The 56,469-nt window shown below is 46.9% G+C and carries 64 protein-coding genes and 1 pseudogene (1 of these 65 cut by a window edge); 39 read left to right on the top strand and 26 right to left on the bottom strand.

The annotated features are described in order from the left end of the window. Positions 1–537, top strand: partial view of a pseudomurein-binding repeat-containing protein gene (locus tag QFX30_RS03915; protein ID WP_300488545.1) — the final stretch only. Its footprint begins 1,134 nt before the window's first position; the window shows 537 of its 1,671 coding nt (coding positions 1,135–1,671); the start codon falls outside the window, past its left edge; its stop codon occupies positions 535–537. 242 nt (positions 538–779) lie between these two features. On the opposite strand, the gene QFX30_RS03910 is transcribed toward QFX30_RS03915, so the two are convergent. The 4 genes from QFX30_RS03910 to QFX30_RS03895 form a co-directional block, all read right to left on the bottom strand. Then, positions 780–1,571: a succinylglutamate desuccinylase/aspartoacylase family protein gene (locus tag QFX30_RS03910; RefSeq protein ID WP_300488542.1), complete on the bottom strand. Its 792-nt coding sequence runs from the start codon at positions 1,569–1,571 to the stop codon at positions 780–782. Between the two features lie 128 nt (positions 1,572–1,699). Next, positions 1,700–2,878, bottom strand: a complete 1,179-nt coding sequence (locus tag QFX30_RS03905) for a GMC family oxidoreductase (RefSeq protein WP_300488540.1) — start codon at positions 2,876–2,878, stop codon at positions 1,700–1,702. A 41-nt stretch (positions 2,879–2,919) separates the two neighbouring features. After that, entirely contained in the window at positions 2,920–3,306 is a 387-nt protein-coding gene (locus tag QFX30_RS03900; protein WP_300488537.1) for a 4Fe-4S binding protein, read from the bottom strand. Beyond that, positions 3,303–4,850, bottom strand: a complete 1,548-nt coding sequence (locus QFX30_RS03895) for a homocysteine biosynthesis protein (RefSeq protein WP_300488533.1) — start codon at positions 4,848–4,850, stop codon at positions 3,303–3,305. Before QFX30_RS03895 ends, QFX30_RS03900 begins: the two co-directional genes overlap by 4 nt. Before the next feature lie 220 nt (positions 4,851–5,070). Between QFX30_RS03895 and QFX30_RS03890 the strand changes: the two genes are divergently transcribed. Genes QFX30_RS03890 through QFX30_RS03875 form a run of 4 tightly spaced genes read left to right on the top strand, consistent with a single transcriptional unit; the run spans position 5,071 to position 8,511 of the window. Continuing rightward, positions 5,071–6,435, top strand: coding sequence for a TldD/PmbA family protein (locus QFX30_RS03890; protein ID WP_300488530.1), 1,365 nt, complete (start codon positions 5,071–5,073; stop codon positions 6,433–6,435). Next, positions 6,432–7,010, top strand: a complete 579-nt coding sequence (locus tag QFX30_RS03885) for a TIGR00296 family protein (RefSeq protein ID WP_300488527.1) — start codon at positions 6,432–6,434, stop codon at positions 7,008–7,010. The genes QFX30_RS03890 and QFX30_RS03885 overlap by 4 nt, the downstream gene beginning before the upstream one ends. A gap of 60 nt (positions 7,011–7,070) precedes the next feature. After that, positions 7,071–8,081, top strand: a complete 1,011-nt coding sequence (locus tag QFX30_RS03880; protein WP_300488524.1) for an NOG1 family protein — start codon at positions 7,071–7,073, stop codon at positions 8,079–8,081. After that, entirely contained in the window at positions 8,044–8,511 is a 468-nt protein-coding gene (locus tag QFX30_RS03875; protein ID WP_300488521.1) for an Hsp20/alpha crystallin family protein, read from the top strand. The genes QFX30_RS03880 and QFX30_RS03875 overlap by 38 nt, the downstream gene beginning before the upstream one ends. A gap of 79 nt (positions 8,512–8,590) precedes the next feature. On the opposite strand, the gene QFX30_RS03870 is transcribed toward QFX30_RS03875, so the two are convergent. Both QFX30_RS03870 and QFX30_RS03865 read right to left on the bottom strand, forming a co-directional pair. Continuing rightward, positions 8,591–9,595, bottom strand: a complete 1,005-nt coding sequence (locus QFX30_RS03870) for an SIS domain-containing protein (protein ID WP_300488518.1) — start codon at positions 9,593–9,595, stop codon at positions 8,591–8,593. Between the two features lies 1 nt (position 9,596). Further along, the gene (locus QFX30_RS03865; protein WP_300488515.1) at positions 9,597–10,154 is read right to left on the bottom strand and encodes a thiamine-phosphate synthase family protein; all 558 of its coding nucleotides are present in this window, start codon (positions 10,152–10,154) and stop codon (positions 9,597–9,599) included. An 82-nt stretch (positions 10,155–10,236) separates the two neighbouring features. Between QFX30_RS03865 and QFX30_RS03860 the strand changes: the two genes are divergently transcribed. Beyond that, positions 10,237–10,698, top strand: coding sequence for a DUF2124 family protein (locus QFX30_RS03860; protein ID WP_300488512.1), 462 nt, complete (start codon positions 10,237–10,239; stop codon positions 10,696–10,698). A gap of 89 nt (positions 10,699–10,787) precedes the next feature. Further along, positions 10,788–11,384, top strand: coding sequence for a DUF447 domain-containing protein (locus QFX30_RS03855; RefSeq protein WP_300488509.1), 597 nt, complete (start codon positions 10,788–10,790; stop codon positions 11,382–11,384). A gap of 65 nt (positions 11,385–11,449) precedes the next feature. Here QFX30_RS03855 and ade read toward each other — a convergent pair whose 3' ends face one another. From ade to eif5A, 4 genes are all read right to left on the bottom strand, one after another. Beyond that, complete coding sequence (gene ade, locus QFX30_RS03850; protein ID WP_300488506.1) at positions 11,450–13,063, bottom strand: adenine deaminase; 1,614 nt, start codon at positions 13,061–13,063, stop codon at positions 11,450–11,452. Positions 13,064–13,110: 47 nt separating this feature from the next. Further along, the gene (locus QFX30_RS03845) at positions 13,111–14,343 is read right to left on the bottom strand and encodes a TIGR00300 family protein (protein WP_300488503.1); all 1,233 of its coding nucleotides are present in this window, start codon (positions 14,341–14,343) and stop codon (positions 13,111–13,113) included. A gap of 99 nt (positions 14,344–14,442) precedes the next feature. Further along, positions 14,443–15,306, bottom strand: coding sequence for an agmatinase (speB, locus tag QFX30_RS03840; RefSeq protein WP_300488500.1), 864 nt, complete (start codon positions 15,304–15,306; stop codon positions 14,443–14,445). A gap of 48 nt (positions 15,307–15,354) precedes the next feature. Then, entirely contained in the window at positions 15,355–15,747 is a 393-nt protein-coding gene (gene eif5A, locus QFX30_RS03835) for a translation initiation factor IF-5A (protein WP_300488497.1), read from the bottom strand. A 137-nt stretch (positions 15,748–15,884) separates the two neighbouring features. Here eif5A and QFX30_RS03830 point away from each other — a divergent pair, with 137 nt between their 5' ends. The 7 genes from QFX30_RS03830 to QFX30_RS03800 all read left to right on the top strand — a co-directional run bounded on the left by QFX30_RS03830 (position 15,885) and on the right by QFX30_RS03800 (position 22,044). Further along, entirely contained in the window at positions 15,885–16,328 is a 444-nt protein-coding gene (locus tag QFX30_RS03830) for a pyruvoyl-dependent arginine decarboxylase (protein ID WP_300488494.1), read from the top strand. Positions 16,329–16,346: 18 nt separating this feature from the next. Next, complete coding sequence (locus tag QFX30_RS03825; protein WP_300488491.1) at positions 16,347–17,192, top strand: bifunctional fructose-bisphosphatase/inositol-phosphate phosphatase; 846 nt, start codon at positions 16,347–16,349, stop codon at positions 17,190–17,192. Beyond that, positions 17,192–18,040, top strand: coding sequence for an NAD(+) kinase (locus tag QFX30_RS03820; protein WP_300488488.1), 849 nt, complete (start codon positions 17,192–17,194; stop codon positions 18,038–18,040). Before QFX30_RS03825 ends, QFX30_RS03820 begins: the two co-directional genes overlap by 1 nt. 116 nt (positions 18,041–18,156) lie before the next feature. Next, positions 18,157–19,479, top strand: a complete 1,323-nt coding sequence (gene cfbE / locus QFX30_RS03815) for a coenzyme F430 synthase (protein ID WP_300488485.1) — start codon at positions 18,157–18,159, stop codon at positions 19,477–19,479. A gap of 123 nt (positions 19,480–19,602) precedes the next feature. Beyond that, positions 19,603–20,472 carry a hydroxymethylbilane synthase gene (gene hemC, locus QFX30_RS03810; RefSeq protein WP_300488483.1) on the top strand — a complete coding sequence of 290 codons (870 nt, stop codon included), beginning with the start codon at positions 19,603–19,605 and terminating at the stop codon, positions 20,470–20,472. Next, positions 20,469–21,425, top strand: coding sequence for a Gfo/Idh/MocA family oxidoreductase (locus tag QFX30_RS03805; RefSeq protein ID WP_300488480.1), 957 nt, complete (start codon positions 20,469–20,471; stop codon positions 21,423–21,425). The genes hemC and QFX30_RS03805 overlap by 4 nt, the downstream gene beginning before the upstream one ends. Positions 21,426–21,435: 10 nt before the next feature. Beyond that, the gene (locus tag QFX30_RS03800; protein WP_300488478.1) at positions 21,436–22,044 is read left to right on the top strand and encodes an orotate phosphoribosyltransferase-like protein; all 609 of its coding nucleotides are present in this window, start codon (positions 21,436–21,438) and stop codon (positions 22,042–22,044) included. A 327-nt stretch (positions 22,045–22,371) separates the two neighbouring features. On the opposite strand, the gene prf1 is transcribed toward QFX30_RS03800, so the two are convergent. Next, entirely contained in the window at positions 22,372–23,595 is a 1,224-nt protein-coding gene (prf1, locus tag QFX30_RS03795; protein ID WP_300488475.1) for a peptide chain release factor aRF-1, read from the bottom strand. 153 nt (positions 23,596–23,748) lie between these two features. Here prf1 and pyrH point away from each other — a divergent pair, with 153 nt between their 5' ends. Beyond that, the gene (gene pyrH / locus QFX30_RS03790) at positions 23,749–24,423 is read left to right on the top strand and encodes a UMP kinase (RefSeq protein ID WP_300488472.1); all 675 of its coding nucleotides are present in this window, start codon (positions 23,749–23,751) and stop codon (positions 24,421–24,423) included. Between the two features lie 42 nt (positions 24,424–24,465). Continuing rightward, complete coding sequence (locus QFX30_RS03785; RefSeq protein ID WP_300488470.1) at positions 24,466–24,654, top strand: DUF2116 family Zn-ribbon domain-containing protein; 189 nt, start codon at positions 24,466–24,468, stop codon at positions 24,652–24,654. 18 nt (positions 24,655–24,672) lie between these two features. Here QFX30_RS03785 and QFX30_RS03780 read toward each other — a convergent pair whose 3' ends face one another. Further along, positions 24,673–25,152 (bottom strand): DUF308 domain-containing protein, encoded by a 480-nt coding sequence (locus QFX30_RS03780; protein WP_300488467.1) that lies wholly within the window; start codon positions 25,150–25,152, stop codon positions 24,673–24,675. A 114-nt stretch (positions 25,153–25,266) separates the two neighbouring features. Beyond that, positions 25,267–26,049 (bottom strand): sulfite exporter TauE/SafE family protein, encoded by a 783-nt coding sequence (locus QFX30_RS03775; protein ID WP_300488464.1) that lies wholly within the window; start codon positions 26,047–26,049, stop codon positions 25,267–25,269. A 108-nt stretch (positions 26,050–26,157) separates the two neighbouring features. Here QFX30_RS03775 and QFX30_RS03770 point away from each other — a divergent pair, with 108 nt between their 5' ends. Both QFX30_RS03770 and QFX30_RS03765 read left to right on the top strand, forming a co-directional pair. Further along, entirely contained in the window at positions 26,158–27,141 is a 984-nt protein-coding gene (locus QFX30_RS03770) for a hypothetical protein (RefSeq protein ID WP_300488462.1), read from the top strand. A gap of 12 nt (positions 27,142–27,153) precedes the next feature. Continuing rightward, on the top strand, positions 27,154–28,908 hold the full coding sequence (locus tag QFX30_RS03765) for an MJ1255/VC2487 family glycosyltransferase (protein ID WP_300488460.1): 1,755 nt from the start codon (positions 27,154–27,156) through the stop codon (positions 28,906–28,908). 211 nt (positions 28,909–29,119) lie between these two features. Here the strand turns inward: QFX30_RS03765 and QFX30_RS03760 are convergent, their stop codons facing one another. From QFX30_RS03760 to QFX30_RS03740, 5 genes are all read right to left on the bottom strand, one after another. Beyond that, on the bottom strand, positions 29,120–30,052 hold the full coding sequence (locus QFX30_RS03760; protein ID WP_300489094.1) for a transcription initiation factor IIB: 933 nt from the start codon (positions 30,050–30,052) through the stop codon (positions 29,120–29,122). Continuing rightward, positions 30,049–30,327, bottom strand: a complete 279-nt coding sequence (locus tag QFX30_RS03755; RefSeq protein WP_300488457.1) for a Gar1/Naf1 family protein — start codon at positions 30,325–30,327, stop codon at positions 30,049–30,051. Before QFX30_RS03755 ends, QFX30_RS03760 begins: the two co-directional genes overlap by 4 nt. 112 nt (positions 30,328–30,439) lie before the next feature. Next, positions 30,440–31,495: a UPF0104 family protein gene (locus QFX30_RS03750; protein ID WP_300488455.1), complete on the bottom strand. Its 1,056-nt coding sequence runs from the start codon at positions 31,493–31,495 to the stop codon at positions 30,440–30,442. Positions 31,496–31,504: 9 nt separating this feature from the next. After that, a complete protein-coding gene (locus tag QFX30_RS03745) occupies positions 31,505–32,158 on the bottom strand; it encodes an RraA family protein (protein ID WP_300488452.1) in 654 nt (217 codons plus the stop codon). 10 nt (positions 32,159–32,168) lie between these two features. After that, entirely contained in the window at positions 32,169–32,462 is a 294-nt protein-coding gene (locus QFX30_RS03740) for a DUF211 domain-containing protein (protein ID WP_300488450.1), read from the bottom strand. Between the two features lie 153 nt (positions 32,463–32,615). Between QFX30_RS03740 and QFX30_RS03735 the strand changes: the two genes are divergently transcribed. The 10 genes from QFX30_RS03735 to QFX30_RS03690 all read left to right on the top strand — a co-directional run bounded on the left by QFX30_RS03735 (position 32,616) and on the right by QFX30_RS03690 (position 39,893). Continuing rightward, the gene (locus tag QFX30_RS03735) at positions 32,616–33,032 is read left to right on the top strand and encodes a toprim domain-containing protein (protein WP_300488447.1); all 417 of its coding nucleotides are present in this window, start codon (positions 32,616–32,618) and stop codon (positions 33,030–33,032) included. 60 nt (positions 33,033–33,092) lie between these two features. Beyond that, positions 33,093–34,238 (top strand): DNA primase DnaG, encoded by a 1,146-nt coding sequence (dnaG, locus tag QFX30_RS03730; RefSeq protein WP_300488444.1) that lies wholly within the window; start codon positions 33,093–33,095, stop codon positions 34,236–34,238. 19 nt (positions 34,239–34,257) lie between these two features. Then, positions 34,258–35,763: an ATP-binding protein gene (locus QFX30_RS03725; RefSeq protein WP_300488441.1), complete on the top strand. Its 1,506-nt coding sequence runs from the start codon at positions 34,258–34,260 to the stop codon at positions 35,761–35,763. Positions 35,764–35,810: 47 nt separating this feature from the next. After that, entirely contained in the window at positions 35,811–36,734 is a 924-nt protein-coding gene (gene xerA / locus QFX30_RS03720; RefSeq protein WP_300488438.1) for a site-specific tyrosine recombinase/integron integrase, read from the top strand. A 119-nt stretch (positions 36,735–36,853) separates the two neighbouring features. Then, positions 36,854–37,822, top strand: coding sequence for a permease (locus QFX30_RS03715; protein ID WP_300488436.1), 969 nt, complete (start codon positions 36,854–36,856; stop codon positions 37,820–37,822). Between the two features lie 13 nt (positions 37,823–37,835). Next, positions 37,836–38,066: an MTH895/ArsE family thioredoxin-like protein gene (locus tag QFX30_RS03710; RefSeq protein ID WP_013296100.1), complete on the top strand. Its 231-nt coding sequence runs from the start codon at positions 37,836–37,838 to the stop codon at positions 38,064–38,066. A 22-nt stretch (positions 38,067–38,088) separates the two neighbouring features. Then, positions 38,089–38,283 carry a hypothetical protein gene (locus tag QFX30_RS03705; RefSeq protein ID WP_300488434.1) on the top strand — a complete coding sequence of 65 codons (195 nt, stop codon included), beginning with the start codon at positions 38,089–38,091 and terminating at the stop codon, positions 38,281–38,283. An 8-nt stretch (positions 38,284–38,291) separates the two neighbouring features. After that, positions 38,292–39,047 carry an NAD(P)-binding domain-containing protein gene (locus QFX30_RS03700; protein ID WP_300488431.1) on the top strand — a complete coding sequence of 252 codons (756 nt, stop codon included), beginning with the start codon at positions 38,292–38,294 and terminating at the stop codon, positions 39,045–39,047. A gap of 33 nt (positions 39,048–39,080) precedes the next feature. Continuing rightward, on the top strand, positions 39,081–39,524 hold the full coding sequence (locus QFX30_RS03695) for a universal stress protein (RefSeq protein ID WP_300488428.1): 444 nt from the start codon (positions 39,081–39,083) through the stop codon (positions 39,522–39,524). An 18-nt stretch (positions 39,525–39,542) separates the two neighbouring features. After that, the gene (locus QFX30_RS03690; RefSeq protein WP_367186128.1) at positions 39,543–39,893 is read left to right on the top strand and encodes an ArsR/SmtB family transcription factor; all 351 of its coding nucleotides are present in this window, start codon (positions 39,543–39,545) and stop codon (positions 39,891–39,893) included. Between the two features lie 33 nt (positions 39,894–39,926). On the opposite strand, the gene QFX30_RS03685 is transcribed toward QFX30_RS03690, so the two are convergent. From QFX30_RS03685 to QFX30_RS03670, 4 genes are read right to left on the bottom strand one after another with little or no spacing between them, the layout of a single operon-like run. Continuing rightward, positions 39,927–40,982 (bottom strand): histidine kinase dimerization/phosphoacceptor domain -containing protein, encoded by a 1,056-nt coding sequence (locus QFX30_RS03685; RefSeq protein ID WP_300488423.1) that lies wholly within the window; start codon positions 40,980–40,982, stop codon positions 39,927–39,929. Positions 40,983–41,032: 50 nt separating this feature from the next. Beyond that, entirely contained in the window at positions 41,033–41,383 is a 351-nt protein-coding gene (locus QFX30_RS03680; protein WP_300488421.1) for a sensor histidine kinase, read from the bottom strand. Further along, a complete protein-coding gene (locus tag QFX30_RS03675) occupies positions 41,380–41,718 on the bottom strand; it encodes a histidine kinase dimerization/phosphoacceptor domain -containing protein (RefSeq protein WP_300488418.1) in 339 nt (112 codons plus the stop codon). The genes QFX30_RS03680 and QFX30_RS03675 overlap by 4 nt, the downstream gene beginning before the upstream one ends. A gap of 16 nt (positions 41,719–41,734) precedes the next feature. Continuing rightward, the gene (locus tag QFX30_RS03670; protein WP_300488415.1) at positions 41,735–42,364 is read right to left on the bottom strand and encodes a response regulator; all 630 of its coding nucleotides are present in this window, start codon (positions 42,362–42,364) and stop codon (positions 41,735–41,737) included. Between the two features lie 132 nt (positions 42,365–42,496). On the opposite strand from QFX30_RS03670, the gene QFX30_RS03665 reads away from it, so the two are divergent. The 10 genes from QFX30_RS03665 (at position 42,497) to QFX30_RS03620 (ending at position 51,842) form a co-directional block, all read left to right on the top strand. Next, positions 42,497–43,432 (top strand): DUF523 and DUF1722 domain-containing protein, encoded by a 936-nt coding sequence (locus tag QFX30_RS03665; RefSeq protein WP_300488414.1) that lies wholly within the window; start codon positions 42,497–42,499, stop codon positions 43,430–43,432. 10 nt (positions 43,433–43,442) lie between these two features. Continuing rightward, positions 43,443–44,777, top strand: a complete 1,335-nt coding sequence (locus QFX30_RS03660; protein WP_300488411.1) for a deoxyribodipyrimidine photo-lyase — start codon at positions 43,443–43,445, stop codon at positions 44,775–44,777. A gap of 145 nt (positions 44,778–44,922) precedes the next feature. Further along, a complete protein-coding gene (locus QFX30_RS03655; RefSeq protein WP_300488409.1) occupies positions 44,923–45,585 on the top strand; it encodes a biotin transporter BioY in 663 nt (220 codons plus the stop codon). Then, complete coding sequence (locus QFX30_RS03650; protein ID WP_300488407.1) at positions 45,539–45,967, top strand: DUF1284 domain-containing protein; 429 nt, start codon at positions 45,539–45,541, stop codon at positions 45,965–45,967. Before QFX30_RS03655 ends, QFX30_RS03650 begins: the two co-directional genes overlap by 47 nt. A gap of 10 nt (positions 45,968–45,977) precedes the next feature. Further along, positions 45,978–47,087, top strand: coding sequence for an aldo/keto reductase (locus QFX30_RS03645; protein WP_300488404.1), 1,110 nt, complete (start codon positions 45,978–45,980; stop codon positions 47,085–47,087). Positions 47,088–47,096: 9 nt separating this feature from the next. Beyond that, entirely contained in the window at positions 47,097–47,294 is a 198-nt protein-coding gene (locus QFX30_RS03640) for a hypothetical protein (RefSeq protein ID WP_300488401.1), read from the top strand. Between the two features lie 111 nt (positions 47,295–47,405). After that, positions 47,406–47,936, top strand: a complete 531-nt coding sequence (locus tag QFX30_RS03635) for a THUMP domain-containing protein (protein ID WP_300488398.1) — start codon at positions 47,406–47,408, stop codon at positions 47,934–47,936. A 40-nt stretch (positions 47,937–47,976) separates the two neighbouring features. Continuing rightward, positions 47,977–48,588, top strand: coding sequence for a chitobiase/beta-hexosaminidase C-terminal domain-containing protein (locus tag QFX30_RS03630; RefSeq protein ID WP_300488395.1), 612 nt, complete (start codon positions 47,977–47,979; stop codon positions 48,586–48,588). A gap of 385 nt (positions 48,589–48,973) precedes the next feature. Beyond that, positions 48,974–49,636 carry a chitobiase/beta-hexosaminidase C-terminal domain-containing protein gene (locus QFX30_RS03625; protein ID WP_300488393.1) on the top strand — a complete coding sequence of 221 codons (663 nt, stop codon included), beginning with the start codon at positions 48,974–48,976 and terminating at the stop codon, positions 49,634–49,636. Positions 49,637–49,784: 148 nt separating this feature from the next. Continuing rightward, a complete protein-coding gene (locus QFX30_RS03620; RefSeq protein ID WP_300488391.1) occupies positions 49,785–51,842 on the top strand; it encodes a right-handed parallel beta-helix repeat-containing protein in 2,058 nt (685 codons plus the stop codon). A 68-nt stretch (positions 51,843–51,910) separates the two neighbouring features. On the opposite strand, the gene QFX30_RS03615 is transcribed toward QFX30_RS03620, so the two are convergent. The 3 genes from QFX30_RS03615 to QFX30_RS03605 all read right to left on the bottom strand — a co-directional run bounded on the left by QFX30_RS03615 (position 51,911) and on the right by QFX30_RS03605 (position 55,256). Continuing rightward, entirely contained in the window at positions 51,911–53,395 is a 1,485-nt protein-coding gene (locus QFX30_RS03615; RefSeq protein ID WP_300488388.1) for an MBL fold metallo-hydrolase RNA specificity domain-containing protein, read from the bottom strand. Positions 53,396–53,797: 402 nt separating this feature from the next. Beyond that, complete coding sequence (locus tag QFX30_RS03610; protein ID WP_367186127.1) at positions 53,798–54,667, bottom strand: hypothetical protein; 870 nt, start codon at positions 54,665–54,667, stop codon at positions 53,798–53,800. A gap of 316 nt (positions 54,668–54,983) precedes the next feature. Further along, positions 54,984–55,256 (bottom strand): hypothetical protein, encoded by a 273-nt coding sequence (locus tag QFX30_RS03605; RefSeq protein WP_300488382.1) that lies wholly within the window; start codon positions 55,254–55,256, stop codon positions 54,984–54,986. Positions 55,257–55,378: 122 nt separating this feature from the next. On the opposite strand from QFX30_RS03605, the gene QFX30_RS03600 reads away from it, so the two are divergent. Then, positions 55,379–55,891 carry a DUF1802 family protein gene (locus tag QFX30_RS03600; RefSeq protein ID WP_300488379.1) on the top strand — a complete coding sequence of 171 codons (513 nt, stop codon included), beginning with the start codon at positions 55,379–55,381 and terminating at the stop codon, positions 55,889–55,891. 122 nt (positions 55,892–56,013) lie between these two features. Here the strand turns inward: QFX30_RS03600 and QFX30_RS03595 are convergent. After that, positions 56,014–56,469: pseudogene (locus QFX30_RS03595) on the bottom strand (hypothetical protein); the annotation flags it as partial.

Raw genomic sequence — 56,469 nt, 5'->3', positions numbered from 1 at the left:
CCCCAGAGCCAGCAGGTCCACTTCACAGCAATGAATCTCATCGACTACGCCTACTCTGCAGATGGCGAGCACATGAGGACCGTGAATTCATCAGTTTACATCGCAAGGCATGAGATCGATCCAACCACTCTTTCAGCAGATGCCCGCCGCATAGTCAGTGGTAATACAACCGAAATGGCCCGGGAGGAGTGGGTCTACCTTGCATCCCAGTACATAGCAGGGCTTCCCATCAGAAAGAACACAACTGCAATATCAGACGCCAGTTCATCAAGCAACACCTACACTGGGACACTCACAAGGTCTGAGTACCGTGATGCTGCAAGGAGGGTCTATGAATTCGCAAAGACCAACAGGAGGCTTCCATCCTATGTTTCAGTGGGTGATAAGAAGCTTGGAAGGGACGAGTACACACTGATGTTTGCACAGATAATCCAGAACCACACAGATAAGAGCAAGATGGTGTTCCCATCATCTGTTAAGGTGGGCGAGAGCCTCATTGACACTGTGGTCCAGTTCATAAAGGACCTCATAACATAGATGTGCCAAAAACATCTTTTTTAATTTAAAATACCCTTTTTGGCTCTTTTAATTTAATATGCTTTTTCTGCAAAAAATAACGGATATGGATAATGTTCCAAAAAAGGAAGGAACAGATTATTCCCCCACAGCAGATGCCTCTATACCTATAACTTCGGCTCTGGGGAGTTCCACAATAAAATTACCTCTGTTAAGAGGCCATTGAACACCCAAATTATCTTCCCTAGGTATGGTGACCTCATTCAGATGATGCTGTTGTACTTAAGGAAGGCTATCATCTGGGTGTAGGATTTTGTAACACTCCCTGATGCAACTGAACCATGGGGGGACCTGACCTCCGCTGTAACTGCAGGGATACCTGCAAGGTTGCAGACATCCTCAAGGGCTCCTGGATAATCCTTACCTGCCACCTGTGATGGTATGAGGGCTGATCCACTGTAGCGGCTCATATATGATGCCATCCTGTAGCTCTCATAGGTTGGTATCCTTGTGCAGAGAATCGATGTTTTCCCTGGCACTCCACCGGGCCTTGTTGAGTGGAAGTCCCCCACGGCACTCACACCCCTTGAAGCAGCCAGCTGAACTATCCTGTTGGATGGTGTGCCCCTAACATTTGCAATGCTGTTGGGGTTCTTACCATTCCAGTACCTGGAACTCCGGGCAGTGGACGATGGTATGAGGAACGGTACAACGTAGACCGTCCCGTTTATCCTTTTACCTGCAAGATAATTTATGAGTTTAACAGCGGCAATTGAAGCTGGAAGTTCATTTCCATGGACACCTGCAACTATTATAACCTTCCTGCTACCATTTCCAAATGTGAACATTGGAGTGCCCTTTTTTGCAGCCTGAAAAACCTCTGATGTTACAGGTGTGCGGGGAGAGTAGTTCCTGATGTAATAGTTCTTTGATACATCTCCCCCTGTACCTGTATAGATGATCTCGGTTTTGAGTGCTGAAACCACGGGCACAGATGAAAGGAGGAATGCGACTGTAACAAGAATGGTTAGAAATTTCAACGGTGCTTTTCTCATAAATCCTCACCTTCCCTATCATATATTCAGCATCATATATTGGTTTTTGGTTCCGAAAAAACTTAATAAATTTGTCTTCCTTAACGTCCCAAAAATAAAAATTGTGAACTGGTTAAAAAAGCTAAAAGTTATAAATAAGATGCAAAGTGCCTTGCGAGGCGCCTTGCAAGTGCCATGAGGGTGAGGATCGGCGGTGCCCCTGGTGCCTCAGGCAGAACACTGGCATCGGCCACAAAGAGGCCCTGAATGGATGTTTCAAGATTCTCATCCACAACATCCCCTATGGCCGCTGTACCCCCAGGGTGGGCTCCACGGGGGCGTGTGGATCGTAGGGTATCCGCCCTTACCCCTGCCTCAGATAAAATCGCCCCTGCAAGGGCAGCGCCCTCAGCGAGATACCTCACATCCCTCTGGGTGTGGTGCTTCACAACCCTATCAGCCTCCACACGGCCGCAGGCCTCATCCCTTATCTTGACCATGAGCCCCAGGACGTCAACCCTATCCCTCTCAGGAAAGAGGAGGGTTGAGAAGTGGGGTGAGAGTATGAAGCCGTCCATTTCAATGAGTGCATTCATCTGGACCTCATCACAGAACCCGATCCCATCAAATATGCCCCCCACCGTAACGAAGGTGTCCATGAAGAACTTTCTCCCTGCATCAATACCTGCCCTCATGAGGATCCTGGGGGTTTCAACTGCCCCTGCTGCCAGGACAACGGTTTCATCATGGAAACTGCCTGCTGAGGTTTCAATACCCCTGACCTTCCCCCCCTCCAGAATCAGATCCCTTGCCTCTGTCTCCTCAACCAGTACAGCGCCATGTTCAATTGCCTCATCCATGAATTCCCTTGCAGACCACTTGGCACTCCTGGGGCAGCCAAAGGAGCATTTACCGCATGGTCTGCATTTTTCGGCCCTTATGAACTTTGGCATCCTCCTTATTTCAAGCCCGAGGGACTCTGCCGCATCCATGAGGAGTGCGGTCCCCCTCCCGATGTGTGTATCAGGGAGTTCCACCACATCAAGTTCCCTTTCAATTGCATCAAGATCATCTGTTATATCAACACCATAATCCTTCAGCGTGTCCTCAAGGACCCTTACGGCGTTACCTGCTGCCACCAGCGTCGATCCGCCAACGCAGCTTGTTTTGAGGATGTCAGGGTCATCTGAACTCTCATCGTAGCACAGAAATGCATCCCCATCCTGAACGTAGGGGCCCCTTTCTATTACGGTAACATCAAATCCTCCCACTGCAAGTTCCCTTGCAAGGGTTGCCCCTGAGGCCCCTGAACCGACTATGAGAACCATCAATTCACCTGTTCTTCAGGATCTGAAAACCGGATCTGGTTTCATTCAAATAGCATTATGGCCCTTGTAGGGCATGAGTTCACACAGAAACTGCATCCTATGCACTTCTGGTCGTCAATCCTGATCTCCCAGTCGTCCTCGATGCATATTGCGCTTACAGGACAGAGAGATACGCAGGCCCCGCAGTCCACGCACTTCTCCCTGTCCTTCTTTACCACCCTCATTGCAGGGTGAACCTCAATTCCAGCTTCCTCTATGAACTCTATTCCCTTCCTCTCCTCCGGACCGCTTATCTCAACGAGCATCTTACCCCCACGGGGGGTGATGTTGGCACGGAGTATGTTGAAGTCAATGTCGTACCTCTTTATTGCCTCTGAGATTATGGATTTGTTAACGATATTCGGTGAGAATTTAAGCCAGGCCTTCATATTGACTCTCCCCTATTCTCCAGTTTTCCTATCAGCCTTGAAATATCCTCTGCCGTGATTATGCCCTTCACCCGGTTTTCCTCATCCACTATCGGTAAACCAGATATGTTATATTTATCTATACGTCTTGCAACAACGTCAACTGGTTCATTTTCCCGTGCTACGATTACTCTACGGGTCATCACATCCTTCAGGCTTTTCTTGCCCCTTGCAACTGCATCTGCGATGTCCCATGATGTCACAATACCCCTGAGGATACCCTGGCTGTCAACAACAGGTATATGGTTTATGTTATTGTCAACCATCTTCCTTGCCACCTCCCTGAGGTCGTCATCCTCATGGGTCATTATGACGGGTTTGCTCTCGAGTTCCCTCACCATTATTGAGGGTCTCCTTATTTCCAGTGGCCTTGTGGAATGCCCCCTTGATGGTAGGGGTTTCACCGGCTCTGTGAGGAGGAAATCTCCCATTTCAATCCATGATTTCAGTTCCTCTGCAATCTCCCTCGCCTTTTTAAGTGATGAAAGTGGAGATGTCGGGACCTCAACACCATTTATTTCAATTTTACCTGATCTCAGCTCCTTATAATTTGTTTCCATGATAACTGGTCTTGATCTTCTTGGAACACCGTAGTCTATCACCCTGCAGACTATTTCCTCATCTGATATTCCTGTTGCCGCTGCTATATCCTCATCGAGTACTGGTATGGGTATCCCCGCCCCAACATAGAGTGTGGGGCCGTACCTTGGCATGGTCGCCCCTCTCACGTATTCAGGGTCCATCTCCTTCATATCACCCCTGACCATGAGGGTCCCTGCAGCTGAAACAGGAACACCATTCTTTCTATCCACATCTGTTGAGTGCTGTGTACCCTCCCCGATTATATAGCCCTCTGCACCGCAGAGGAATATCTTTGTGCCCACACCTATCGTCTGGAAATATGGGTCGTTGAGGAGGGGGCTCAGTTCCCCTGCACTTGAATATGTCACATTACCATAATTTGGGAGGAGTGTTCCCATGTATGTGTAGAGGGTCTCCTGGGTTGAATTGACGGCAACCGCATAGTTCTGGTAGCAGTTTCTGGGGTTCACCATTACCGCCTGATTTATCGTATCAAGACTTATTAAGGTCTCCACGCTCTTTAATGGGTAGCAGTCGGTACCGTAGGCCTCTGCAACCAGTTCTATCTCCTTTCCCCTTATGAGGTCCTCTATAACATGTGAACCTCCATAGCTGAGGCCTATCTCAGGGTCCCTGTTTGGCTGTGTTGCCCCTATATAGGCATCCACAGCTGCAAGTCCGGAATATGCCTCCACACCATTCAGGTACGTTTTCGACATCTTTATTGGAGGATCAGAGTGACCGAAATTGATGAAAGCGCCTGATGAACACATAGCACCAAATGTACCGGTTGTAACAACATCAACTTCCCTTGCAGCAGCTTCTGGTCCGTTTTCAGCCACAATTTCTGTCATCTCAGCTGCGGTTACGACGACAGCATCCCCATCCCTGATCTTCTGGTTTATTTCCTCAATTGTTTTCAATATATCACATCCGGTGCTATCTGTAAAATGAACTGATTAGTTGGTATATGGGTGTTTATTTAAATAATTTATCTAAACCACTGAATCAAACCATCTAAACATTTGCCCACCTACAATAGCATTTTAAACCCTGATGATACCATTCAACTAAACATGCAAAAGAATCATAAGGCTCCACTTACAGATAAACCTAAAGAAACTTCTTGAAGGCTGATGGGAAATGGATGTAGATATGGATCATCTAGAGAGGATAATCAGTGGTATAGCTGAAAAGGTAGAATACGCAGATATAAGGGCAGGGACCTCCTCTTCAGGTTCAATTATACTCAAGGACGGCAATGTACAGGAGGTCAAGTCAGGAGAGGCTGCAGGGTTCAGGATAAGGGTGCTTAAAAATGGTTCATGGGGATTCGCCTTCACCGATAAACCAGAAGAGCTGGAGGGGATGGCCATCAATGCTGTAAAGATGGCAGAATCCCTCAGGGGTGATGTCGAGGTTGGTTCACTGCAGCCCCAAAACGATAAGACAACCGTTAAATCATCAAGGGCCCCCTCAGATGTTCCAGCAGATGAGAAACGGGAGCTTGTATTTGAGGCCCACCATGCGGCATCGGTTGATGGGGTCGTGAGCACCACCGTGAGCTACGTTGATATGGAGATTTCAACCGTTTTCCTCAATACTGAGGGATCCTGCATAGAGATGAACGATTCAAAGGTTGCCCTGTTCCTCAATGCTGTTGCATCAGACGGTACCAGCATCCAGTTTGGCCATGGTAGCTGCGGTGGCACAGGAGGATTTGAGATACTTGAAAGGGAGGACATCGAAGAATTCGGGCGCAGGACAGGTGAGAAGGCGGTGAGGCTCCTATCAGCAGATTCACCCCCATCAGGAAGCTTCCATGTAATAACAGACCCTGAACTCACAGGTGTCTTCATACATGAGGCCCTAGGGCATGCCGCAGAGGCTGACCTCATACTTCAGGGTGACTCAATCCTTGAGGGCAGGCTCGGTGATAGGATCGCCTCAGAGGCTGTGACCATAGTCGATGATCCCACCATTGATGGTTTTGGTAGCTACAGCTACGATGCAGAGGGTGTGGAGGCATCAAGAACCGTTCTTGTGGAGGACGGCACTCTCAGATCACTCCTGAATTCCAGGGAAACAGCCTTCAAGCTTGGACTTGAACCATCAGGAAACGCACGTTCGGCCATAGGGGATCAGCCCATTGTCAGGATGAGCAACACATTCCTTGAACCAGGGGACCTATCATTTGATGAACTCCTTGAGGATGTGCGTGATGGAATCTACCTTCGGGGTTCAAGGGGAGGCCAGGTTGATACAGGTAAGGGGATATTCCAGTTCAATGCGGCTGAATCATTCAGGATAAGGGATGGTGAGATATGTGAGCCCCTCAGGGACGTTTCACTCTCAGGGAACGTTCTTGAGACCCTCATGAACGTTGATGGTGTTGGGTCAGACTTCAAACTTGGTATCGGCTTCTGCGGCAAATCCGGACAGAGCGTCCCTGTGGGTGATGGGGGGCCCCATGTGAGGATACTGAATGCAATGGTTGGTGGAACATGAAATCCATATCAAGAGAGGAGGGAAAACTGCTTATTGAAATTGCAAGGAGTGTTATTGAGGAGCACCTGCGGGGCTCCGAAACATTCAGATTACCATCGGATCTTCCTGATAAATTCAGGGAGAACAGAGGAGTATTCGTTACACTGGAGAAGAATGGTGAGCTCAGGGGATGCATAGGTTACCCTGAACCGGTAAGACCCCTCATAGATGCCCTCATCGACGCCGCCATATCCGCAGCCACCCGTGACCCAAGGTTCCCGCCTGTTGAGCCTGAGGAACTTGATGAGATAGAGGTTGAGGTCAGCGTCCTCACACCACCCACCCCCATCAGGGTTGAGAATCCTTCTGAGTATCCCCAGAGGATAAGGGTTGGTGTTGATGGCCTCATCATTGAGAGGGGATGGGCCAGGGGCCTTCTCCTGCCACAGGTTGCAACAGAGTGGGGATGGGATGCTGAGGAGTTCCTCTGCAACACCTGCATGAAGGCAGGACTCCCACCTGACTGCTTCTATGACCCCCAAACAAAGGTTTACAGGTTCCAGGCCCAGATATTCAGTGAAAGGGACTACAGATAAAATCCAGAAACATGCCTTGAGGTTTACCGCACATAAAGTTATAATAGAAGAGTGATTTTCATGATAATACCAACAGTTCCCACAGCAGATGAACTCCTTGATAAGGGATTCAGGAGGGCCAGAAAAGCCGCATCTCTCAAGAGGAGTTCAAAGATCCCAGGACAGAAGAAGGCCAAGATCATTGAATCCACACGCATCCAGACAGCATGCCAGGTTATAAGGGACCGTCTAAAGATGATCATCCAGCGCATACCCGATATAGAGTCGCTGCCAGAATTCTATCAGGACTACATCGATGTAACAGTGGGTGTGGACGACCTCAAAAAGGCTCTTGGCGCCCTTAACTGGGCTGTTAGAATACTCAATCAGCTTGAATCCGATTACATGAAGAAAATAAAACGTTCAAAGCCATCAGATGCATCCAATCTGAGAAGGGAGGCCTTCGGTAGGATATCATCAGTTGTGAGAAGAATTGAAGGGGATCTTGACTTCCTTGACTTTGCAAAGAACAGACTCAGGAACATGCCCACCGTGGACTTCGATGCATTCACGGTTGTTATAGCGGGCTTCCCAAATGTGGGGAAATCCACACTCCTCAGGACACTGACAGGTGCAGAACCAGAGGTTGCTGATTACCCCTTCACCACCAAGGGTATACAGATAGGGCACCTTGAACGTAAATGGAAGAAAATACAGGTGATAGATACTCCAGGTCTCCTTGACCGGCCGGTTGAGGATATGAACAACATTGAACTCCAGGCCATGGTTGCCCTTGAGAACATAGCCGATGTCATACTCTTCATATTCGATGCCTCGGAAAGCTGTGGATACACGCTCGAAAGCCAGTACAATCTTTATCTTGGCATAAAGGCTATCTTTGAAATACCCATTATCACTGTTTTCAATAAGATGGACCTTGCAGAAAATGTTAAGTATCTAGAAGAATATATTAATATGGTTGAGGAACCACTGATGGTGTCTGCATTTCAGGGCAGAGGGGTCTCCGAGATAGTAAAAAAACTGGAGGGTTTATATGAAAAAGAAACTGGAAAAACCCATAACAATGTTTGAGAAGAGAAGGCTGATGGCCGAGAAGATGATGGAAGATATGATAAAGAACATGAGGGAGATGCAGAAGGAGTTCGAGAAGAAGATATCAGAGTACACCGAGAACATACCTGAAAAGCTGAACATGGACGTCATAGAAACAGATGACAAAATAATCATAAAGACGGACCTTCCCGGTGTTAAAAAAGAAGATATAAACATAGAACTCACAGAAAATACCATATCCATATCTGCAGTCTTTGAAGAGGAGATTGAGGTCAAGGAGGCCAATTTCGTCAAAAAAGAAAGGAAGTATGGTGAGGCAAGAAGGGAGATGAGGCTCCCTGAAAAGATAAAGGTCGAAGAGGCCAAGGCCAAATTTGAAAATGGTGTCCTTACAGTTGAGCTTCCAAAGGTGGAGATCAAAAAGAAACAGGTCCTCAAGGTGGAATGAACCACCTACTATTTTTTTGTTGGACTGATTTTGCCGCTAGCTAAAAGCAGATCAGATTACTTTAAAGAAAGAATAATCATTAGTATCTGACCTTACCAATATGCCTGGTGCTTCCAGGATCCTCACCATTGAAGTGGGCAAGGTAGTATACGAACCACTCAAGGGGAACTGCAAGCACAAATGGTGAAAGCAGTGAATTGAGGTCAGAGTAATCAGACATCCTGAATACTATATTCAGTGCTCCAAGACTCTCACAGAACCTCAAAGCCCTCTCTGTAAGTTCATCACCCGGGAAGCCTGACTCAAGGAATATCACAGGCACCCCCTTCTCCACCCTCTCAATGAGTCCATGCCTGAATTCGCCGGAATACAGGGGACAGGCATGTTTCAGGGCCCCCTCCATTAGCATGGTCATGGCAAGCTTGTATGCCAGTCCATAGTTTGGGCCGCTACCCATACAGTAGAATACATCCTCCCCTGCATACTCCTCTGCAAGACCCCTGCAGTCATCCTCGGTGTCCCTCAGGAGCCTCCCAATCTCATCAGGTAGCTCCTCGAGTTCTGAAAGCACCCCCTTAGATACCTCATCGGTGTGAATGCCAAACAGTATCCTGTAGAGTGCCAGGAGCTGTGTCATGTAGGTCTTGGTACCAAGTATGGCCTCCTCTCTGCCACAGCGGGTTATTATGGTTCTCTGGGACTCAGATGCCATGGTACTTTCAGGTTCATTTGTAATCGTCACGGTTTTAAGTCCAATTTCAGTGGCCCTTCTAAGTGCCGCAAGGGTATCCGCTGTCTCCCCAGACTGGGACGTGAATATAACCACAGAGTTCTTTCCCTCAATCTTTCTGTGGTAGTAGAATTCATAGCCGGTCATGACATCAATGTTAAGATCATAGTTCATTAAAACTGCATCCCTTGCACTATAGCATGTGGATAGTGAACTTCCACATCCAACAAGGTATATGCGCCTGCACTCAGCAATCTCACCTGATATCCTGGACATCATGTCCCCCTCAGCCTTAAGGGTCATTTTAAGTGATCCTGGCTGTTCCATGAGTTCTGTATACATCCTGTACTTCATTTCATCTCCCCAAAAGTTTTTTATAATCCTCTGCTATTTTAAGGGCTGTCTCTGCAACTTCAACTGCGTCCTCCCCGGTGAGTACGACCATTGGCTCCTTGCCCCATGCGCCCCTGTGGTATATGACATCAGGGGGTGATTCCGAATTCCTTATGGCCTCCTCAACACCCCAGGGTATGGTGCCACCCTCGACCTCCCTCAACACTCGGGGTTCCCGGCTACGATCATAGGATGAGACCACCATTCCATGGTCCTCACAGATATTAATTATACTTTCATCAAATTTAATATTAAGTGCGCTTCTCTTCCAGGGAAAGTGCCTGTTGAGGGCTATTATGAAACGGGCCATGTGGGATGATGCCCCGAATTCAGGTTCCCTGCATGCGAAGGCCCTCCCACGGAACTCTGTGATTCTGCCAGGTACCGCCACAACATCTTCGATGCCACGGGGGTTTTCCCGTGCCATTACAAGGTTGGACCTCACCTCGGGTATGAGAATCCCGAAGCACTCAGAGGATGATAGCATCTCAAGGGCCATCTTAACGTTCTCTATTTCCATGATATCACTCAAAGGGAATATTCCAGTAAAATAGTTATAGGGAGACCATTAATTTATAACTATAAGTTTTTGAGGTGTCAGTATGGAGAAGGTGAAGGAATTCAGGGGTATAAAGGAACATCTCAGGGTATTCCGGGAGGCTGTTAAGGACGCTGATAGGATAGGCTTTGCAGGCGTACCCGGGGTCTGCACGCCCTTTGCCCAGCTATTTGCATACGCCTCAAGGGACAAGGACAACATATTCATACCCAACACGGACTTTGAAAGGGCAAGAACACTGGAATTAACAGATTACGGCGTTGAGCTTGGTGAAATGAAATCAGAAAAGGTTGATGTCCTTGTACTGCTGGGAGGGCTCTCAATGCCAGGTATAGGTTCAGACATTGAGGATGTTAAAAGGCTCACCGATGAGGCCCTTCTTGAGGGCGGGAGGCTCATGGGAATATGCTACATGGACATGTTTGCAAGGGCCGGATGGTATGACCTCCTAGACTTTGATTGTGTCATAAACGCAGATATAGAGGGTTTCGTCCTCAGAAGGTGATATCTATCGATTTGAATAAAAAAAATGAAGATAATGGTGCATCCGAGGGCAAAGGGTACACACAAGAATCCACTCTGACGGCTTTAGATATGGTCCCCGGCCAGCTCTATGAGACCATAGTTGTAACATGGGATGAATCAATGAGGAGGGGGAACGCTGCCCCCATCGGGGTTCTCTGCACCGGTGAGCGGAGTGTGACCCTCTACCTGTATTCTGGAACCCACACACTTGATAATATACTCAGAAACAGAAAATTCACGGTGAACGTGACCCTGGATCCCCTCATCTTCACCGAGGCCACCCTTGGTGAAGTCGCTGATGAGATGTTCTCATCCCAGAGGGGATACCTTCACCTTCAGGGGGCTGATGCATTCTTCACCGCAGAGGTTGACTCCGTTAAGAAGGTGGTGAGGACCGACCGGTACGGTGAAACAGAAATCCGCATCGTGAATGCCAGAACCCCTGAGATTTTCAGGGGTGAAGATTTCAGGATCGTCCTCAACAGGGGAATATACGCTGTTATAGAGTCACTCATATATTACACCCGCTCCGGCTTCATGGACTCCCACGACCTCATGGTTCGAATTCGTGAAATGAACAGGGTTGCAAGAAAGGTTGGGGGACCCCGTGAAAGGGAGGCCATGAAAAGGATAATAAGGGCCCTTAAATCGAAGGGGTTTAAGTGATCACCCGCTGAATACATCCTGGACAAAAAAGACAATCATCAACACAATAAAAACCCCAACAATCATCACCCAACGATCACATCCACGAACTGGAATTCATCCACACTAAAAAGTCCCCTATCACCTATTTTCAATTCGGGGATAACAAGAAGTGAAAGGAATGACATCGTCATGAATGGCGCGCTCAGAGTGCAACCAAGTTCACACACAAAATCGTTGAGGTCCTCCATCCTGGATGCCACCTCCACTGCATTTCCATCTGACATTAAACCTGCAACTGGTAGTTCAAGGGTCCTTTGATCATCATCTGAAACAGCCACAAGGCCCCCTCCTGTTTTTTTGAGTATATCGACCGCCCTCTTCATGAGACCTGAATCCAGGCCCACTGTTATGACGTTGTGTGAGTCGTGGGCCACAGTTGAGGCAATGGCCCCTTCCTTAAGTCCGAATCCATGAACGAATCCATTGGAGATGTTTCCCTTACCATAACGATCTATAACCGATACTTTAAGTATATCCGAGGATGGGTCGGGGGCTACAAAACCACCATTTACCCCAAGTCTTTTCTGTAACTCCCTTGTCACTATCTGGCCATCAAATACATTGATGACTCTGACAGTGACCTCGTCATCATCTGATTTCACCTCAAGATCCTCTGCAGTGAAATTAACGATTTCAAGGCGGTTCATTCTCCTGCGACTGGTTTTAGGGGCTCCCAGGTATCTTCCATTCTCTGCAACGATCCTTCCATCAATGTAGACCCTCTTAACATTGAAGTCCCTTAGGTTATCAACCACCACCATGTCAGCTGCCCGTCCAGGTGCCAGGGCCCCTGTATTGAGCTTGTAGTGATCTGCAGGGTTCACAGTGACCATCTGCACGGCCTTAACGGGGTCAACACCGTATTCAACAGCCCTTCGGAGTATCCTGTCCATGTGACCCTCCAGGAGGTCTGCTGGGTGGATATCATCTGATACCAGGAAGTCACAGTCGACAGCTGCAAGGTCCCTGAGGTTCCTTGCGCTGGAACCCTCACGTGCCATTATCTTCATTCCAAGTCCCCTCTTCTCAAGGGCCTCGGCGGGACTCACACATTCATGTTCTGTGGATATACCGGCCCCTATGTATGCACACAGTTCATCACCTGATAGAAGGGGTGCGTGGCCATCCACCGGCTTATTGAGTTTCTTTGCAGCAGCTATCTTATCCATTACCTCCACATCACCTGCTATAACACCCGGAAAGTTCATCATTTCGCCCAGTGCCACCACAGATTCCCTTGAAAGGATATCCTCTATCTCCATGGCCGATAGCTCTGCGCCTGATGTCTCAAAGGGCGTTGCAGGTACGCAGGATGGTGCTGTGAAATAAAATTTTAGGGGTGCGCTTGTTGCATCCTCCAGCATGAACTCAACACCCTCAACACCCATAACATTGGCTATCTCGTGTGGATCAGAAACAACAGCAGTGGTGCCATGGGGGATTGCAGCGGCTGCAAAGGATGACGGTGTGAGCATTGAGCTTTCGATATGGACATGGGCATCCACAAAACCCGGAAGGATTATATCGGTGAAGTTCCCCTCCACCCTCCGGACACATTTTATCAAACCACCAGAAACTTCAACCTCTGCAGGGTATATATCCCCCGTGAAGACGTTAAGGATGTTTCCCCTTATCATTTAATCCTCCAGGTATTCATCTTAGCGTTGAGGAAGTTTTCAGTCATCTAATCCAGGTCGTTCATCTTTTTGAGTTCATGGAGGAGTATCGGTATGAATGCACCAACATCTGTAACCACGCTCACAGCCTGTGAACTGCCCCTATCAGAGAGCTTCGTTACTGTCGCCGGGTTTATATCAACGCATATTGTCTTTACACGTGATGGAAGTATGTTACCAGTGGCTATTGAGTGGAGCATGGTGGCTACCATTAGGACCATGTCAAGATCCTGGACGTACTTCCTCATCTCATTCTGTGCCTCCATGACATCCGTTATTACATCAGGAAGCGGTCCATCATCCCTTATTGAACCTGCAAGGACAAATGGCACATCATTTTTTATGCACTCATACATTATCCCTGAAGTGAGAACTCCCTTTTCCACCGCATCCCTTATTGAACCGGCACGGTTTATCTCATTTATGGCGTTAATGTGATGCCTGTGGCCCCTGCTCACGGCCTCGCCCCTCTCAAGGTTAACCCCAAGTGATGTGCCGTACAGGGCTGACTCTATATCATGTGTAGCGAGGGCATTACCTGCAAAGAGCACATCTATAAAACCAAGCCGTATCATCTCTGCAATCATAGGTGCGGAACCTGTATGCACAATTGCAGGCCCTCCAACAAGGCCTATCTTACCCCCCCTCCTTTTAATATAGGTTATCTCAGAGGCTATCTTCTTTATGGTGGTCACAAGGGGCTTTTCACTTGAAACGTCGCTACCCATGAATTCAAATACTCCCTGCTTTCCCCTTGGTCTTTCGGGTGGGATGACCTTTATGCCCTCCCTTCCAACAACAACCAGGTCCCCCTTCTTTATGTCCCTGATGGGTTTGCACCGGGCAGTTTTTGCCTCAGGGTCAACAACTATCATGCAGTCCATCTCTATCCCCTCGACCTCCAGCCATTCACCTCCATGGTAAATGAAGGTCTGATGGTTGGTTGTGGAGTAGAAGTCATCAGGTAGCACCCTGTCCATAGGGGCCCTCTTCAGTTCAACCTCCCTTATCTCTGCTATGGATGCCCCTATCTCACTGAGTTCATCCAGGATCTGGTTGAGGAGTGATGGTGTCTCAGCCTCCACCAGTATCCTTGCATGGCTTGGATCAGATTTTCTCTTTCCTATTTCGATTTCAAGTATCTGGAAATCCCCGCCCATATCCATTATTATATCAAGGGCCCTGGGGAGTATGAGACTGTCAATTATGTGACCCCTGAGTTCCACCTCTCGAGTATTCATGATTAACACCACCGGTTGATAATTAAATGGTTGGCCAACAAAGTATATAAAATCTGCTGGGATCAGAAAGGAATCCGGTCTTTTAGATGCTTTAAAGAATTATAAAAGTGTCAGAAGGTCGTAGATTATCTTGGCCGCATTCACAGATGTCTGATCCCCAAAGCCGGTGGATGCAACCTCCACCACATCAAAACCAATCACATCCTTCCTGGAGAGAAGTTCAGCTATGTCCTCAAGAACCCATGGCGTGAGACCGCAGGGTGTGGGATTACCAACGGCTGGTGCATATGCCGGGTCAAGTACATCAATGTCAACTGAAATATATACAGGGTCCCTGATATCCCTGAGGGCTTCGGATACAACCCCAGGGTTCTTCATTACCTCATGGGCCATTATGCACCTTATACCGTTCTCTCCTACAAATTCAGCCTCATCTGCTGATGCCGACCGGACTCCGATCTGTATGACCTCTGCCCCCAGTTCATGAACGCGCCTCATGACGGTTGCATGGGAGTACCTCTCGCCTGCATAGCGATCCGCCATATCCATATGTGCATCGAGGTGAATAACCACAGGCGCTTTACCATGGCATGTGAGTTCCTCGACCACAGGGAGTGTAACTGTGTGCTCACCGCCCAGGGTGATGGGTTTGAGGCCCAGGTCCAGAACCCCACGTATGGAGTCACCTATGAACTCCGCTGTCCTCTGGAAATTACCAGGCACAACATCCACGTCACCGAAGTCGAAGCATTTAACGCCTGGCTCTCCTGAAAACCTGAGGTTGTATGATTCGAAACTGTAGGATGCCTCCCTCACCGCCAGGGGGCCGAAGCGTGCCCCTGGAACATATGTGGTTGTGGAATCAAAGGGGACACCCAGTATTCCAAATGAAAGTTCAGGTATCCGCTCAGGGTCCGTTGTTGAAAAAGCAAATTTTAGGGGGTCTTCTGTATGTAAAAGCATCAGATCAAAAACCTGATTTTATCATATTGTAAAAAGGAGTTTGTGGGATTATCCCTTGGTCCTCATGAGTTTCCTCTGACCGAGGGCCTCTATGTATTCTACCTCAACACCCTCAACCAGCTGGTCGCTCAGTTCATCAGGTATGGGTGTTTCAAAGGTCTCATAGGTTTCGAGGTCCATCAGCTGGACGTCTCCACCCATTATCGCAAGGACCTGAGCCGTCCTCTTGTCGATTATAGGTATGTCAACCTTTGCGTCAACTGGCTTAACAAAGCTCCTCTTCTGATTGTCAAAGATCCCAACAGCCTCAACACGGGCCTTTGCTGATCCATGCTTGCCCGGAGATGATGTTGAGATATTTGTAATCTTTGATGGCTCACCATCAATGATCACGTACTTTCCAACCTTAAGTGTCTTAACTTCAACCACTTTCTTTGACATTAATTTTACCTCCTGTTAGAATGAGTGATATGAGACAGATGTATATCTATTAATCTGGTGCACATATATAAAAGCTTTATAGGAATCAGTACCTCCGAATTATGTGATTGAATTGAATCTGATAAGAAGTGATTGAAATGAAGGTTGCTATAACATCAGGTAGCTCTGAAGGACCCACCAGGCTCAATGCCTTTGACAATGCACTCCTTGAAGCTGGAATAGGTGACGTGAACCTCATAAAGGTCTCAAGCATACTCCCCCGTGGCACGAAAATAGTTGAACTTCCAACCCTTGAACCCGGGTCCATGATGAACTGTGTGCTCTCCTATAAAATATCAGATACCCCCGGTGACCTCATATCCGCCGCCATAGCAGCTGCAACTTCAGATGAGTTCGGATGTGTCGTTGAGAACTCTGCAGTTAACAGAAAACCTGAGGATGTGAGGGAAGAGGCTATCTCGATGGTCAGATACATGATGTCTGTGAGGGGACTTGAAATAAATGAATTAATAGTAGAAGAAACAAATCATGTTGTTGAAGAGTGTGGGGCTGCTGTATCAGCGCTCATCTACCTTGATTGAACTCGAGAAGGGGGTTGAATGGAAGAATCAGACATCTACTACTGGAAGAGCATCGCAGTTAAAATGGCCGAGCAGGTTGAAAAGGCTGTTGCTCCCCTTGTAGGAACTCCAGATGCCGGGGAGATAATCAAAATGGGGGCTGATGGAACGCCCACAAAACTCATAGACCTCGTGGCGGAGGATGAGGCTATAGGTGTACTTGAGAACACCGATCGGCCAGTAACCATAATAAGTGAGGAGATCGGTATTCTCCACATAAACCAGGAGCCCCCGGATGAACCCAGAATAATCTTCGTTGTGGACCCCCTCGATGGTACAAGCAATGCAATAAGAAACATACCCTTCTACGGTATCTCAGTGGCTGTTGCAGAATATATTCCAGGAGGCGACCTTCCCTCTCTCAATAACGTCGTCATGGGTTTCGTGAAGAACTTTGCAACAGGCGATCTTTACTGGGCAATAAGAGGTCAGGGAGCATTCCTAAATGATAAAAAAATCTGCGCATCAAGCCAGAGCTCCCTGGATAGGACCTCCATCGGTGCATTCATTTACGGCACAAGATTCCGGAGGGTTGACAGCATCTGCAGGGTGATCCGCCGGATGCGCATTTTAGGTTCCGTGGCCCTTGAGCTTGCATATGTTGCAAGCGGCTCATATGACGCCTTCATGGACCTGAGGGAAAATCTGCGAATAGTGGACATAGCCGCATCCAAGCTCATCGTGGAGGAGGCAGGTGGTGTGGTGACAAATGAGAGGGGTGAATCAATAGATGGTCTCCTAAACGTCAAGGCAAGGACCTCACTTATCGCAGCGGGAAACATTGAACTCCACAAAAAAATAATGCATACCCTGGAGGTCATCTGATGCGTATAGGTATAATAGCCCGTTTTGATGTGCCTGAAGCTGTTGAACTTGCAGGTAAGGTGGCCTCATTCCTTCTGAACAGGGGTGTCGAACTGAGCGTTGACCTCAAGATCACAGAGGAGCTACCTGAACTCCGTGAATATGGGAAGGATATCAGGGATATGGAGGTCGACATGATACTGACCATCGGGGGGGATGGGACAATACTGCGGACCCAGAGCCTCATAGAGGGTAAGGAGATACCAATACTCGGAATAAACATGGGCACGGTCGGTTTCCTCACAGAGGTCGACCCTGAGAATGTCTTCTCGGCCCTGGAGGATGTTCTTATTGGCAACTACGCCGTTGAGAGGAGAACCCTCCTCAGCGTATACCATAACGATGAACTTCCATCAGCCCTCAATGAGGTTGTTCTAATGACAAGAAAGCCCGCCAAGATGCTCCACATAGAAATATCAGTTGATGATGAGGTGGTTGAGGAGCTCAGGGCGGACGGCATAATCATAGCAACACCCAGCGGTTCAACAGCCTATTCCATGTCAGCTGGAGGCCCAATAGTGGATCCCCGTGTGGAGGCCTTCCTTATAGTTCCCATATGTCCCTTCAAGCTTAGCGCCAGACCACTGGTTGTCTCCAATAAGAGTGTAATCCGGGTCAAGCTGTTGAAGAAGGGTAAGAAGGCCATTGCAGTGATTGATGGACAGTACGAGGAGGAGGTCAACCACATGGAGGAGGTTGTATTTAAAAAATCGGATCACTGTGCCCACTTTGTAAGGCTCAGTAAGGACTTCTACAGGAAGGTGCGTGAGAAGCTCATAGAGGGTGGTATAGACTCAATAAAGAATTAAAGCTGATTTTAAGCTCTTGTAGCCGCAATGGTTAACCAAGCCGTTTAACTGGACTAATGTTATACAGATGACCAAAGACCTCAAAACCATCTCAAAACCGAAAAAAGGTTATACAGATGACCAAAGACCTCAAAACCATCTCAAAACCCCTTGTTGTTGACCTCACACATGGTGGAGTTACCATTGCCCGTGAACTAAAAAAAATATCGGATCATGTCCTGGCATGGGACATATATGGAACTCTAAAGGGCTCTGACCATGAAATGCTCCTTGAAATGGGCATCGATGAGGTCGATGCTCCCATAGCCGATTCAACCATAATAGCACCTGTCCACTGCCCGGTTAAAGCTGATATAACCCATCATGAGATAACAGGTCTTCTGATGGGCCCCTGGAAGGAAGCACGTGGAATACACGTTGTTGAGGTTACAGGGGTCAAGGGGAAGACCAGCACGGTATGGATACTCAGAAAGATCATGGAAAACCTGAATCCTCTCATCCTGAGCAGCCTCGGGTCCTATGCGGGTTATGAACTCCTGAGGAGGGATATAAGCATAACTCCTGCCAGTATGATTGAGACAGTGAAACTTGCAGGTCCCCGTGATTATGGTTCAGCCATCTTTGAGGTCTCCCTTGGCGGGACGGGCCTTGCAGATGTGGGTGTGCTGACAAATATAGCCGAAGACTACACCATAAGGAGGGGCACATCAAGGGCCAGCTCCGCCAAAAAGCAGATATTCAAAAGCAGAATGGTCTGCTGCGACCTTCAGGCATTCAACAGGTACTACCGGAATTTTGGGGATAAAACAAACACATTCTCAGTTGATGATGGTGCCAGTGTCCATGCCAGCGATATCAGCTATGGCCTTAATTCCACAATGGCAAGTGTCATCGTGGAGGACCTTAAAACCATTGATGGTGACAGGATCAATACAGAGTTTGGAATTGAAACATTTGCACCAGCAGAGCACCACCTATCAAACGTTCTTGCCGCAGTCAGCGCCGCACTCACACTTAACCTTGATGTGAATGACATCCAGCGGGGGGTTAAGGGTTTCCAGGGGATACCCGGCCGCACATCAATCAGAAAACTGGATGGCACCTGCATAATAGAGGAGGTGAACCCAGGTCTGAATGTGAAGGCCGTCGAGTACACACTGAAAATGGCAGAGGACCTCCCTGACCCTGTGGTAATCATAGGTGGAAGATACGGGGTTACCTGTGAGGATATAGATGAGGACAGGCTCTCTAGAGTTCTCAGAGAATACACGGATTTTAACCTCATATTCACCGATGAACTTGGATACAGTATAATGAAAAAGACCCATAAAAATGGCCCCTACTTTAAATCCCCGGATGATGCGCTGAAGGCTGCCCTTGAAAATAAAAACGTGATCCTGATTTACAGGTCAGAGTATGGTGACCTTTCAAGAAGGTGATTAGCAAATTACAGGTGTATGTAGTCAGAAATTGTGTTTTTTTAATAACTATGACTTTTTAAAAACTTATAAATAGGATGCCATAAATTTTTCAACTGATTAATGTTTACTGGAGATGATTCATTGATAGCTGGAACAAGGGGGAGTCGCCTGGCACTGGTACAGACCGACCATGTCATCAATATGCTAAGTGGAATCTGCGATGAAAGAATCGAAAGGAGAATTATAAAAACAAAGGGTGACAGAATAAAAGATTCCCAGCTTTACAGTATGGATTCAAAAGGTCTTTTCACACGTGAACTTGATATTGCAGTCCTTGAGGAAGAAGTTGACCTTGCTGTCCACAGCCTCAAGGACGTCCCCAGCGACCTTGACCCTGAACTTGTGATTGCAGCTGTTCCTCCAAGGGAATCCCCCAATGAGGTCCTTGTATCACGTTTTGACTGGGATAAGCTTCCCCCAGGTGCTAAATTTGGGACAAGCAGCCTTCGGAGGGAAGCATTCTGCAATCATCACCAAAAAAATTTTAAGATGGAGCCCCTAAGAGGAAATATAGATACTAGGATAAGAAAGGTGATGGAAGGAGAGGTCCACGCAACCATAATGGCCGAGGCTGGTTTAAAGCGCCTTGGACTTGAAGATTACATTAAAAAAAGATTCACACTGAAATACTTAACACCAGCCGCTGGACAGGGGGCCCTGGCTGTTATAACAAGAAGGGACAGTGAATTAAGGAAATCAATTGAGAGAATAACCCATTACCCCTCCCAGCAGGAGGTCACAGCTGAAAAGGCTCTCCTTAGGGAACTTGGTGCCGGGTGCCAGTACCCACTTGGGGTTATAGCAAGGACCTCAAATGGAGAGATCAATCTCTATGCTGTTCTTTTAACAAAAGACGGCGAGATACTCAAAAAGGTTAATGTTAAAGGATCTGTTAATAAAGCAGAGGACATTGGTAAAAAAGCTGCCAAAGAAATGGAGGATTATATTTGAGAAAGATAAATGTGGGTGTAATCGGCGTTGGAGCCATGGGTTACAACCATGCCAGGGTTTACTACAGACTTAAAAATGCGAATCTTATGGCTGTATCCGATATAATGAAGGGAACACTCCAGAAGGTTGCCAACAAGTACGATGCCATAGGATATGTGGACTACGAAAACCTCCTGGAGATTCCTGAAATAGAGGTAGTCAGTGTCTGCGTTCCAACCACCCACCATTACCGTGTGGTCATGGACGCCCTCGAACACGATAAACACGTTCTTGTAGAAAAGCCCATTGCATTTACACTCGAAGAGGCCGAGGAGATGGTGAAAACAGCCCGTAAAAAGGGTTTGAAGCTGGGGACAGGACATGTTGAAAGGTTCAACCCGGCTGTCCAGAAGGCAAAAGAGTTAATTGAAAATGATGTGATAGGGGACGTGGTTTCTGCATCTGCAAAGAGGGTAGGCCCATTCCCCCCTAGGATAAAGGATGTGGGTGTTACCATTGACCTTGCGATACATGACCTTGACGTCATGCACTACCTCTTCAGTGAACCCGTGGCAGAGGTGTACGCGGTCATGGGGAGCATACTAGAGAAGTGTGAATATGAGGACCATGCAGAGATAATGACAAAGTTCAGAAGCGGAATCACAGGTATACTTGAGGTTAACTGGCTCACACCATACAAGAGGAGAAAGCTTGCCATCACTGGAACAGATGGTATAATAAACGTTGATTATATCGATCAAAAACTGGACGTGTACGGAAAGTTCGCCCAGGACATCCATATCAAACATGAGGAACCCCTCAAGAATGAAATCAAATCTTTCCTCTCATCGGTTATTAACGATGAGGAGCCTGAGATAACCGGCGAGGATGGCATATACGCCCTTAGAACTGTACTTGCAGCTATGAAATCTGCGAGGGAACACAGGCCTGTTAAACTTAACGGTGATATTTGAGGTGCTTGTAATGGAAAATGAACTTATAAAGAAGGCTAGGGAACTGAGAAAAAGGGGTTTTACAACAGGGGAAATTGCAGATGAACTTAACGTATCAAAGGATACTGCCAGGTGGCTAACACTTCAGACAGCCAGTTCCGTTTCCCCCAAGGAGGCCCCCGTGGATTTTGCCATCAACTGGGAGAGCCTCGGCGGTAGTTCATCCCGTATGAGGTATGTTTCCGCTGCAATGGCAGACATGGCACTCAAGTACGGTGTTGCAGATGTTATTCTTGGTATAGCAATAAGCGGCATACCCTTCGCCACCCTCATGGCAGATGTTATGGGGACTGAGACAGGTCTTGAAACATCCCTCGCCGTCTTCCACCCTGTGAAACACCGGAAGGATGAGGGGGCAGAGGGTGCCATTAGCAGCAACTTTGCAAAGGTAAAGGGCAAAAGGGTTGTGGTTGTTGATGATGTGATAACCAGCGGGAGGACTATAGGTGAAGTCGTGAAGGTCCTCAGGGAACAGGGAGCCAAACCCCTGGCGGTTACGGTCCTCATAGATAAGAAGGGGATCTCTGAGGTTGATGGTGTGCCGGTTGAGTCGCTCATAAGGGTAAGCAGGCTTGGTTGATAAACATCAAAAACACCATACTTTTCCTATCATTCCCCTAGGGACAGCCTCCAATAATATGATGTTAAGGGCTCAATTCACTCTAAAAATAATTTCCTGCAGTGGTGAAAAAATTAGTGATAATATATGTGCTGAGGCTATTTTTGAGTTCAAGCATCTTCACTGGAGCTTATTCTTAACTTATCTCTTCTGCAGGTTCCTGCCATTACTTTACCACTTCAACTGAAGATGGATATAAAAAGAGCCAGAGTCATACAGAGTGGAGGACCCTTCACCAATCTCATTCTGGGATCCTCTAAGATGCGTCCAGTTAAAACCCCTGGATCATCAGGGACGGTACCTCAGTATCGCCCCTATGCCCCCAAAGGCCCTAAGGAGCTGCATACCCTCCTCTGTCTCTGTTGATATGATCTCAACCTCGGTTCCGACCTCCTCGGCCATCTCAACCAGGTCATCGATCATATCTTTACTCTCTGAGAGTCTCATCTGATCGTTACAGGATGGACAGGTTTCAGTGTCCGGTAGATCCTTACCAGTCTTCTCCATGCTATGCCCGCATGAGGCGCACTCATAGGTTCCCCTCTGGTATTTGAGGTCCTCTGAAAGAAGGAGAACCTCAACTGCACCCATCTGGAGGTGCTGGCGGACCTCTCTCTCACCATAGGATGCAAGGCCGTCCTCATTTATGAGTTCCCTGAGGAAGCGCTGGACAAGCTTCTTCTCCCTCATCACATCAATTTCACTCAGGACGTCCATGGACTTGTCGATGACCTCCCTGATACCGAATTCCCCTGTGTATGACGTGTCCACTGTGGTTATAACCTTCTTCTTGAGTTCATGGTGAAGGTAATCCCCGTTCAGAAACTCCTCCTTGGTATGACCAGGACCCCCGAGGATGATACCCTTGAGGTCCTCTATCTGGAGGAATGCCTCATTCATGTGCTCCCCTATCCTCTTGAGGAACTCATGGGCTGCCAAGTCTATGAGGCGGTCGAACCTCCTCTGGGACTGACCACCAGCCTTGTGCTTACCCGGGACCCCACTCGTGAGGGTCTTTAGGATGTCTATCCTCTTACCCCTGAGGGTTGCGATGGTCGCCTCCTTCCTGTCAAGTACAGCAAGACCATAGGTTTCCTTTTCTTCAAGCATTTCCTTGAGGGGTTCAAGGTAGAACTCCGAGTTGCAGTGGTATATGTAGGTCTTTATGGGTTCAGGTGGCTCAAAGACATAGGTTTCCATCTTCTCTGTACCCGGACCTCCCCTTGGCACCATTCCCACAAACATTACGAGCCCCTTCTCTGGTGGTTTGGGAAAGAGCTTCAACCTCTGCATTATAACCTCAATTGCGGACTGTACATTCTTCTTGGTCTGTTTACTCTTGATGTTGGCGCTCTGACTCAACTCTTCCCTCATATGCTTTACAACATCACTGATCTGCCTGTCTGGGGGTATGTATACCGATACAAGCTCTGTTCCTCTCCCCTTCTTATCTGAAAGTTCCTGGAGGGTTCTCTTGAATTCAAAAAGCTCCTTTGATGATGGTTCACTCACTACGAATCACTCCTCATGAAAATGATAAAATAAACTGTAACTGTATATGAGGCAGGGTAATTATAAAGTTTACTGGATGCCGGGAGAAAAGATATAAGTGGATTCAGTCATAACTGGAAAGGAAGAGTCAACTAATTTTCACGGTGGATCGTTATGAGAATTGTTATTACCATTGGAGGATCAATCCTGATAAGTGAATTCACACATGAAATGTTCAGGGCATACGCCGATATTCTGAATTCACTGAGAAATGAACATGAACTGTTTGTGGTTGTGGGTGGTGGCAAACCGGCCCGTGATTACATAGGACTTGCACGAAAACTGGGGGCAGGGGAGGCCCAGTGCGATGATATAGGAATTGATGTCACAAGGTTAAACGCCAGGATCCTGATAACAGCCCTCGGTGAAAGTGCGTACCCATCTGTACCTGAAAACTTCAGGGAGGCCGTTAGGTTTGCAGCGTCGGGCAGAATAGTGGTGATGGGTGGTACTGAGCCTGCCCACAGCACCGACGCGGTTGGGGCGATACTGGCCGAAACCGTTGGGGCTGACCTCATGATAAACCTTACATCGGTTGATGGATTCTATGACAGGGACCCCCAGAAGTACCCTGATGCGAGGTTCTACTCTGAGATCAGCGCCAGTGAGATGCTGGAGCACCTCAGTGGATCCGATGTGAGGGCAGGTACCTACGAGTTCTTTGACCATACAGCCCTCAAGATGATAAAGAGGTCAGGGATAAGGACCATCATAGCCAATGGTAGTGACCCTGAGAACCTTCTGAGGGCAATCGATGGTGGGATAGGAACCACTGTAATCCCTGAATAAATATGGAAGCTTAAATTCATCAAAAAAATGGAGGTAAAGAGAATGGTTGAACCGCACAAGCACTGTCCCGTATGCAGCACCCCCATACCCATGGATGAGGTAACCTGTTCAGAGAGGTGCCAGGAGATCCTATCAAAGAATCAGCAGAGGGTGAGGAGAACAAGGACAATCTTCTACCTTGTATTCGCGCTTTTCATTGTGGTGTGGGTTGTGCTCTCCATAAAAGGATAGGTGATTTTTCCGGGTGGCTCACGGTGACCTCAGCACCGCCACCCCATAAACAACAAGTATAAGGCCAATCGCAACGCCCACGAAGGCAGGGTTGAATGAGAGCGCCCCTATAAGGATGTATATAACACCAAAGATGGCGCTGATTATACCCGCATTTCTTTTCAGGTAACTCTGGGAGCCCGCTGCAAGTATCAGCATCGCGGCGACAAGCAGGAGGATGCCTGTAACGTAAAGCCAGACCCCGGCAAGTTGATTTATGAGGAAGACCCTGAAGACCATCATGAGGCCGACTGCAAGGGTTATAACTGCAAATATCATCCAGAGTATCCCCACCTCCATGTACCTCCTGGCCATGATGGCATTTGCAAGCATCCACAAACCAAGGCCCGAGAGCACAAGACCCGTGAGTATGCTTATGGCTGTTACACCTGAGATCGGAGATACAAGAAATATAATACCGAGAATAACCGAGAGGAGACCCATCCATTTCTTCAGCATCATCTCACCGGTCCGTTATTATGTTCATCTGATTTTATATATTTTATGAAATTTCACCTTATTTTTACATAAACCTGAGAATCACCCTGAAACCTTGACAAAAAGCAGGACTACTCAATAAAGTATCATCCTGAAGCCTGTGACAAGGAGCAGGGCTATGAAAAGGTACCTTATGTACCTCACGTCAATCCTGTGGGCCGCCATAACACCAAGACGTGAGGCCGGGACGCTCATGAATGCAATGGTCACGAACTGGGCCAGGTTAACGTATCCCACAGAAAACTGTCCCCCAGGCCCACTCAGGAGATAGGAGAGTGTGCCCGATGCTGCGGTCATCGCAATCACAACAGATGAGGTGCCGACAGCCTCAAGTACATCAAAGCCTCCAGCCAGCACGAGGAGTGGGACGAGGACCACTCCACCACCGATGCCAAGGAGCCCTGAGAGAAAACCGGCGATGAAGCCCAGTGGAATGGAGGCATTCCTCTTCCCATGGGAGGGTGAAATCCTGGAGGACAGGAGGAGCTGTAGTGAAACAAGGATCAGGAGCAAACCGAATACCGCCCTTAGGACCCCTGCGGGTGATGAGGTGGCAGTCAGAACTCCCAGGATGCTCCCGCATACACCGAGAGCCCCCATGGGTATGGCCCTGCCTGCATCAACACAGCCCCTCCTGTAATGTGAGTAAGCCCCTGTGAGGGCAGCTGGGAGAATAACTGCAAGGCTGGTTGCAAAGGCTGTCCTTATTGCAATATCCTCTGGTGTGCCTGAGGACTCCATTAAAAAGAAGAGCACCGGCGCTATTATGAAGCCTCCCCCGACACCCAGGAGGCCTGTTGCAAGTCCTGCCACGATACCTGTGAGAAGAAGCGCCGCAATATAGAATACGGGATCCATCTTATAACCTGAGGTGTTCAATCATCAATCATTACCACGATTAATTTATAAGTGACAAGATCCATATCTCTCCCTGCTAACTAAATTAATTTCTTCTGGTGAGTAACTTTGAGATCAGACAGGTTCATGGCAGCCGGCATAATCTTCATTGCACTGGCAATCACACTCTTCAGCACAGACATCCTCGACCCCCTAATAACACCATTCACACACGTATTCCTCATGGGCTCCTCTGAGGGCAAGGATGTGATATTCTTCACCATAATGGGTACCATGTTCCTCCTTGCACCCATCTTCAGGGAGGGTGGAATTTTTCGCCCTGAAGGCCTCGATAAGAACACCTACCTCTACATCTCGGCGATCGTGGCATTTGCAACATACCTCACGGGTCTCGCAGTTGAGGTGGCAATCCGCCTTGAAATGGGCGTATCACCATTCACGACCTTCATATCAATGAATCCGCCTGCCTCAACAAGCCTGACCCACTCCCATGTATTCAAGGCAAGCCTCAGCCCCCTCACCAGCCTTGTAGTGCCTGCATCATCAGGCATCCATACAGGCTCATCACTGGCAAGTTACATACCCTTCCTTCTCCCCTTAACGATCATTTCAATCACACTTATATACATCCTTGGGCTTCTATCAATAGGTGACAGAAGGGATTTCCATGTGGCGATAGTCATATTCGCCACTGCATCCACAATAATAGGTATAATAGATGGGGGCCTCTTCTCAACCCCTGCACTTGTCGGGCTATCCGGGATTATAGGCATGAGCGCCCTCAGGGTCCCCTTCAGCCCAGGGAATCTTAAAATCCCTACCCTGATAATAGCGTCACTGGTTGTTCTGAGGGTGCTCCTTGGAATCGTGGGGTCAGTGACCGGGTACTATGAGGTCAGCATCATTGAGCCATCAGGCACCCCCGACCTTCAGGGGCTCCATGTTCTCTCAGAGGAGAGAAAGGGTGATACGCTGATACTGAAACTTTCACCGGAGCAGAACGAGATGGTGCTCCTTGATAGGTTAACACGTCTCCTCGATGGGAGGTGTAGCGGGTTCTTCATGACATGGAACTTCTTTTCATTCTTCTGAAGGAGGATAAGGATGAAGCTCAGCATAATCATACCGACCTACAATGAGGAGGAATATCTGCCGGCTCTGCTTGAGAGTATAAGGAAACAGGACTTCAAAGATTACGAGGTTATAGTGGCAGATGCAGACTCTGAGGATAACACAAGAAAAATTGCAGAGAAGTACGGTTGCAGGGTGGTTGATGGTGGTATGCCCGCGGCTGGAAGAAACAGAGGAGCTGAGGTAGCCAGGGGAGAACTTCTCCTCTTTCTGGACGCCGACCTTGTACTCACCGACGGGTACCTCAGGGAGGCCGTGGAGGAATTCGAATCAGAGAACCTTGGAATCGCCATAACCCAGATGATACCCCTATCAACCAGAAGGCGTGACAAGATACTCCACGAATTTGCAAACAGATTCATGATACTTGTTGAATCCATTAAACCCCATGGGGCGGGATGCTACGGAATACTCACCCGTAAGGAACTTCATGAAAGGGTCTGTGGTTTCGATGAATCCCTTGACTTTGGAGAGGACACTGACTACATTGAGCGCATAGGTAAGATAAGCAGGTTCAGGGTTCTGAGGAAGCCAAGGGTTCTGGTATCCATAAGGAGGCTTGAAAAGGAGGGCCTTAGGAATCTGGCATTCAAGTACACAAAGAGCACGATATATGACTTCATGGGAAAGAAGGTGAGTGCAGATGACCTCAAATATGAATTCGGACACTCCAACAAGAAGAGGGTGCTCTACTCTGTCTGCGGGGAAGGAATGGGACACGCAATAAGGAGTGGAGTGATCCTGGATAAGCTAACAGAGGATCACGATGTACTGATATTTGCAAGTGACCGTGCCTACAGGTACCTGAGCAGCAAATTCGATAACGTCCATGAAATATACGGCTTCAACACAGTCTATGAGAATAACAGTGTAAATGATATCAAAACATTTGTAAAGGCCATGAAAACATTCCCCAGGGACCTCAAGGAGAACCTCAAACTCCTATACAGGATAGCAAAAGATTTCAGGCCGAATGTTGTGGTGTCCGACTTTGAGTTCTATGCCAGTGTCATAAGTAACATACTCAGGATACCCCTGATAAGCATAGACAACATGCACGTCATAACCCAGTGCAGGATAGAGTATCCCGAAAAATTCAGGAAGGACAAAATCAAGGCTGAGGCCGTTGTGAGGTCATTCATTGTGAGGCCCAGGCGATATCTTATAACCAGTTACTTCTTCCCTGAGGTTAAAAATCCTGAGAAGGTATCCATGTATCCTCCTGTCCTGAGGGAGGAGATAATGAATCTTGATCCCTATTATGGGGATCATATACTGGTCTACCAGACAAGCAGGTCAAACAAAAAGCTCATTGAAATCTTGAAGACTATAAACAGGGACTTCATTGTATACGGCTTTGAAAGGGAAGAAGTGGATGGAAACCTCACCTTTAGGAGATTCAATGAGGACCAGTTCTTCAGGGATCTTGAGTCTGCGGCTGCGGTTATAACAAATGGCGGTTTTACCCTGATAAGTGAGGCCCTATACCTGCGAAAGCCAGTATACAGTGTTCCTGTTAAGGGACAGTTCGAGCAGATACTCAACGCGGTGTACCTTGAGAAGCTGGGCTACGGCGAATTTCATGAAGAGACAGGAAGGGAAAGTCTTGAGGGGTTCCTTGGTCGCCTTGATATCTACAGAAGGAACCTTGAAGACTATGATGGGGGTAACAACGAGATAATAGATGCACTTAAGAGGGCAATAGATGAATGTTCAAGGGGATGTTGAACTGCAGAACCATTCCTGAATTTAACCGTTTTCTTATTTTTCAGTTTAGATTGACTGTAAATTTAAAAAATAGAATTTTAGCGTCTATCTGAAAATCCATGATTTTTCAGAACTGGTATGAGGAATACAAAGAAAATCTATTCTGACTTTCACAAAAACTGTGATAAGAAAGATTCTGATAAAAACTCATTAAAAATTGTTCCTGGTGTAACTAGAGTGTCACACCAAGATCAAGCTGCTCTGTGAGCTCCTTGTACCTGTTCCTTATTGTCACCTCGGTTACACCTGCAACCTCTGCAACGTCCCTCTGGGTCTTGCGCTCCCCTAGGAGGACCGATGCGATGTAGAGAGCTGCTGCTGCAACACCTGTGGGGCCCCTACCTGATGTGAGACCGTTCTCCATTGCCATCTCTATGATCTCAATGGCCTTGGACTGGACCTCCCCTGAGAGTCCCAGTTCACTTGCAAACCTTGGCACGTAGTCAACAGGGGATGTTGGCGGTAGCTTTATGTTGAGTTCCCTTGTTAAGAACCTGTAGGTCCTTCCGACCTCCTTCTTGCTGACCCTTGAGACCTCTGCGATCTCATCAAGTGTTCTTGGGACATTGCAGCTTCTGCATGCCGCGTATAGTGACGCTGCAACCACCCCTTCAATGCTTCTTCCCCTGATGAGTTTGTTCTCAACGGCTCTCCTGTAGACCATTGATGCGGCTTCCCTGACGCTTCTCGGTAACCCCAGCCTTGAGGAGTCACGGTCGAGTTCGCTCAGGGCAAATGCGAGGTTTCTCTCTGTGGCCCCTGAGATCCTTATCTTCCTCTGCCATTTCCTGAGGCGGTACCACTGGGCCCTGTTCCTTGCCGGAATGTCCCTTCCATATATGTCCTTGTTTCTCCAGTCTATCATGGTCGATAGGCCCTTGTCGTGTATGGTGTAGGTTATGGGTGCCCCGACCCTTGTCCTCTTGTCACGCTGTTCATGGTCAAAGGCCCTCCATTCTGGACCCATGTCAACCAGGTTATCGTCTATGACTAGACCGCACTTTCCACATACTATTTCAGCCCTTTCGTAGTCGCCCCTGAGATCCTCGGAGCCGCACTCAGGGCATTTTGTTTCCTTCTCTATTTCAGAAACATCAGACTTCATTTTCTCCTTCGTTTCCTTCGCCCCCATTTTTTCACATTCTTTATACCCACGTATAAAGTCTCTCCAGCTCGGTTCTCAAACTTTTCAGGTTTTATTGCACGAAGTGGTTTTACTGATATGTATAGATTTCTTGTTGGACCGAAGATGTCGTGCACTTTCCCTATCATTTTTCCTTCAGAAGTAAAAACAGGCGCTCCAAGCTGCGGTGTTCTGGCGGAACGTACTATGATTCTTCCCTTGCTGGAGACATGTGAAATATTTCCTAAACTCTTCATAATTCACCGAAAATTTTATATAGTGTATTCTCTAACTACTAGTATATAAATGTTTCGATAATTTTATATTAAAATAGTGTTTGATGTACAGGGATGTGCATGGTTTTTTGAATTAATCCCCCTGTGCCATTATGTATCTCCCGTAGTATAGCGCTGCAAAAAAACCTATAGTTGTGGGTGCAAAGTAACTTGCGATTCTATCAACCACACTGGCAGCCATGACATAATCAGCCCCTATCCCTGCAACAGCAAATAAACCCACAAGTATGCCCTCCCTTAGTCCAAGAGATCCAGGTAGGAGTGGTAAAAGTGATATCAGAATCCCCACTGTGTAGATTATTATAAGGGGCACTGCAGGTGGTGAAACCCCAACCGCCAGGAAGCAAACATAGAGGCGGCAGACATCAAGGGCCCACATTCCAAGCGAAACAAAAAAACCAGCTATAAAGACCCTCTTATCAGTTATCGCTGTTGAAAAGCCCTCACTGAACCTGTTTATATAGAATATGACCCTCTCATGTATTCTTGAGAAACTGATATCACCCTTCCTGAACCTTGAAAACCACTCCACAGCTCTTCTCACAACAGATAGGGCAAGTCTCTGGGCAATATCACGGTTCATTCCGGCATAAATTGCAGCTGAGAAAAATGCGATTGTGAAAAAGATGAGAATACTTACAATAACCCTCGTCCAGACGGATATGCTCCAAGTCATTATAAGGATGGCGGAAAGAATTGATATAACCGCAAAGGGTATAAACTCAAATACCCGGTCCGCTGTTGACGATGCAAAGCCTATCTCAAATGGAGTCCCCTCAACCTCCCGCAAGAGGTATGCCCTCAGTGGCTCGCCACCTGCAGCCCCTGGGGTTATGTTGTTACCGAAAATGCTTGCAAAAAGAAGCATCATGAGCCTGGGAAACGATGGAGCATCATCAACCAGGTTCAGTATAAGCCGCCATCTCACCGTCCACAGCACAAGTATAAGTGCCTCCAGAAGAAAGTTCAGCACAAGAAAATAGGGGCTGGTCCTCTCAAGGGCCCTCAGAATATCCCCAAAACCTGCAAATAATCCTATAATGAATATAAGGACAGCAACAGCAATGAAGGAGAGAATTATGGTACGCTTATTCTCCCCTATGTAAGCAAAAACGTCCCTCTCTCTCATGGAAACCCACTACTTCAATCCAAGAATCTCAGAAAGAGTGAAACCCTCGGCAAGTTTCTCCTTGATGGATGATTCCTTCTTTTTGATTTCCATTGCCACACGAACAACGTCAGGTACAATTTCAGCTGGAACCACAACCACTCCAGATTCATCCCCAAAGATGAAGTCTCCACTCTCAACTCTGACACCGTCGCACTCGAGGGTCACTTTCAGCCCCCCCTCTGCGAGGGGTTCGCCGGCGCATGGGACATAATTCCTGGAGAATACCGGGAAATCAAGTTCAAGAAGTGCATCCCTATCCCTGCAGGATCCATAGATCACAGCACCTGCTATACCCTTAGCCATGGCGGTTTTTGATGTGAGCTCCCCCCAGACAGCCATATCATCGCCATCAGTCCCTATGAAAACAACATCACCTTTACCTGCAGCGTCTATGGCCATTACAGAGGTCCCCCAGTCACTGCTTGATGTGCTTGCGGTCACAGCCCATCCACAGAGCCTGAGGTTGTTAACGGGCTTTATGGAAGGTATAACCCCATTTATACCGGCCACCGCCTTGAGTGCATCTGAAACCTGGGGGGCCGATATGTCAGAAAGAAGCCTCAGGGGATCCCCTGGGCTGCGGAAACTTCTCAGGCGTTCAATGGGCTTTATGCCTTTCATGGCCATATGATCAATCCTGGGGAGTTGTAACTTCTTCCACCATGGTTTTTCCAGCTACAACTTCGTCAACGCTATGAATGGATCCCCCATAACTCTCAATGGCCCTTGTTATCTCATCAAAATCCAGGTCGTTTCCCTGAATCGTGACCTTGATGTTCTCTGTCTCCTTATCGATTTCCATAAGAGTTATGTTAACACCCTCAACACCCTTCAGTTCACTGAGGTACTTGGCATATTCAGGTATTATGGGTTCGTGTGGTTTTAGTATATCCAGAACAATTCTTATAAGGCCCTTAGCCACCATCTTTCCTCCATGATTCTTTAAAATGATATGGGTATTATGATAGAAAGGATATTTAAATATAGTCCCATTCATAGCGGGACATCTGTGATTATTTTATATATCAGTATCTCCATATAAAATATAGATATTATCAAGCTACTGAAAGGGCTTAATATGTCTCTTATAAAGCTTCAGCAGATAACCCATGAAATAAATGAACTTAAATACCAGGGAGAACTTGGAGTACCCATTCTCATTGAGGGCCGGAAGGACGAGGAGGCCCTGAGGGAACTGGGTGTCCAGGGACCCTTCATAAAGGTTTCAGGTTCCATGATGGGACTTTCTGAAATCGCCCTCCAGGCAGCCAATGCCTCGAGGGTCATCATACTTACAGACTTTGACAGGAAGGGCAGTGAACTTGCAAAAAGATTGTACGCTGATATACAGAGCCTTGGAGCAAATCCAGACCTCAGAATACGGCGAAGACTCATGGGAATGACCAGAAAATACATCAAGGACATACAGAGCCTTCCATCATACATCGAAAGGCTGAAGCTGGAGGTATGCCCATACCCCCTTGATAATATCTGAAACTGTTATCATCATATTTTTCAATTTGATAACCGGTTCATTCCTCAAAGGAGGGTTTACATGGGAAAAGAAGAAATAAGTACAACCAAATACCTCATTCACGCTCAAATTAATGCTAACGGAATCGTTGAGAAACCTGATGTTGTTGGGGCAATATTTGGACAGACTGAAGGCCTTCTCAGCAATGACCTAGATCTCAGGGAACTCCAGAAAACAGGTAGAATCGGTAGGATCAAGGTCAACATCACATCCAGGGGTGGTAAATCAAAGGGGGAGATAATCATCCCATCAAGCCTTGACCGGGTTGAAACCGCCATCCTTGCAGCTTCTCTTGAAACAATAAACCGTGTCGGACCATGTGAAGCCTACATTCAGGTCACAAAGGTTGAGGACGTCCGTGCGGTTAAACGTAAAAGGGTCGTTGAGAGAGCCAAGGAGATATACGCCAGTATGATGGAGGAAGTTGCCCCTGAAAGCCTCAGGATGATAGAAGAGGTCAAGGAGGCCATGAGGGTTCATGAAATCACAGAGTACGGCGAGGAAAAGCTCCCAGCAGGGCCCAACGTTGAAACCTCAGACGCCATACTCGTGGTGGAGGGGAGATCCGATGTCCTCAACCTCCTCAAGTACGGTATAAAGAACGCCATTGCAGTTGAGGGGGTCAGTGTGCCAAAAACCGTTGCAGAGCTTACAAAGAAGAAAACGGTAACAGCCTTTGTTGATGGTGACCGGGGCGGTGAACTCATCCTCAAGGAGCTCCTACAGGTAGGGGACATAGACTACGTCACAAGGGCCCCCAAGGGCAAAGAGGTGGAGGACCTTGAGAAGGATGAGATCATGATGGCCCTCCGAAACAAGGTGCCGGTTGAGCAGTTCTACCATGACCTTGGGATGCAGAAGGAGAAGAAGAAATCAGAGGACAAGATGGTGCTCCTCCGGAACATCCTGAAGGAACTTGAGGGGACAGGAAATGCTGAGATACTGGATGACGCCCTCAACATACTGAAGGAGGTCAAGGTTGAGAACCTCTACGATGAACTCAGCCGCGTCAACAACCATCCCTACGCGGTGGTCTTTGATGGTGTGATAACACAGCGCCTCGTTGACCTCTCATTTGAGAAGGGCCTCAGATACCTTGTGGCTGTGAGGAGCGGGGACATTGTCAAGAAACCCCACAACCTCAAACTCATAACGGGTCACACCTGAATCCATAGAAGGCATCAAAATGTATGTCGACATGAACCGTGAGTACCTGAAGGATATAAACACAACAGAAGACATTAAGATACCTGAAGATCCCCTTGAAAGGGTCATAGGGCATGAGGACGTCATGCCAATGATAAAAATAGCTGCAAAGCAGAGGCGGCACCTGCTTCTCGTGGGTCCGCCAGGTATAGGAAAGTCCCTGCTTGCACAGGCAATATCATTTCACCTCCCTGAACCATCAGAGGAGATAACAGTAGTCCATAATCCTGAAAGGCCTGAAAGGCCATTTGTTGAGGTTAAAAGCCGTAAGGAAATAGAGGATGAAATTCTTGAGATTGAAAGGGCTGAGGGTGAACTCATAGACCCCCATAGTGTCCCTGAGGCTGTTGCGGAACGCCTGGGATTCAAGTGCATACACTGCGGCGAGTACAGCAGCGCCTACAACAGTATCTGCCCCAAGTGTGGCGGTGATAAGTTCTCCCATATCAAGGCAAGGAGGAAGCATATCGGGGACCTCCTAGGTATGTTCGAGATGAGTTCAGGGAGCCTCAGCGTGCCCCAGAAGAGGGTCACAACCACGAGGATCATGGATGGTGTTGAGGAGGTTGTGATCTATGAGAGGGTCGGTGGAGACAGTATCAAGGTTCTTGATCAGAGGGCCCTTGAGAAGAGGAGGCAGATGGTTGAAGAGAAACCCAGAAACGTCATAGTCCCCCTTGAGAGGAAAACCTTCATTCAGGCCACGGGGGCAAGTGAAACCGAACTCCTGGGTGATGTCCGCCACGACCCCTACGGGGGACACCCTGACCTGGGTTCCCAGCCCTATGAACGTGTGGTTCCGGGCGCAATCCACGAGGCCCATGAGGGTGTGCTCTTCATAGACGAGATAGTCCACATAGCAGGCCTTCAGAGGTTCATATTCACTGCCATGCAGGATAAAACATTCCCCATAGTCGGAAGGAACCCCCAGAGTGCCGGGAGTTCAGTTAAGGTTGATGAGGTCCCCTGTGACTTCATATTTGTGGGTGCCTGTAACATTGCTGATCTCCAGTACATACTCCCCCCTCTTCGCTCAAGGGTTCAGGGGGAGGGCTATGAGCTTCTCCTGAATACCACGATGCCCGACACCGATGAGAACAGGGCAAAAATCGTGCAGTTTGTTGCACAGGAAATAGAACTTGATGGGAAGATACCCCATGCACGGGCCGCTGCTGTGGAGCTCCTTATTGAGGAGGCGAGGAGAAGGGCGAGGGTCATTGACGACATGGATGATGCACTCACACTCCGCCTCAGGGACCTTGGTGGTGTGGTGAGGATGGCCGGGGACCTTGCTGTGATGGATGGCAGCGAATACATCGAGACCAAACACATGGAGGTTGCGATAAGGAAGGCTGTTTCCATTGAGGATCAGATCCTCAGGAGGTACAAGAGCTATGAGAAGGCCCTTGAAAAGGACCTCTCAAGTTCACAGAGGATGTCACATCAGAGCTATAACAGTGAGAACATAGACCGAAGCTACATGTGATACCCCAGTGATCCGCAAGATTTAAGTGGACATTTAGGTTAGATACCATGAACATGAAGAGAGAGGCAGAGGAAAAACAGGGTCTTCTTGAACGCTACAATTTCCCGGAACTCATTGAGGACTACCTTGTGGAACTTGAAATCAGGAACTACTCCCCCAACACCATCAAAACCTACAGGTCCATTGTTAAAAACTTCTACGAATTTCTGATGGAAGAGGATGACCTCTACGATGATAGAAGGGTTCTGAGGTCCTTCAAGAGGTACATACAGTACCTTAAGAGGGAGAAGAACGTCACCCAGAACTACATTTACCTTGTTACCGTTGTTATCAAGAAGTTCTTTGAGTTCAGTGAAATAGATTGCCTCCAGGAGGTCAAGGCTCCCAAGAGGACGAAGTCCCTGCCCAAGTCCCTCAATGAGGATGAGGTTATGAGGCTCATAAATGCCGTTGAACTCTCAGATGACGGTTCGGCCATTAAGAGGTTCATAAAGACCCGGGACAGACTGATACTCTCGCTCCTCTATTCCTCAGGCCTCAGGGTCTCCGAGCTTGTTTCACTCAAGGTCAATGATATTGACATAGGTGAGCGTACAATAAGGATAAGGGGTAAGGGTGATAAGGATCGTATAGTTCTTTTTGATGAGAGCACAAGGGACCTCCTTTTGGAGTACCTCACCAGGAGGATTCATGAAAGTGAGTACCTCTTCCTAAACCGCTTTGGGGATCCCCTCACACCAAGGTACGTCCAGATGATGATAAAGAAATACGCCCGGAAGGCGGGCATAAACAAGAAGGTGACCCCACATATCCTCAGGCACTCCTTTGCAACCCACCTCCTCAAGAATGGTGTGGACATAAGGGCCATACAGCAGCTTCTGGGCCATTCAAATCTTTCAACCACACAGATCTACACCAGTGTGGACATGCAGACGCTTAAAAATGTTTATGATCGTGCAAAGCTTCTTTAGATTCAATCTTATTTTTACAGTGGGTTATCCTCCGTGAGTGCTATTTGATACCGAAAGTTATATAAGTTGCAACATCAATGTATCCATAGATTTGAATATATTGATCTGGAGGTTAAAGGTTGTTACAGGAATTTGCCGATTATGTAACCTACAATCTCATTGGGCTTGAACCCGCATCACACCTGGGAAGTGCCGTTAACTTCTTCATATACGACACCATAAAGATATTCATCCTCCTTGCAACACTCATATTCTTCATATCATTCATAAGGACATACATACCACCCAACAGGGTCAGGGAGATCCTTGAAAAAAGGCACAAGTATACGGGAAACTTCATTGCAGCCCTTGTAGGTATAATAACACCATTCTGCTCATGTTCTGCGGTCCCACTATTCATAGGGTTCGTTGAGGCTGGCGTGCCCCTGGGAGCCACATTCTCATTTCTCATATCATCACCCATGATAAACGAAATAGCAATAGTGCTCCTACTGGGACTCTTTGGATGGCAGATAACCACATTCTACATCATATCAGGGTACCTAATAGCGGTAATCGGCGGTGTGCTCATAGGAAAACTCAAAATGGAAAGCCAGCTTGAGGACTACGTCTATGAGACACTTGAGAAGATGAAGGCGCTGGGCACAGCAGATGTTGAGCTCCCTAAACCAACCCTCAGGGAAAGATACATCATAGCAAAAAACGAAATGAAGGATATACTTCGCAGGGTCTCACCCTACATAATAATCGCGATAGCCATAGGCGGATGGATACACGGCTATCTCCCATCCGATTTCCTGCTGCAATATGCCGGTTCAGACAACATCCTCGCAGTACCCATGGCCGTACTCATAGGTGTCCCCCTCTATTCAAATGCAGCAGGGACCATACCCCTCATATCAGCACTCATAGAGAAGGGAATGGCCGCAGGAACCGCCCTGGCACTCATGATGTCAATAACAGCCCTATCCCTTCCTGAAATGATAATCCTCAGGAAGGTTATGAAGCCCAGGCTACTTGGAACATTCATAGCAATACTCGCAGTCTCCATAACACTTACAGGTTACCTATTCAACCTAATAATATGATTGAGGTGATAAGATGAAGATACAGATATACGGTACAGGATGTGCAAACTGCCAGATGCTTGAGAAAAATGCAAGGGAAGCCGTTAAGGAACTGGGAATAGATGCAGAGTTCGAGAAGGTAAAGGACATGGACGAGATACTCGAAGCGGGACTCACAGCCCTCCCTGGACTTGCAGTTGACGGTGAACTCAAAATCATGGGAAGGGTCGCCTCAAAGGAAGAGATAATGAAGATCCTCTCCTGATCCACTTTTTATGGTGAATTCAATGGTCAAAGAAGAAAAGGGCTTTGAGGGTAAAATAAAGGCCATGATCACCTCAAGGGCCTGTGCATGCCAGACAGGTATCCTTGAAAAGAAAAAATCAGGACTCAGATATGTTAACTGTAAGGGATGCGGCAAACTATTCAAAACCGACAGGGACACAGATTACTGTATGGACTGTGAAAGAAAAATGAAATGATGATTTAAATGAAAATATCATTCATAGGCGGGGGGCGGGTAGTAAGAATAATCCTGGGAGGCCTTCAGAGGGCCGGGAGGACTCCAGAGGACGTTATGGTTTGTGACACCGATGGGGGAACACTGAAAAGTCTGGAGGAAGAGTTCAGTGTTAATACATCAACCGACTGCAGAAACGCTGAGGGGGACCTGATCTTCCTGGCGCTCCACCCACCTGTCCTGAAGGATGTCATCGCCAATATAAAGCCGCCCAGGGATTCCCTGGTGGTATCCCTTGCACCAAGAATAAGCATGGGTTACATGCAGAATGCCATGAACCACCCGAAGGTTGCGAGGGTTATACCCAACGCCCCCTCAATCATCAACAGAGGATACAACCCATTCTGCATAGCCAGTGAAGCATCCCAATCAGATAAAGAAAATCTGAAATCAATTTTTGAAGCTTTAGGAGACTTTCCAGAGGTTGATGAGGAAAAACTTGAGGCATACGCAATTATAACTGCAATGGGCCCCACCTATCTATGGTTCCAGCTGGATGAACTTGAAAGGCTGGCCGTGGACTTCGGGATGGACACCGAAGAGGCCAGGGCGGCAGTCTCATCAATGACCCTTGGTGCGGTTGAAGCATTCTACAGCTACCCTCAAAGAGATGTGCTCATGGACCTGATTCCCATAAAACCCCTCACCACTGAAGAAGACCATATAAGAGCCATTTACAGGGATAAACTCACAGCACTCTACAGGAACCTTAAGGAGAAACTTTAAAGTGTTTATGGATGAATTATCTGGAGGTAAAAGATGTATAAAAGGATACTGCTTGCAACAGATGGATCCGAATGCTCAATGAAGGCTGCGGAATACGCCATTGAAACCGCCAGGCAGAACCGGGCAGAACTCATAGCACTCTCAGTTACTGAAACAAAGGCGCTCCAGAATCTCCCGGTTGAAGAACTAACAAGGAAGGTTACAGAACTCTTCAGAAGGGAATCCGAGGAAGCTCTGGAGAAGGTCGAGGAACTCGCAAGCTCCATGGAGGGTCCTGTTAAGGTTCGGAAGATGGTTCTTGAGGGACCATCTGCAGATACTATCCTCAGGGTAGCTGATGATGAAGATGTCGATCTCATAGTCGTTGGTGCATCAGGAAAGCACGCCCTTGAAAGGTTCATTCTGGGGAGTGTCTCAGAGAAGGTTGTAAGGCACGCTGCCGTCCCTGTACTGGTTGTTCACAGCAAAAAAGATTGAAGACAGGTAATCGTTATGATGACATGTTCAGCAGATAAACCAAGCCCTGAACAGCTTGAGAGACTTAAGGAAAGGCTTGAAAGGTTGCCTGATGATGATAAAATAGAAAGGGATGTAAATGCCATTAAGGCCCTCGCAGAGCCAACGAGGCTCAAGATAATCCATCTTTTATCTGATGGTGAGCTCTGTGTCTGTGAAATTATGGCAGCCCTTGAAAAGCCCCAGCCAACGGTCTCACATCACCTCAACATACTTAAAAGGGCTGGTTTCCTTAAATCAGAGAAGATAGGGGTGTGGGTCCACTACATGCTATCAGATGATAGCCTCCCATCAAAGGTTGAATACCTCCTGAATGACCTGGAATACTGAGATAATCTTTAAGAATCAGGGATTTCTTTTATATCAGGACATCCTGTCACTGTAGACCTGTTCAGTGAATTCAAATGTAAATTTAACTCCCCTTTCAGGTTTTTCCATCCTTATATTGCCCCCAAGCTGAATGGAAAGGTTTTGAATCATCCTGAACCCAAAGGATCCCCCATCCGGGAATTTTATTCCCTCAGGAAGCCCCCTTCCATCATCAGAGTATACCAGCAGGTAGGAGCCATTCATTTTTTCAATGGAAATCGTTATCCTCCCCTCACCCTCAAATGCATGTTTCAGTGAATTTGATATCAGTTCCGATATTATGAGTGCCAGTGGGACCGCAGTGTCCATATTCAGGCGCACATCATCTGCCATTATATCCAGACGGACAGATGATGATGCTCCATATGATTCTAGAAGCTGGGAGGAGATGCTTCTGAGGTAATCACCAAAATCAATAATGTAGCTGCCACCTGATGGGTACGCCCTCTCATGTATAACCGCGATGGACCTCAGCTGGTTAACGTAGTCCCTGAAGAAGTGCTCCATGGCAGGATCCTCAGCATATCTTATCTGAAGTGAAAGAAGGCTTATGATAAGCTGAAGGTTATTCTTGACCCTATGGTGAAGTTCCCGTAGAAGCGCCTCCTTCTCAGCTATTGACCTTTTAAGGTATTCATTCAGAGTTCTTTCACGGATGAGTTTAAGTCTGTTCCTCTTTGCCTCATGCTTCTGGATTGCCATCTCAAGGTTGACCTTGAGGTCCCTTTCATGGAATGGCTTCAGCAGGTATGCGTAGGGCTCTGTTTCACCTGCCCTCTTGAGGATATCGTTGCTGCTGTAGGCTGTGAGGTATATGATGGGTACGTCTATCTTCTCTGTTATGATCCTCGCAGCCTCTATCCCATCCATTTCACCAGCAAGCATGATGTCCATTATTATGGAGTCTGGCTGGAGGTCCTCAATTTCCTCAAGGAGGTCCTCAGCTGAATGGAATATCGCGGGGACCTCATAACCGGCATCCTCTAGGATCGCCCGGATATCCTGGGCCACCAGTTCCTCGTCCTCCACAATGACAACCCTTCTCCTCATCATCAATCACCAAGATCAAACGTGATCCTGAATATCGCGCCATTTTGATTCTACGCCGAAATTGAGCCCCTGATTCTGCTTAACATGAAATTAACCAGCCTGAGACCAAAAATTGGGGGATCTGAAAGATCAAGATCCTCGGGTAAGCCAGAACCATCATCGGCAACTATCAGGACCCCTGAATCCTTGAATGAGTCAAGTTCAACTTTTATCTCCCCTGAATCCCCTGTACCATGCTTTATGGCATTTGTTAAAAGTTCGTTGACTATCAGACCAATGGAAACCACGGTATTGATCCCTGTCTCAATTTCAGCTAGGTTCAACCTGAACACCACATCCCTACCGCGGCACATGCCCTTAAGTTCACCAATGAGTTCATCAATGTAGTCAGATAGGTTCACGGCCATCCCCTGGAGCCATAGAGCCTCTCATGTACAAGGGCTATGGACCGCACCCTGTTCTGGCACTCGGTGAATATCTCAAGGGATTCCTCATCATCTATGTACCTGGACTGAAGCCTCAGGAGGCTTATGATAAGCTGAAGGTTATTCTTGACCCTGCGGTGTATCTCAGACATCAAGAATTCCCTCTCCCTTAGGGAGGCCTCCAGGGATTTTCTGATATTTTTGTCCTCTGTTATATCCTGCTTTATTCCTATCATGGATGTGAGGTTTCCCCGGGAGTCAGAGAGTACCTTTGCCCTGAAGAGTACATATGCCACCGATTCATCCCTCAATACCCTGTACTCCCCCTCAAACGGCTCCCCTTTTTGTGATTGAATCAATGAAGGACTCCCTGTCCTCAGGGTGAATTCTTGATACCATCTCATCAAGGGTGCCCCTAAAATCATCCTTTCTGATTCCAAGTATCCTCAGGGCCTCATCGGAACATAAAAATGTTTCTGAATCAAAATTCCACTGCCAGCTTCCTATCTTACCTATTCTCTGCGCCTCCTTCAGCTGCCAGTGACTTTCTGCAAGGGATATTCTTGTTCTCACAAGTTTCCTCTCCTTTTCAACCTCCCTTAGTGCTCTTCTTATTGCAACCGGGACTTTTGAGAAGTTGCTCTTAAGAACATAATCTGTGGCCCCACTCTTAAGTGCCTTTACCGCGAATTCCTCACCTATCTTTTCACTAACGAATATGAAAGGCACATCTGGACACAGCTTGCGTGCTACTGCCAGGGCAGAGAGGCCTTCGAAGGATGGTAGTGAATGTTCAGCCAGTATAACATCCGGCCTGAATTCATTAAGTGCCCTTACAAAATCCTCCTCACCTTCAACCGTTTCTGATATGAAGTCAATTCCTGAGCGCCTTATCTCCCTCTCCATCACTTCAACATCAAGGGGGACATCCTCAAGTATGAGAATCCCGCATGTCATCCTATCCTCTTATAGGCTATGATTCATAAATGAATGTCGAAAAGGTCTTATTTATTCGCCACAGCCATTTCTATGACACGCCTAAATCTGCTGGGCAAGTCTTATTTATCTCTTGCCCTATAATAATTATTTATGAGAAGATTCAGAAGACCACTCGTTGTACTCAGCCGTTGCATCGAACAGGATCACTGTCGCTATGACGGCTCAATGATATCCAGCCCATTTGTGAGGCAGTTCTCTGATTACGCTGATTTCATCACAGTCTGCCCTGAGGTTGAGATAGGCCTCAGTGTTCCAAGACCACCAATACATATAACCATAAAAAACGGGGAATTCAGACTTTTTCAACCCGAAACCGGGAGGGATCTAACAGAGGAGATGAATTCATTCATAACCTCATTTCTGGATTCACTGGACAAGGTAGATGGATTCATATTAAAGAACAAATCCCCTTCATGCGGTATAAGGAATGTTAAGGTCTACATGGGCGCTGGTAAAAGACCTGGCAGCCATGGAGTGGGGTTCTTTGGAAGGGCTGTGATGGAAAGGTTCCCCCACCTCCCCCTTGAGGATGAGGGGCGCCTCAGGAACCTTCAGATAAGGGAGGATTTCCTCATAAAGCTCTACCTGGTGAGGGATTTCCGTGCGGTGAAAGACCTAGCTGACCTCATAGAGTTCCACACATCAAACAAGCTGCTCCTTATGTCCTACAGTCCAGAGGGGCAGAGGACACTCGGGAGGATAATAGCAGAGCAGAAGGATCACGATGACACCCTCAAGAGATACTCTGAAACCCTCTGCAGCGTTATAAGAGACCCTCTGAAACCTGAAAGAATCATAAACAGCCTCCTGCATGCCTTCGGTCACTTCTCATCAGAGTTAAATAGAAGGGAGAAGAGTTATTTCCTTGAATCCATTGAGGGGTATCGTAAAGGGATCATGCCACTTCTTGTGCCCCTTAGCATACTGAAGTCATGGGTCGTGAGATTCGGGGATGAGTACCTTGAGGGCCAGACCATCTTTGAACCATACCCCCGTGAACTTGTGCCTGTAACCCTCATCGTTTGAGGTGGCGGTGATGATACATGATGAGAGGATAAGGAGCCTCAACACTGAAAAACCAGCTAGGGAGGGTAAGTACGTCATCTACTGGATGCAGGCCTCGGTGAGGGCACATTGGAATCATGCCCTTGAATATGCAATTGAAACTGCCAACAGCCTCCATAAACCGCTGATCGCCATATTTGGACTCACAGATGAATTCCCCAATGCCAACTCCCGCCACTACAGGTTCCTCATAGAGGGCCTGAGGGACGTGGAGGATGCCCTCATGAAGAGGGGTGTGAGGCTCGTGGTTGAAAATGAAAGACCCCCCTCAGCTGTTATTAAGTACGCTGATGAGGCCTCTGCAGTGGTGGTGGACAGGGGATACCTTGACATTCAGAGGGAATGGGTGGATGAAGTCGCTGAATCACTCCACATCCCCCTGATGCAGGTTGAAAGCAACGTTATAGTACCTGTTGAAACAGCCTCCCCCAAGGAGGAATATTCTGCAGGCACCTTCAGGCCAAAGATAACAAGGAAGCTTGAAAGGTTCATGGTCCCCCTCCAGGAGCGAAGACTGGCTTTGGATTCCCTTGACCTCGACCCCGGCCCTGACTTTCGTGGTGTCACCGGAGAATTCAGGGCCCCTCAAGAACTGGAGCCCTCCATCTTCAGGGGTGGAACCTCTGAGGCAATAAGGCTGTTTGATGAGTTTATTTCAGAGAAACTTTCATGTTTTGAGAAGTACAGGAATGACCCTGTTAAGAACTGTCTCTCAAATATGAGTCCATACCTTCACTTTGGACACATATCACCGCTTTACCTTGCCCTAAAAGCATCAGCAGCAGGAAAATGCCCTGAATTCCTTGAGGAACTCATTGTTAGAAGGGAACTCAGCATGAACTTTGTGCACTACAGTGAGAGTTACAGCAGCATAAGTTGTCTTCCTGAGTGGGCCATGAACACCCTCATGGAGCACGCAAGGGACCCCCGGGAATACGAGTACACCATCAGGGAATTTGAGGAGGCCAGAACCCATGACCCCTACTGGAACGCCGCCCAGAAGGAGATGGTTATCACCGGAAAGATGCACGGTTACATGAGGATGTACTGGGGTAAAAAGATTCTTGAGTGGACAGATCACCCTGAAAGGGCCTACGACATAGCACTTTACCTCAATGATAAATATGAGATAGATGGCAGGGACCCCAATGGCTTCACAGGGGTCGCCTGGTGTTTCGGTAAACATGACCGGGCATGGGCCGAAAGGGAGATATTCGGAAAGGTCAGGTACATGAATGACCGTGGACTTGAACGGAAATTCCGGATAGGTGAATATGTGAGGAGAGTTCAGGAGCTGGAAGAGTAAATGATGCCACACATTATTTTATCACAGAGAACATCCCACAGAAACAGATACTCATGAAAAACCCTCACCCAGCAAAACTTTTTTATCATCCGACACCCAATTATCTAAGGGATTCCAATTACTCTCACTCCATGGAGGTTATGATATGAACATTGACCTTGAAGGATACTACAGGATGCGTTACAGTCTGTTCAGATGGAGACACAATCAGACATGGATCAGCAAGACAGTTATGGCATTTTTCATGGCCTGTATAACAGGTATAATGGCCCAGGTTGTGATTCCACTACCATGGACCCCGGTACCCATCACAGCCCAGACACTGGCAGTCCTCATGTCAGGTGTTGTCCTTGGAAGGTACTGGGGTGGACTGAGCCAGATCATATACGTCCTCATTGGTGCAGCAGGGGTGCCCTGGTTCGCAGGTATGACAGGTGGAGTCAATGTACTGATGGGTGCAACAGGAGGATATCTCATTGGATTCGTCCTTGCAGCGCTGCTGCTGGGCCACTTCGTTGACAGACACATTAGATCAAGGAAGTTCACACCGATGATGGCACTGATGCTTGTTGCAAACTTTGGCCTTATCTACATCCCAGGACTTCTTGTTCTGGGCCTCTGGACCCTGCAGACAACAGGACAAATGCCATCAGCATGGGAACTCCTTGCCATGGGGCTTTTACCGTTCATACCCGGCGATCTGCTTAAGATAACAGGGGCTGCGGCACTTACAAGGGCCATAACACCAAAGGAGCCCTACGGTGAAGAGGTTGACGTCCATAAATTCCCTGGATGGAGGCTGCCCTGAGCTGATAATCAGGGCACATCACCTCCTCTGTATGCGGGGGTTTCAGGGATACGGATACAGCAGGGAATTCATTGATAATATGGAGAGGATCCTCAAGTGGATCCATGATAATCCCAAGAAGCCAATAATGATTGTTGATTTTCCAGATGATATCTGTGCTGCATGTCCATTCCTTGATGAATCCGCCTGCCTGAGGGCCGAAGACACCGTGAGGCTCATGGATCAGATGCTCATGGATTTAATGGGTATAAAGAGTGGGGATGAACTGACATCCACAGAAATCGATGACCTAATCTCCCCAATCATAGATTCCCCTGAATTAACTGAGATATGCTGTGAATGTTCCTGGATTGACGTCTGCCTGGTACACAGAAATCCCTGAGGTGAAAATGATGATCCGGCGAAAACTCGGTTCAACTGGAATATCTGCTTCGATACTGGGGATTGGGGTCATGCGGTTCCCTGAGGTGAACGGTAAACTTGAGAGAGGATCTGCAGCGAAGATTATGGAGTTTGCCCTTGAGAGCGGCATAAACTACATTGACACCGGTTACACCTATCATGGCGGTGAAAGCGAGGTCTTCGTTGGGGAATTTCTCTCGGAAAATGATGAGTACAGGGACGATGCGGTGGTGGCAACCAAGCTTCCCACCTGGCTCGTTAACAGAAGAGAGGACATGTATATGTATTTTGAGGAGCAGATGAAGCGCCTCAGAGGCAAAATTGATATATACCTCCTTCACAACCTCAAAAAGGATTCCTGGCTGGTCCTCAAGGATATGGAGGTCCTTGATTTTCTTGACTCACTCCGGGATGACGGAATCTATGTTGGATTCTCATTCCATGATACAGCCGATGTATTCTTTGAGATAGCCGACTCATACACATGGGATGTCATTCAGGTCCAGCACAATATAGTGGATGACCACCAGGCAAACCCCGCCACCCTTGCATATGCCCACGGACTTGGTGCCGGTACTGTGATAATGGAGCCACTGAGGGGAGGCTCACTTGTACGTAACATCCCACAGGAAGTCCAGGAGATATATGAAATGGCCAGGACCCCCCGAAAGCCTGTGGAGTGGTGTCTCAGGTATCTATGGGATATGGATGATGTTGACGTGGTTCTAAGCGGTATGGGCAGTGTATCCGAGATCAGGGAAAATGTTGAAATCGCATTGAACTCCCAGGAGCTCACCAAAGATGACCGCGAAATTTTGAGGGAAGTTAAAAGGGCCTATCGCATGAGGAAGAGTGTTCCCTGTTCAGAATGTGGATACTGCATGCCCTGCCCTGAGGGTGTTGACATACCCCGCAACTTCAGGCTTCTGAATGACGTATACCGGTTCATGAGCACTGAGGGAGTGGAAACTGAGTACAGGAAAATCATGGATGCCAGGGAGCGGGCATCAAACTGTTCAGAATGCGGCTCCTGCATGCCCTGCCCCCAGATGATCGATATACCCTCTGAACTCAGGAGGGTCCATGAAAAACTTGGATAGGTGAACCCCTTGCTTGAAAGGATCAGATACTCAATCAAGATTGGGCTAATACTCGCGGTGCTTGGCTCTGCCGTCCTTTTTATATGGGGGATGATCGGGAGGATGGCTGTGGACTGGAACGTTCTGAGATCAGCCATTGAAGGTTTTGTTGCATTTGGAATATTTGGATTCATATTGGGATTTCTGATATATGACCTTGAACCCTAGATTTAAATGGATTTACAGAAGAAGGAAAATGGACATACTATGTCTTAATCATAGCTACATGGATAATGACTTATATATCCCCCAACATAGTATGATAGGGGGTGTGATTTCTTGAAGGCTCCTGAAAATTTCAACCTCATCGTAACCCTAAGCGGTCAGAAGGGTGGCCCTGCAGGTGAGGAGATAGTTGGCATTGAAGAGATCGAGATGGCGCTTTCAAGGTACGAAGGCGAACTCAGGGTCAGGGATTCTAATTTCCCAAATGTCCTGAAATTTGATCTTGATATGGACCCATTTGAGGCTGTTAATATAATCAGAAATTCTCCAACTACTGTAATATCCAAGGTCGTCCCTGTTGAGGCTGTTGTGAGAACAAGGCTGGACAGTATAATCGAAAGAGTTGCGAGCCTGGTATCTGAGAAGGTTAAGGTAGGGGAGAGTTTCAGGGTCATCTGTGACCTCAGGGGGCGGAGGTACATAAAGTCTCCAGAGGAGGTCGTTGAAGCAGTTTCAGATTTTTTAATGGAGAGATTTCCAATCAAGGAGTCCGAGGATCCCGACTGGATTATACAGATAGAGGTTGTGGGTGAGGCAACCGGTGTTAGCGTACTCAAGCCCCATGATGTTCTGAAGAAGGGGTGAAATTCACATTAGATACTAAAATATAGAAGGAGGTTTTTTCATGAAAATGAATGCTGGCGTCGTCATGGTTCTTTTTGCTGTGGCGGTCCTGGCTGGAACGGGTTGTGCTGTGGCTGCTAATGCACCCTTAAAAGTTGCTGTGGCTGGAAATACAACTATAGAGGATGGTGTTTACTACACCATCAACGGTGCCATGCCCACTGTAAAAAGTACCAAGTACACATCTCCGATTGTCCTCAACAGGACACTCAACATAAAGTACATGGTAATCAAAAACGGCACCGTGAAATACGGCATAATAAACCACGCCCTAACAGGAAACATCACCAACAGAACATACCCTAAACTGATATTCAACCAGACACCAATCATAGAACTCGAAAACGGCACATACTACCAGATAGGCAACGGCAACATCACACTCTACAACGGAACAATCGCCCTAACAGGAAACACAATCCTGAAATACTTCAAAAACAGCACAAACACAACAATGATGGGCATAATCAAAAACACACCTGCAATAGCTGTCAAAAAGGCCAAATGGATCAAGGTCAAGGTTAAGAAATGGTACAGAAGAGGCGGTAAGTGGAGATACTACTGGACCTACAGATGGGTAAAGAGGATTTACAGGGAACTCCAGCCAATCTAGCTTTCAAACTTTAACCGCCCACTTTCCTTTTTTTATATGTAAAAAAATCTTAAACTGGACTATTTGGAGCTTATATGCTTCATATTGTGGTTTTAAAATAAATATCGATCTCTTTTAGCATTCTATAACTGAATGATGTTTTGATTTATGAAAGCTTAGATGAGGTCTTCTGATTTTCACCAGCTCAGAGAAGTTTGCAGAGGCACAGGTTATTGCCAAAATGTGTTATGTTTAAATATAGATTAATTCAAATTAATTTTATAATATTTAAACTTGATTTTATTTTAGTATTTAATAGTTTCTAATTATGATTAAATAAAAAATTTTATATATAATTTATGATTAATGTATCTGAATGTACTACATACTAAAAGGGAGGTTTGGTATGAAAAGAACAGCTGGTTTAATTATGGCTGTCTTTGTCGCAATGGTTATTGCTGGAATGGGACAGGCAGCTGCAACCGATGATATAAGCGTTGGAGAACTGCCAATAGGGGGTTCCGGGGACTTTGTAGTAACCTCAGCACCCGCAGATGGCGTCTACTACACCATTGATGGTTCCATCCCGACAGTTAATAGTACACGGTACACAGCCCCAATTGTCCTCAACAGGACACTCAACATAAAGTACATGGTAATCAAAAACGGCACCGTGAAATACGGCATAATAAACCACGCCCTAACAGGAAACATCACCAACAGAACATACCCTAAACTGATATTCAACCAGACACCAATCATAGAACTCGAAAACGGCACATACTACCAGATAGGCAACGGCAACATCACACTCTACAACGGAACAATCGCCCTAACAGGAAACACAATCCTGAAATACTTCAAAAACAGCACAAACACAACAATGATGGGCATAATCAAAAACACGCCCGCAAAACTGGTCAACAAGGTCAGGATATCAAATGTTAAGGTCAAGAAATGGTACAAAAAATGGTACAAGAGAGGCGGTAAGTGGAGATACACTTGGAAATACAAATGGACCTACAGGCAGGTGAAACAGACCTACCAGGAACTTCAGGCCACAGCCTGAGTTCCGCACAAATCTTTTTTTTAGTTAATACTGGATTCTGAAAATTTATATTCAGGATCCAAGATAATATACATTCACAGATGATAAAGGAGGTTTAATTATTAAAAAACTAAGAACACTACCCCTTATTCTCCTCATATCATTCATAATGACAGGCTGCAGCTGCGGTGCAGATTACACCGTGGATAACACAACCTACCTGCAGATATTCACAGCCACCGGCGTCTCAGAGAACTTCACCCTCAACGGCACAGATTACACCCTCCAGGATGGAGATACCATCACATTTCTTGAGGGAATATATGAAAACGTTAACATCCTCATTAACAGGGCCATTAACCTAGTGGCATCTGGCATTGTGCAGCTCAACGGGTTCATTGACGTAAGTTCCTCAGCAAACATAACCGGTTTCAGTGTTAATGGATCAATTGAGTTAAACGGTAACAAAAGCTTCCTTAACAGGACAAACATCACAGGCACACTGGTTGTAAACGGCAACTCGTGTGAAGTCAATGGCTCAGGGATATTCAGCTCCCCCACATCACTTACCGTGAGGGGTGATAATGTAACCATAAGCAACAGTCTAATAAACGCTTCAGCATCACATGGTATCCTTGTGACCGGGAAAAACGCAACAATCACAGGTAACACCATAACGAACAGCAACGGAAGCGGAATTTTAATAAGGGGGGATGGCTGTGTGGCCAGAGGTAACACCATCTACCTCTCAAAGGGGGATGGGATAAACTCAAACGCATCAGGTGTTTCAATAGCAGGTAACAGCATATCCTTCAACTCAGGGCACGGTATAAATTCCTCAGGTAATGGTACAAGGATCACCAACAACACAGTGCTCCGTAACAACCTCACAGGAATCCACTCAACAGGTGGATGGGCAAATATAACCCAGAATACCGTCAAGTACTCAGGTGCCGACGGTATCTATGTTTCAGGAAATGGGTCCATAGTTCAGGGATCCTATGCGCAGAACAACACCCGCAACGGCATACATGTGGCTGGCCCCAGCTGCTCTGTTATCAGTTCATACTCATATTACAACGGTGAAAATGGGGTTTACTCCACAGGCTCAAATGCCTCATTCAGGTATGTGGATGCAAGTTTCAACAGAAAAAATGGAATATATTCCAGAGGGAGCAATGCTAGCTTCTTCTATATAACCAGCGCATCCTACAATGGCGAGAACGGTATACTCTCAGCTGGACAGAATGCAAGCATGCAGATAATACTGGACGTCTCCTCAAATTCCCATAACGGGATCTCAAGCCTCGGTGATAACGCATACATATGGTTCGTTGAGGTTAAAAATAATGGCCTCAACGGTATTTACTCCGCGGGGAAGGACCTTTACCTTTCATATGTGAGGAACGCCACCAACAACACCCTCAGCGGTATCAACTCAACAGGGATCAATGCCAGGATATTTGATGTCACCGTGAAACTCAACAGGCTGCATGGGATATACGCTTCAGGATACAACACCACGGTGGCATACTTCGAAGCACTTGAAAACCTCAAAAGTGGCGTATACCTTACAGGGGCCAGGAGCTACATCGTATCAGGGAACAGCAGTTCAAACCATCAGAACGGGGTTCAGGTTAATGGTGCCGATACAATCGTGCGATCAGTGAATGCAACAGACAATGCTGCCGCAGGAATAGCTGTCTATGGTAAGAACTCAATCGTATACAACTGCACATCCCTCAGAAACACTGATGGTGTATACACTGCAACAAATTCCAGGATAATTCTGACCAGGGTCTCTGGAAACAGAAACTGCGGTGTAAACGCCAGAGGAACCACAGGTGTGGAGGAAAGCACCGTAACAGGTAACAGGTATGGTGTTTATGTCGCCGGTGCCGGTTCAGTTATCTATTCATCCACCATAGGCAGCAACAGGGGCTACGGCATATACATTGGGGGCTCATCTGTAACCATCTACCGTAACACACTGCAGTACAATGGTGGCGACGGCATAACTGCAAGGGGAGGCTATGCAAAGATATACTACAACACTGCAAACAGAAATAAGGGTTCAGGTATAAACTCAGCCTCATACAGGGCGGTCATAGCATACAACCGGGCTTCATACAACAGTTACTACGGCATATACTCCTCAGGCAAGCGTTCAACCCTTGCAAAGAACACAGCATCAGGAAATAAAAAGGGGAATATAAGGAGACTTTAAAATTGACTTTTTAGGATTAACCTTTCCCCCTCATTTTTTAGAGGCTCTAGCCTTGTATGAATCATCCACTATTTTTTCATTACGGGATCAAGAACCCTAATACCCTCCTCCTTAAACATCATGAACTCCTCCCTGTTCCTCGTGTGAATGGGGTATATGGCCTCCGGTTCCACGTCGAGTATCATCTCCACAAGGTCAGATCTTCCTGCATGGCCTGAGGAGTGGAACCTCCTGTACTGTGCTATGCCAAAGTGCCTAAGCCAGTTGCTCTCCCTCTCTGCATCGATCTCCATCTCCTCATTGAAGGGTTCAGTCTTGGACTTGATGTAGGCCGCGCCCTCAGGTTTGATGTCTATGAACTCCTTGAAGTCAAAGTAGTCGCACTGGAAGAGGTACTCCCCTGGTTCCTCCTGGAGGTCCCTGTAGGTTATGATGTTGTCCAGTTCAAGGAATTGCCTTTCCCATCCCCTGTAATCCTGAACGATGTATTCCTCAGGGAGGTCAGCTGCAGGTATCCATTCACCATCAAAGCAGACATACGCATCTTCGCCGATAAGTCCCCACACTTTCCTTGGAAGGTAAACCGCAAGATCCCTGAGAGACGGGTAGTCCATGTCCTCAAACAGTTTAATGATATAGGCCTGTTTCAGGCTCACTGCAAGTGTCCTGTCAGAGTTCCTGGCGGCCAGGTAAAATGTCAGGAACCTGTCGAGGTCTCTTATGGGGTAATTGACAATGACAAGTCCCCTGTGGTGTGAGGCTATAGCTGCTGTTCTCCTCTCAATATCCTCCTCGAAGGTACTATTATCCTGGTCTATCCTTGTCCCCTCTGTTATGAGGATGTTTGGGGAAAACTTCCTTGCCTTTTTAACGAATTTTCTGGATTCATGATCCCTTCGACCCTTAAATCTGATGTCCCCAGTGTATACTATTGCCTCCTCTGATTCTATCAGGTACGCGCAGGAGCCTGGGACCGAATGGTCAACTGGTGCTGGTGTAATGCTAAATTCACTCGTGTACTGAGTTTTATAGGGTTTAAGAAGATTTATGGGCCTGTTTAATCTGGTATCATCGTCTCTTTTATGTGATGTGTTCCCTAATTTTCGCTTTTTTTCTACGAAATGAAACCTTGGGTTGTATTGAATGAGATCATGGTTCCCATTTGAAGTTTCTTCTATGGCCTTAAGGACTAGAAAGCTCTCCTCCGTCATATAGAAGGGTATATCGTGGCGTATGTACTTGAGGCATCCTGCATGGTCAAGGTGGGGGTGGCTCAGAAGCACCCCTGATACCGCCGGCTCCTCCTCAAACTTCATTCCAAGGTACCTCATCTGGTCCTCACGGTAAACCCCTCTTATCCTTGGGAGGGCCCCAAGCTCCATGAGGTCACCGAGACCATTGAAGCTCCTTGGCTGCAGGAACTCATCAAAGTAGAGTTTCTCAATGTTGAACCTCATCCCGAAGTCAAGGAATATCCCATCACCGTTGCAGGATACCTCTATCCTGTTACCACCGATCTCATCAACTCCACCATAAAATTTGAAATCCACCATGATACGCCTCCAGAGTTATCATAGGGTTACTTATGCGAGTATGCTGAGTATGAAGTAAAGCAGAAGTAGGCCAAACACACACCCCAGAACTCCCCTGCAGCAGTCATCATCCATACAATCACCCCCTTTTTTGTGATCCAGAATATTCAAGGCTGTGATCCCCCATCATGCTGAAACAACCATGAATCAACTGGTCCTGCATATTAAATATAATTTGTTTATATATTTAAAAATTTCCAATTTTTTATGATTTAAAGTTTAATAGAACAGGTTAAAGGTTGAAAACTATGGGTGCAAAACGAATGGATTATTGCGTTATATTTCCATATTACGAAGAACATGATAGTGAGCCTACCTTTTATAATTAATCTAGATCTAGAGACCCATAAGGTCTACATTTTATCATATACTCCATAAGGCCTCTATTTCATCGTTCCTGAAATCTAATTTTTTCAGGAGACATCGTTTAAGAAAGGTTCTGATTTTATAAGGAAGTTCAAAATCAGTTTGTAGGTAATTTAATTCATTATGATCGTGTTCTATCCTACCATGAGAAAGATAGTTCCTAATCTTAACAATTCTGTCCAGTTCCCTTGGTGTGATGTTCATGTCGCTATAATCCTTTAATTCCTTTAACCGGGTCTTCAGACTAACCTCACTATTAAAATAGATCTTATGATAAGCCTCCAGTCCATTAACATAGCTCAAAAACTCTTCTTCAAGCGACTTACGTGTATTATAAAGGTGATCCACGTAGAATCCCAAGACATGCTGAAAGGATGAATCAATGGCATTTGAAAGTATATCATGAAACTCACTTTTTATATCAGAAAATTTAATTCTAAAACTTTCAGGTCCACTTGACATAACTTTACCTGGGGTCACATGAGTTCCGATGTTATTCCATTCTCCATCACTACTTTTTCCCTGAATACATGAAGCATAAAATGGTTTTTCGGTTATGAATGACAGAATATTCTCAAATTTGATTAAAAAGTCTTTATAATCCCTATAATCTACAGGATCTCCTGAATGTGGGGATATATATGCAAAAAATTTACCTTTTAATTTAAACATTCGTGTGAGCATATCTGTTTCTAATCTTGTATTGGACTCAATTGAAACATTGAACCCATCTAAAACTGTGAAAAACAGTTTATTATCTGCTAATTTTATTTTAATCTCATCACCATCTTTGTTAATTTGAAATGGATGAAAATCTATGAAACCATAAAGTAATGGATAATGGACCCTCAACTCCTCAAACTTCATGTCCTCTGGATTGTAGAGCGTCAACATACATTTTTCCTCCCTCAGATGCCAGATGCTTCAAAACATCGAATAAAGGTTCATCGAATCCTTTAATCATGAGAAGTGCCTCCTTCAGGTATGAGGAAAAGGGATAAAATCATAGCCACCAGTAAGAGAGCCGCCCCCAGTCAAGACTGAACCTCAGGGCGGATAGAATGTTCCCTTTTACCTTGCGTATAATCTCAGAGCGGTACTCTGCTTCAATTTAGGTTGATGTTAATGTATCCTGTGGAGTATCAAGGTCGGCGCATATCACCACCTCCCTCTCTGAGAGGCCCTAAATGGTTCCAATCACGTTCCTGGATGTTTTAACGTCCCCTGACCTCAGTGAGTAATATTTGAATTCCTGGACCTCTGTTTTAAGTCCATATTTTCTGAACTGTGCTGCCAGGTAATCTGCAGCCTCTGCCTCTGCATGGGAGCTTGCTGGTCGTGGCCCTATATCCTTGCTCAGGTACCTCACGTGGCCTGTGAGATTAACTGCTTCCGCAGCATCCAGCTGGTAAAGGACAAGGAGGAGTACAAGAAGTGAGATTAGTTCCCTTTTCATCAATGTTTCTATGTTCCCCGGCAACTTAAATTTATTCAGGAACTTGCAGGTATGGGTGCTGAATTGTCAGAAGATGATGAATGGTATTTATAATTTACAGGATAATATCTACAGGTGAAATTATGGAGATGACAAAGTGTCTCAATGAGTGGAATGCGGTGGTGGAGGCCCTTGGTGAGGGTATTCAGACCCTTCTTATCAGGAAGTACAGGACGTCGGCTCCGAGGTTCCTCCTCTACCCCACAAAAAGTTATGCCCTGAACGATGACTTTCTGGGGGCCTTCAAGGCCGAGTACCATGACTTTGTAAGTGAACGGAAGCTCCCTGAGATGCAGGGTGATATGGCGGCTGTCAGGTACCTTGCAGAGGTTGTCGATGTTATTGAGAGACCCTCAAATCGCCTTGGAAGGTTCAGTGATTATCATATCTGGAGCCCGGAGCACGTCCGATCCTACCTCGACCGGAGAGGTTATGTTTGGATTCTCCGGGTCTTCAGGCTAAGGGAGCCTGTCTTCACAGGGAGGACGAGGGGAATGGTCTATGCCAATACCCTGAAACCCGTTGATATAGACGGGGCTGAACCTGTTATTGGTGATGATGAGTTCAGTTCAATCCTTGAGGAACTCAGGGGTTGAACTATAATTATTACTTAACAACACACTCAGACGTACACTTCAAGTGTAAAAAAGTACACTTTTTAAGAACTAATGCTTTTTAGTGACTTGAAAAAAATTAAAAAATAAAAAATTAATTAATTTTAGTTTCTTCCAGTTCCAAGGAAGTATCCGACGCCAACAAGGGCTACCAGTGCTATAACACCGATTATGGCGTATACTGGCATTCCGGTACTTGAACCCTGTGATGCAGTGGCCCTGCTCACCTCATAGGCCTTCCCGGCCTCAGCACCAGGCGAATCCGGGGAGGCACCGGTAACCTCAGAACCTGAAGTACCAGCATCACCGGGTCTTACATCTGGCCTATCTGATGATGAGGTTCGCCCGGCTGAAGTTGACCCTGTACCTGGCTCTCCCGGTTTCGGGGTTGAAGGGACATCAGGCTGGTATCCACCTGCTGGAGCAAATGCTGAGCTCTTTGTGGCCGCATACAGTTTCTCCTTAACCCTTGCAAGGAGATCAGGGTTGAGGTACTGCATGGCCCACTCCATCATCGCAATGTTACCGCAGCTGCAGTCACAGCAGGCAACACCATTTTC

This window comes from Methanothermobacter sp. (assembly GCF_030055435.1).
In the GTDB taxonomy this organism is placed as follows: Archaea; Methanobacteriota; Methanobacteria; order Methanobacteriales; family Methanothermobacteraceae; genus Methanothermobacter.
Note: the sequence above shows the minus strand (reverse complement) of the source record. Positions and strands in the feature narration are given on the sequence as shown.

What these genes read in the sequence shown, in the direction of transcription:
- QFX30_RS03910 (WP_300488542.1), bottom strand. Translation starts at nt 1,571, where the DNA reads ATGAGAAAAGCACCGTTGAAATTTCTAACCATTCTTGTTACAGTCGCA.
- QFX30_RS03905 (WP_300488540.1), bottom strand. Translation starts at nt 2,878, where the DNA reads ATGGTTCTCATAGTCGGTTCAGGGGCCTCAGGGGCAACCCTTGCAAGG.
- QFX30_RS03900 (WP_300488537.1), bottom strand. Translation starts at nt 3,306, where the DNA reads ATGAAGGCCTGGCTTAAATTCTCACCGAATATCGTTAACAAATCCATA.
- QFX30_RS03890 (WP_300488530.1), top strand. Translation starts at nt 5,071, where the DNA reads ATGGATGTAGATATGGATCATCTAGAGAGGATAATCAGTGGTATAGCT.
- QFX30_RS03885 (WP_300488527.1), top strand. Translation starts at nt 6,432, where the DNA reads ATGAAATCCATATCAAGAGAGGAGGGAAAACTGCTTATTGAAATTGCA.
- QFX30_RS03880 (WP_300488524.1), top strand. Translation starts at nt 7,071, where the DNA reads ATGATAATACCAACAGTTCCCACAGCAGATGAACTCCTTGATAAGGGA.
- QFX30_RS03875 (WP_300488521.1), top strand. Translation starts at nt 8,044, where the DNA reads ATGAAAAAGAAACTGGAAAAACCCATAACAATGTTTGAGAAGAGAAGG.
- QFX30_RS03870 (WP_300488518.1), bottom strand. Translation starts at nt 9,595, where the DNA reads ATGAAGTACAGGATGTATACAGAACTCATGGAACAGCCAGGATCACTT.
- QFX30_RS03865 (WP_300488515.1), bottom strand. Translation starts at nt 10,154, where the DNA reads ATGGAAATAGAGAACGTTAAGATGGCCCTTGAGATGCTATCATCCTCT.
- QFX30_RS03860 (WP_300488512.1), top strand. Translation starts at nt 10,237, where the DNA reads ATGGAGAAGGTGAAGGAATTCAGGGGTATAAAGGAACATCTCAGGGTA.
- QFX30_RS03855 (WP_300488509.1), top strand. Translation starts at nt 10,788, where the DNA reads ATGGTCCCCGGCCAGCTCTATGAGACCATAGTTGTAACATGGGATGAA.
- ade (WP_300488506.1), bottom strand. Translation starts at nt 13,063, where the DNA reads ATGATAAGGGGAAACATCCTTAACGTCTTCACGGGGGATATATACCCT.
- QFX30_RS03845 (WP_300488503.1), bottom strand. Translation starts at nt 14,343, where the DNA reads ATGAATACTCGAGAGGTGGAACTCAGGGGTCACATAATTGACAGTCTC.
- speB (WP_300488500.1), bottom strand. Translation starts at nt 15,306, where the DNA reads ATGCTTTTACATACAGAAGACCCCCTAAAATTTGCTTTTTCAACAACG.
- eif5A (WP_300488497.1), bottom strand. Translation starts at nt 15,747, where the DNA reads ATGTCAAAGAAAGTGGTTGAAGTTAAGACACTTAAGGTTGGAAAGTAC.
- QFX30_RS03830 (WP_300488494.1), top strand. Translation starts at nt 15,885, where the DNA reads ATGAAGGTTGCTATAACATCAGGTAGCTCTGAAGGACCCACCAGGCTC.
- QFX30_RS03825 (WP_300488491.1), top strand. Translation starts at nt 16,347, where the DNA reads ATGGAAGAATCAGACATCTACTACTGGAAGAGCATCGCAGTTAAAATG.
- QFX30_RS03820 (WP_300488488.1), top strand. Translation starts at nt 17,192, where the DNA reads ATGCGTATAGGTATAATAGCCCGTTTTGATGTGCCTGAAGCTGTTGAA.
- cfbE (WP_300488485.1), top strand. Translation starts at nt 18,157, where the DNA reads ATGACCAAAGACCTCAAAACCATCTCAAAACCCCTTGTTGTTGACCTC.
- QFX30_RS03800 (WP_300488478.1), top strand. Translation starts at nt 21,436, where the DNA reads ATGGAAAATGAACTTATAAAGAAGGCTAGGGAACTGAGAAAAAGGGGT.
- pyrH (WP_300488472.1), top strand. Translation starts at nt 23,749, where the DNA reads ATGAGAATTGTTATTACCATTGGAGGATCAATCCTGATAAGTGAATTC.
- QFX30_RS03785 (WP_300488470.1), top strand. Translation starts at nt 24,466, where the DNA reads ATGGTTGAACCGCACAAGCACTGTCCCGTATGCAGCACCCCCATACCC.
- QFX30_RS03780 (WP_300488467.1), bottom strand. Translation starts at nt 25,152, where the DNA reads ATGCTGAAGAAATGGATGGGTCTCCTCTCGGTTATTCTCGGTATTATA.
- QFX30_RS03775 (WP_300488464.1), bottom strand. Translation starts at nt 26,049, where the DNA reads ATGGATCCCGTATTCTATATTGCGGCGCTTCTTCTCACAGGTATCGTG.
- QFX30_RS03765 (WP_300488460.1), top strand. Translation starts at nt 27,154, where the DNA reads ATGAAGCTCAGCATAATCATACCGACCTACAATGAGGAGGAATATCTG.
- QFX30_RS03760 (WP_300489094.1), bottom strand. Translation starts at nt 30,052, where the DNA reads ATGAAGTCTGATGTTTCTGAAATAGAGAAGGAAACAAAATGCCCTGAG.
- QFX30_RS03755 (WP_300488457.1), bottom strand. Translation starts at nt 30,327, where the DNA reads ATGAAGAGTTTAGGAAATATTTCACATGTCTCCAGCAAGGGAAGAATC.
- QFX30_RS03750 (WP_300488455.1), bottom strand. Translation starts at nt 31,495, where the DNA reads ATGAGAGAGAGGGACGTTTTTGCTTACATAGGGGAGAATAAGCGTACC.
- QFX30_RS03745 (WP_300488452.1), bottom strand. Translation starts at nt 32,158, where the DNA reads ATGAAAGGCATAAAGCCCATTGAACGCCTGAGAAGTTTCCGCAGCCCA.
- QFX30_RS03740 (WP_300488450.1), bottom strand. Translation starts at nt 32,462, where the DNA reads ATGGTGGCTAAGGGCCTTATAAGAATTGTTCTGGATATACTAAAACCA.
- QFX30_RS03735 (WP_300488447.1), top strand. Translation starts at nt 32,616, where the DNA reads ATGTCTCTTATAAAGCTTCAGCAGATAACCCATGAAATAAATGAACTT.
- dnaG (WP_300488444.1), top strand. Translation starts at nt 33,093, where the DNA reads ATGGGAAAAGAAGAAATAAGTACAACCAAATACCTCATTCACGCTCAA.
- QFX30_RS03725 (WP_300488441.1), top strand. Translation starts at nt 34,258, where the DNA reads ATGTATGTCGACATGAACCGTGAGTACCTGAAGGATATAAACACAACA.
- xerA (WP_300488438.1), top strand. Translation starts at nt 35,811, where the DNA reads ATGAACATGAAGAGAGAGGCAGAGGAAAAACAGGGTCTTCTTGAACGC.
- QFX30_RS03710 (WP_013296100.1), top strand. Translation starts at nt 37,836, where the DNA reads ATGAAGATACAGATATACGGTACAGGATGTGCAAACTGCCAGATGCTT.
- QFX30_RS03705 (WP_300488434.1), top strand. Translation starts at nt 38,089, where the DNA reads ATGGTCAAAGAAGAAAAGGGCTTTGAGGGTAAAATAAAGGCCATGATC.
- QFX30_RS03700 (WP_300488431.1), top strand. Translation starts at nt 38,292, where the DNA reads ATGAAAATATCATTCATAGGCGGGGGGCGGGTAGTAAGAATAATCCTG.
- QFX30_RS03695 (WP_300488428.1), top strand. Translation starts at nt 39,081, where the DNA reads ATGTATAAAAGGATACTGCTTGCAACAGATGGATCCGAATGCTCAATG.
- QFX30_RS03690 (WP_367186128.1), top strand. Translation starts at nt 39,543, where the DNA reads ATGACATGTTCAGCAGATAAACCAAGCCCTGAACAGCTTGAGAGACTT.
- QFX30_RS03685 (WP_300488423.1), bottom strand. Translation starts at nt 40,982, where the DNA reads ATGAGGAGAAGGGTTGTCATTGTGGAGGACGAGGAACTGGTGGCCCAG.
- QFX30_RS03670 (WP_300488415.1), bottom strand. Translation starts at nt 42,364, where the DNA reads ATGACATGCGGGATTCTCATACTTGAGGATGTCCCCCTTGATGTTGAA.
- QFX30_RS03665 (WP_300488414.1), top strand. Translation starts at nt 42,497, where the DNA reads ATGAGAAGATTCAGAAGACCACTCGTTGTACTCAGCCGTTGCATCGAA.
- QFX30_RS03660 (WP_300488411.1), top strand. Translation starts at nt 43,443, where the DNA reads ATGATACATGATGAGAGGATAAGGAGCCTCAACACTGAAAAACCAGCT.
- QFX30_RS03655 (WP_300488409.1), top strand. Translation starts at nt 44,923, where the DNA reads ATGAACATTGACCTTGAAGGATACTACAGGATGCGTTACAGTCTGTTC.
- QFX30_RS03645 (WP_300488404.1), top strand. Translation starts at nt 45,978, where the DNA reads ATGATCCGGCGAAAACTCGGTTCAACTGGAATATCTGCTTCGATACTG.
- QFX30_RS03630 (WP_300488395.1), top strand. Translation starts at nt 47,977, where the DNA reads ATGAAAATGAATGCTGGCGTCGTCATGGTTCTTTTTGCTGTGGCGGTC.
- QFX30_RS03625 (WP_300488393.1), top strand. Translation starts at nt 48,974, where the DNA reads ATGAAAAGAACAGCTGGTTTAATTATGGCTGTCTTTGTCGCAATGGTT.
- QFX30_RS03620 (WP_300488391.1), top strand. Translation starts at nt 49,785, where the DNA reads ATGACAGGCTGCAGCTGCGGTGCAGATTACACCGTGGATAACACAACC.
- QFX30_RS03615 (WP_300488388.1), bottom strand. Translation starts at nt 53,395, where the DNA reads ATGGTGGATTTCAAATTTTATGGTGGAGTTGATGAGATCGGTGGTAAC.
- QFX30_RS03610 (WP_367186127.1), bottom strand. Translation starts at nt 54,667, where the DNA reads ATGAAGTTTGAGGAGTTGAGGGTCCATTATCCATTACTTTATGGTTTC.
- QFX30_RS03605 (WP_300488382.1), bottom strand. Translation starts at nt 55,256, where the DNA reads ATGAAAAGGGAACTAATCTCACTTCTTGTACTCCTCCTTGTCCTTTAC.
- QFX30_RS03600 (WP_300488379.1), top strand. Translation starts at nt 55,379, where the DNA reads ATGGAGATGACAAAGTGTCTCAATGAGTGGAATGCGGTGGTGGAGGCC.